Source organism: Campylobacter sp. JMF_14 EL1 (genome assembly GCF_027737585.1).
Lineage (GTDB): Bacteria > Campylobacterota > Campylobacteria > Campylobacterales > Campylobacteraceae > Campylobacter_B.
On record NZ_JAOVTW010000007.1, the window covers coordinates 1 to 45,266 of the forward strand.

Consider the following 45,266-nt stretch of genomic DNA (forward strand, 5'->3'; position numbering starts at 1 on the left):
TGGGCCTAGATGATAAAAAACTAGCTGAATTTGCACGCAAAGGCTATTTGGAGCTAGCGTTTTTCCACCTAAAAAGCCTAAGCAATCTACAAACCCTAGACGATAAAATCATGGCAAAAGACGCGCCAAAAAGCAATTAAAGAGCGAATTTAAAGGAAATTTAATGATACCATTTAGCGATGAAGAGCTTTTAAATCCTGTCAAGGCTAGCCTCGATACTATCCGCCCAATGCTACAAAACGACGGCGGCGATATGGAGCTTCGTGGCATTAAAAACGGCGTTGTGTATGTCACGCTAACAGGACATTGTCATGGTTGCGCTGCTAGCGGACAGACGCTGAAATTTGGCGTAGAAAGACAGCTTCGTATGGATATCCACCCAGAACTTAGCGTCGTAAATATCCCACAAGGCGAGAATTTTGAGCTATAAATCAAAAGGACTAAACGCCCTAAAATCTGGCAAATTTGAGTTTGCTAAAACATTTTTTGCCCTAGCGCAAGAGCAAAAACCAAGCGACGAGCTTTTGTTTTTAATCGAGCTTTGCGATTTGGGGCTTAGCGAGCCAGAAGAGGCCTTGATGCTGTATGAGTTTTACACCCTAAAACCTAAGCCAAAACCTAGCGTTTTGTTTCGAATTTTAAACTCAATTAACGAAAAAATCGCTAAGAAAAATGCTGAAATTTCAAAGAAATTTTCAGATGAGGCAGAGGGGATAGACGCGATTTTATACAAAGATTTCATGCGCGCTGTAAAGGAGAGTGGAAGCTTCAAAAATGTCTTTGAGAGCGTGATTTTCTCGTCAAAAATCGCGGTTGAGAACAAAGACGAGATGATTGAGTTTTTGCAAAATTTGCTTGCAAATGGATTTGATGAAATTTGCATTAATTATATCGAGGCGAGTTCGGAGCATTTCGCTGGGGATTTGCGCCTAGATGAGATTATAAAAAAGATAAAAAATGAAAATAGGGATTAAAAATAGTTTTATCACCGATAATTCGGGCGAGTGCGAGAGCGGGTGCTATTTTGTGCAAACTAGCGCAAATGCCAAATTTAGCGCACAAGCCGAGCAAAACGGCGCACAAATCATTTCTATTAGCGAAGCAAAGGCGCTTTTAGGGATTGATGAGAGTATCAAAATCGTAGGCATTACCGGCACCAACGGCAAGACCACGACCGCTGCACTGATTTATTCTATGCTTTTGGATTTGGGGTATTCTGTGGGGCTGTGTGGCACCAGGGGGGCTTTCATAAACGATAAAAGAATCGATGAAAAGGGGCTTACGACAAGCTCTGTTTTTAAAACGATGAGTTATTTGTGGGAGGCCTCCAAACAAAAGTGCGAATTTTTCGTCATGGAGGTTAGTTCTCACGCAATCGCGCAAAACCGCATTGAAGGGCTAAATTTCGCGCTTAAAATTTTTACAAATTTAAGCCAAGACCATTTGGATTATCATAAAACTATGAGTGAATACGCCGCGGTAAAAAGCTTGTTTTTCGCCGATGAGAGCGCAAAGCTTATCAACAAAGACGACGGCCATATCGAATTTAATCTAAAAAATGCCCTAACTTATGGCGTGAAAAATCCAGCCACTTTTAGCGTGCTAGCTTACAGCGTAAAAGGCGCAATCGACGCTATGATAAAAACTCCAAATGGTGAGTTTGAAATTTCTAGCGAATTAATCGGCGAATTTAACCTTTACAACGCCCTAGCAGCCTTTGGCGCAGTTAAAATGCTAACTAATAAAAATGAAAAAGATATCGCAAAGGCAATGTCAAATTTCGCAGGTGTTGAGGGTAGGGTGCAAGTAGTAGCTAAAAATCCCCTTGTCATCGTGGATTTCGCGCACACGCCAGATGGGATCGAAAAGGTGCTAAATGCGCTCAAAGATAACGAACTAATCGTGGTTTTTGGCGCAGGTGGCGACAGAGATCCTCTAAAACGCCCATTAATGGGGGCTATGGTGGAGCATTTCGCTAAATTTGCAATCATCACTAGCGATAATCCACGAAGCGAAGATCCACAAAAAATCATCGCCCAAATCGAAGAGGGTATGCGAGATAAAGAAAAAATCATAAAAATTGCAGATCGAAAAGAGGCGATTAAAAAAGCGATAAATTTGGCGCAAAATGGCGAAGCGGTCGTGATTTTGGGCAAGGGCGATGAAACATACCAAGAGATAAAGGGTGTAAAATATCCATTTAGCGATAAAGATGTCGTTTTAGAGATTTTAAAGGAGCAAAAATGAAAATAACAATGCTTCAAAGCAAAATTCACAGAGCCCGTGTAACGGACGCAAATTTAAATTATGTCGGCTCGATTACGATTGATAGGGAGCTTTTGAAGGCCAGCGGCATGATTGAGTTTCAAAAGGTTGAAATTTTAAATATCAACAATGGCGAGCGATTTAGCACATATATCATCGAGGGCGAGAAAAAGGGCGAGATTTGCCTAAATGGCGCGGCTGCACGCAAGGTTTGTGTGGGCGATGTGGTAATCATCGTAAGTTATGCTGATATGAAACCTGAGGAAGCGAAAAAATTTAGGCCAAAAATCGTGCATGTAAATGAAAAAAATGAGATTGTGGAGTAAGAGATGTTTGAGGGAATGGATTTTTCTAAAATGGGCGAAATGATCGAGCAAATGCAAGAAAAGGCAAAGCAGATCCAAGAAGAAAACGCCAAAAAAGAATTTAGCGTCAAAGTCGGCGCTGGTATGGTCGCTATCAAAATCAACGGCGCTGGCGAGGTTTTGGATGTGGAGATCGACGATAGCCTTTTGGAGGATAAAGATAGCTTGCAAATTTTGCTAATCTCAGCGATAAATGACGCCGTAAAACTCATAGAAAACGAAAAGAAAAACGCCGCAACTGCCATGCTAGGTGGTCTTGGCGGACTAGGCGGATTTGGCGCGAACTAGGAATAAAAATGGAAATTTTAAAGGAATTTAAAGAGTATTTGCGCGAAAACCCACTTCAAGCGCCTAGCTTTCACCCATATTTCGAAGAGGCGTTAAATTATATGTTGGGTGCTGGCGGGAAGCATTTTCGCGCTCAACTGCTTCTTGGCGTGGTCGCTGCTGCAAATAAAGATAAATTTGCAGACGCCCTGCCTGTCGCAAAAGCCCTAGAAATGGTGCATACATACTCGCTAATCCATGATGATTTACCCGCTATGGACAATGCTGATTTTAGGCGCTCTCATCAAACCATACACAAAAAATACGATGAGGTTACAGCGATACTCGTGGGCGACGCGTTAAATACTGACGCTTTTTTGGTGATTTCTAAGTCAAATTTAAGCGCAGATATTAAGGTAAAATGTGTTGAAATTTTAGCCAAAAATGCTGGTTCGGCGGGCATGGTTTTGGGTCAAGCGATTGATTGTTATTTTGAGAAAAAACACCTAGAAATATCAGATTTAAAATTTTTGCACCTTCATAAAACAGGCGCCCTAATAGCCGCTTCGTTTGAATTAGGCGCTGTTATTGCGGGTTTGGGCGATGAAAAGGCAAGGAAATTTTATGGCGTCGGGCTAAATTTGGGACTAGCTTTTCAGATACAAGATGACATTATCGATGCTACGCAAAGCTCCCAAACCGCAGGAAAGCCTACTATGCACGATGGGGATAAAAATTCTTTTACAAATTTACTCGGCGTCGAACGCGCCAAAGAGTATAAAAACTCACTCATTTCGCAAATCGAAGAAAGTATGAGCGACGAGAGTGAAAATTTGCAAAATTTAGTATCAAATTTGATAAACAAATATCTGAAAGGATAAAAATGAGAAGTAAAATTTCAAACACCATTAAATTTTTGAGTGCGGATATGATCCAAAAGGCTAATTCTGGCCACCCAGGCACTCCTATGGGGCTAAGCGATGTGATGAGCGTGCTTATGGAAAAGCTAGTGCATAATCCAAAAAACCCAAACTGGCTAAACCGCGATCGCCTCGTGTTTTCCGGCGGTCATGCAAGTGCTTTGGTGTATAGCTATCTATATCTGAGTGGCTATGATATCGCGCTGGAAGATTTGAAAAATTTCCGTCAGCTCCACTCCAAAACCCCAGGTCACCCAGAAATCACAACCCCTGGCGTAGAAATCGCCACAGGTCCGCTAGGTCAAGGCGTAGCAAACGCTGTGGGCTTTGCAATGGCGGCAAAATACGCTGCAAATTTGCTAAATGACGAAAACACAAAGGTAATCGATCATAAAATTTATTGCCTTTGTGGGGACGGCGATTTAGAGGAAGGTATCAGCTACGAAGCATGCGCGCTGGCAGGTTGCCACAGCTTAGATAATCTCGTCATTATCTACGATAGCAACAAAATTACAATTGATGGCTCAACTTCGATTGCGTGGGACGAGGATATCAAGGTTCGCTTCGAAGCCCAAGGCTTCGAGGTGGCTCGCATAGACGGACACAATTTCGATCAAATCGAATTTGCCCTAGATGAGGCCAAAAACAAAACCAAACCATACCTAATCATCGCAAATACCGCTATCGGCAAGGGCGCATTAGAGTTAGAAGGTAGCCACAAAACTCACGGCGCACCTTTGGGTGAGGATCTCATAAAAAGAGCCAAAGAGGCACTGGGCTTTAATCCGGACGAGAGTTTTAGCGTGAGCGAAGATGTGCTTTTCGCCACTCGCGCAGCCGTAGAAAAGGGCGATTTGGCTGAGAAACTATGGAACGAAAAAATCGCAAATTTAAGCGCAGAGAAGAAAAATTTATTAAACTCACTTCAAAATCCAAATTTTGACGCTATACAATTCCCTGATTTTAGCGGTCAAAAGGTCGCTACACGCGATAGCAATGGCAAAATTTTAAACGCAATTGCGGCCGCGCTTCCTAGCTTCATAGGCGGAAGCGCAGACCTGGCAGCGTCGAATAAAACAGAGCTTAAAGGCTTTGGCGACTTCCCGTATGGCAAAAATTTCCACTTCGGGATCCGCGAACACTCAATGGCTGCGATAAACAACGCTATTGCCAGATACGGGCTGTTTATCCCATTTTCTGCGACATTTTTTATTTTTAGCGACTATCTCAAAAATAGCGCTAGAATGGCGGCACTTATGAGCCTAAGGCACTATTTTGTTTTCACTCACGATAGTATCGGCGTAGGCGAGGACGGCCCGACTCACGAGCCAATCGAGCAACTCTCAACCTTCCGCGCAATGCCGAATTTCTACACCTTCCGTCCGGCTGACGGCAACGAAAATGTAGAGTGCTGGCGCGCAGCACTTGCCACAAACGCCCCTGCTGCCTTTGTTTGCTCGCGCCAAGGCTTAGAGGCTTTGCCAAAGGCTGTATTTGGTGAGGCAAAAAACGGCGCGTATTTAATCAAAGAGTGCGAAAACGCCGATATCACGCTAGTAGCTAGCGGTAGCGAAGTAGGAATCTGCCTAAAAGCCGCCGCGCTTTTACAAAGCGAAAATATCAGAGCAAATGTCGTCAGTGCGCCTTGTTTTGAGCTTTTGTGCGAACAAAGCGAAGAATATAGGGCTAGAATTTTCAAAGGCAAAGTCCTAGCCGTCGAGGCCGCAAGTGCGCTAGAATGGTATAAATTCGCTGATGAAATTTTAGGTATGAAGAGCTTTGGCGAGAGCGCACCAGCTGGCGAGCTATTCAAACTTTTTGGTTTTAGCGATCTAAATGTCGCAAACGAAGCAAAAAAACTATTAAATAGATAATCCAAAATTTAGCCAAATTTCAAAATTTGGCTAAATTTCACTAAATTTTATTTGCAATCGCTTGGCGAAATTACGATAGAAGCTAGGTTAGCATCAATCACGGGCAGGGTGTAGCGCCACTCCATGGCGATTTCGTTATCTCTGTATTCGGCTAGCTCCTCGGCCTTGCAGTAAAGCTCCAAAAGCTCGCCACTTTTCAAAACCAAATTCGAGCGCAATTTATCCTCGATTTGGCTGATTTTTTCCATTGCATCTGGCGGAAGATCGAATTCATAGTAGTGCGTCAAAAGATTGTCTTGGCAGGTTATGTCGCTATAAATCACAACGCCGTTTTTGTATGGCAAATCCTTTTTGCTAGCCTTGATTAGCGCGATAGTTTCGGCGTTTTGGCATTTATCGGCGTTTTCTTGTGCGCTTTTATTTTGGCTTGGAGCCGATAAAATTATCGTTTGCGTGGAAGTGGCTGGCGCCTCTGCCGTCTCGGGCTCACTTGGCGCGAGATTTTTTGTATTTGGCTTGTTTGAAACACTCGGCGCGCTTTTTTCTTGCGCGAAATTTGACGCTTCTAACCTCTCTGGCGCGCTTGCAATTTCACCCAAGCCATCTTTGCTCGCATCAAAAACAGCTGGCGTATTAGGCACGGCTAGCGTGGTAGAATTTATAGGTTTTGTCGGTGTTGCGGAGTTTGCGGCGGCGATTTTGTCAAATTCGCGCGAAATTTCTAGCTCTATGGAATCATTTTTTTTCGTGTTTGCTAAGCGCTGTTTTCTCTTTTTTTTCTCCTCCCCGCACCCCGCTAAAAGCACCAAAAGACTAGCCAAAACTAGAAATTTTCTCATAAATTTCCTTTTTTTAAATTTTGCAAGAATTATAACGATTTAGGCTTAAATTTGTAATAGCAAAATTTAGCCAAATTTAATATATGATTAAAATAAATTTACCACGGGAGTGTATAATCCTCGCATTTTATCTCATTTTAAAGGAGTTTTAATGAAAAAATCTCTACTTAGCTTTAGCGTAGCTGCGATGATTGCGCTTAGTGGTTGCTCTAACAAATCGGAAACTTTGGGACCTGATGTCTATGACGAGCATGGATTAAACCAAGAACAAAACGCCAAAACTATCCAAATTCTCTCAATTGTCCCAGCTAAGGTCAGGGTCGATAATACCGAAAACAAACGCCTAGCCCAAGCCGCAGGTGGCGTAGTAGGCGCTGTGGGCGGAGCTGTGCTAGGTCATAAAATGGGCGGTCGCCACGAAACAGGCGGAGCTGTGGCTGGTGGCGCGATAGGTGGCGTGCTAGGAGCAGGAGCAGGATCGATGGTAAGCGATACCAAGGTAATTGATGCTGTGACAATCACATACAAAGAGGGCAAATCGCTTAAAAGCTCGACACAAGCAGGTCGCGTGTGCCAGTATGCTAATGGCGAAGCGTTGATGATTTCATCATACTCTGGCGAGACGAGAATCCAGCCAAACGCGGTGTGCGCTGATTAAATTTAGCCGAATTTACCCGTGAAATTTACGGGTAAATTCCACTTTGCAAAAAATCTAAAATTTACAAATTTTTATTAAAATATAGAACAAATTTCAAAATTTAGGATTACAATGAAACTTCAAATGTCCCTAATCTCGGCTGCTTGCGTGGTGATAATCATAGCAGGACTTAAAGCTGCTGGCTCGATTATCGTGCCGTTTTTGCTAGCGATTTTTATCACGGTTTTGATTTCGCCACTAATGTTATCTATCCAAAAATTGCGCGTAGGGCGATTGTTTAGCTTTTTGATTGTGGTTTTGGGATTTCTTGGCGTTATGGGATTTATGGGCGATATCGTATTTAAGGCGGTCAGAGAGTTTTCGGCGCAGTTACCAGAGCTGGGGGCGAAATTTAATCAAGTTCTAGGTGGCGCGCAAGAGCGGTTGAATAATTACGGCATTGATTTTGACCTAGCTAGTCTTGGTGCTGAGCCCTCTGAAATGGTATCTCGCGCGACAGCTGTGGCGAAAAAAACAGGCGGAATTGTAAGCACCGGGTTTTTTGTCTTTATTTTGGTCTCGTTTATGGTCTTTGAAAGCTCGGTAATCGATGCGAAAATCAAATATTTTTCCGCACGCAACCGCGGTATGCATAAATTTATGAAAAAATTTGCCCCAAGCCTGAAAAAATATCTACTTATTAAAACGATTTCAAGTGCCACGACAGGCGCGCTAATCGGGCTTTGTCTGTGGCTACTTGGCGTGCCGTATGCTGCGCTTTGGGGGATAGTAGCCTTTATGCTAAATTATATCCCTACAATCGGCTCTATAATCGCCGTTTTTCCGACACTTTTTGTAACCTTGGCGACAATGGATTTAAGCGTGAGTATTTGGGTCGTGGCGATCTATCTCATCGTAAATGTCGTCATCGGAAATATCATCGAACCGCGCTTCATGGGCGAGGGGTTGGGGCTTTCGACACTAAGCGTGCTTGGAGGTCTTCTTCTTTGGGGATTTGTCTTTGGTGTGGGGGGTATGTTTTTGGCTGTGCCACTTACTATGAGCATACAAATCGCGCTAAATTCGAACGAACGCACGAAATCTATCGCTACGCTTTTAAGCAATAAAATTGAGCATTAAATTTTAAAATTTCAAATTTCGCTAGGGAAATCCTAGCGAAATTTAGCTATTAAACATAGCCTTGATCTATCATTGCATCGGCTACTTTGCGGAAGCCTGCGATATTTGAGCCAAGAACTAAGTTGCCCTCATCGCCGAATTCTTTCGAAGTTTCATAGCTAGTGCGGAAGATATGCCTCATAATCTCGTGTAATCTGCCATCGACCTCCTCGAAACTCCATGATTCAAGTTGCGCATTTTGCATCATTTCTAAGCCACTTGTCGCCACGCCACCAGCATTTGCTGCCTTTGCAGGGCCAAATAAAAAGTCTTTTTGAGCTAACATAAAATCAATCGCAGCTAGCGTGCTAGGCATGTTTGCCCCCTCGCATACAAGGCGACATCCGTTTGCGTATAGGGTTTTGGCGTCCTCTAAGCTTAGCTCGTTTTGTGTAGCGCTTGGGAAGGCTGCGTCGCATTTGACGCTCCATACGCCGTTTCTACCCTCTGGATACTCGCTAACTGGGGTAAATTTAGCGTTTTTGCGCTCTTTGGTGTATTCAGCTAGTCCTACTCTAAGCTCCTCTTTTAGCTTTTTTAGAAGTGCTAAATCAATACCATCTGGATCGTAGATAAAGCCGGTAGAATCGCTAACGGTAACTGGTTTGGCTTCTAGTTGATATAGTTTTTCGACTGTGTATATTGCCACATTTCCAGCACCTGAGATTGCGCAGACTTTGCCACGAAGCGCTTCGCCTTTTTTAGCTAGCATTTCTTGTGCGAAATACACTGAGCCATATCCTGTGGCTTGCGTGCGAGCTAGGCTTCCGCCCCATGCTAGGCCTTTTCCAGTCAAGGCTCCGTCGAATCTACGAGTGATTTTTTTGTATGCGCCATACATATAGCCGATCTCTCTACCGCCCACGCCGATATCGCCGGCTGGGACATCTGTATTTTCGCTAATAAGTCTGTGAAGCTCTAACATAAATGCTTGGCAAAATCTCATAATCTCGCCGTCGCTTTTGCCTTTTGGATCGAAATTTGCGCCACCTTTGCCGCCGCCGATATTAACGCCTGTGAGTGAATTTTTGAAAATTTGCTCGAAACCTAAAAATTTCAAAACACCCATATTTACGCTAGGGTGAAATCTAAGGCCACCTTTGTATGGGCCAAGTGCTGAGTTAAACTCGACGCGGTATCCCGTATGCACGCAAGGCTCGCCACGATCGTTTGTATAGACTACGCGAAAGCTTAGGCTTCTCTCTGGCACGGTGATTCGCTCTAAAATTCTGTGTTTTGTGTATTTTTCTTCGCGCTCGATTAGGGGAGCAAGAGAGTTGAAAATTTCAGTCGCTGCTTGTATAAAAACTTCTTCGCCTGGATTTTGCTCTTTTAGGTTGTTTAACAACCCTGCCACATAACTATTCATATCTCCTCCTTAAATTGGTTTATAATTAAATTTGCTTGCTTTTTTTAGGAAAATTTTAAGTGCGCGCCTCTCGCGCGCGCCGACTTTGTAGCTTATGAGTTGGAGGTATTCTAAGATGTCTTTTTCAGCAATTCCTCTGCTTCTAGCGTATTTGATGAGGATATATTGTGGGATTTTGACCTTAGTGCGTAAAAACGCCTCGGTAAGTTTGGCGTAAATTTCGTGATTTTTAACCGAGCATAAAATTCCAAAAACAAATGGCAAATTTGTGTTTTTGTGCCAAATTTCGCCCAAATCGTAAAATTTCTCCTCCCCTTGCGATAAAATCGCACGCAGTGCGTTATCACCGATGATGACCTCGCCATTAATGCCTAAAATTCGCGAGAGCATATTTGAGCTCATCGAGGCTGGATCTAGGCGCGGGGTGCTAGCTTTGCGCACGAGCACGCTTTTTACCTTTTTTTGGGCGACTATGCCAAGAGGGTGGGTGGAGTATTTTTTGTGGCGGGATTCTATGCTAGAAATCACGGCCGCATCGACACGCATTGCGCGCAAATCGCGACAGAGCTTGCTAGGGACACCTTTTTTGAGTTCTATGAATTTTTTGGTATGCGCTGGCAAAGGTAGAGATTTTAAATACACATGAAAAGGGAGTAAATTTAAATAATCTATCTTGCCAAATCGCATCCATATTCCTATTTTAAAATTCGTAAATTATATTACTATTTTTGTAAGAAAAAGTTAAAATTTTAAAATTAATAAAACTAATAAATTTTGCCACCAAAGAGGTGGCAAAATTTGGATTAATCGGCTTGTGAGATTGAGAGTGAGTTGTATTTGCTAAACTCGACTATGCCCTCGCCACCCTCTTTGAAGTGGATACTCACGCCTTTGTCATTTTCCATGTAAATTCCGCTAGCTGAGCGTTGGCGAGTTAGGTTGTGAGTTTTGCCCTCGCTATCAGTCAAAACCGCTGTATCAAACAAATCGTTTGAAGCTAGGCTTAGTTTTTTGCCATTTTCGGTTTTGAAATTTAGCACTTCCATTTTGGCAGTTGCAGCGGTGTGGTTTTGCTCGTTAATCGCGTCCTCTGGGGATTGGCGAAGCTGCTTTGAGGCGCAACCTGCCAAAAGTAAAAGTGCAGCCGCGCATGAGAGAATTTTGCTCATTTTCTATCCTTTTAAAATGAAATTTTACGCAAGAAATCTTGCAAACGCGCAATTATAGTCAAAATTTTTATTTTAAAAGTAAATAAAACTTTACTATTTTCTACGATTTGCCTAAATTTGCATTGATTTCATCAATCAGCGATTTTCGCGTCTCCCAAAGCCTAGCCGATAAATCTACTTTGTAGGTTTGCGGGTGGATATTTCGCAGGTATTCGCACCAAAATTTCGCCTTGGCCTTGCGCGAAAATTCGGCGATTTGCATGACGGATTTTTTCTCGCCGACAAATTTACCATGGACAAACACAGGCTTTAACATAGCCTTTGCGCTGAAATTTTCGAGTTTTTTGCGCTTGTAGGTGTAGAGTGGGTGGAAGATTTCAAGCGGTGCGCCTTCATCGATACTTTCATTTTCAAGCGTGATTAAATCCGCTAGTGCCATGCCACTATCTCTGTCATAGAGCCTGAAAAACTGCTTGTAGCCGGGGTTGTTTATCTTGCGTGGGTCGTTTGAAATTTTAATCTTTGGCAAAATTTCGCCCTCTTTTTCGATACCACTTAGCTTATAAACGCCGCCAAGGCTTGAACTATCGCCACCTGTGATTAATCTCGTGCCAATGCCCCAGCTATCGATTTTAGCGTCAAAAAGTTTGAGCTGATCGATCGCGTATTCGTCCAAATCGTTGCTGGCTGTGATTTTGGCATCCTTAAATCCAGCGTTATCAAGCATTTTGCGAGATTGTTTGGTCAGATACTCCAAATCGCCAGAATCAATGCGGATTCCAAGCGGTTTGTGACCTTGTTCGCGAAGTTCTTCAAAAACCTTAATCGCATTTGGCACGCCAGAATTTAGTGTATCGTAGGTATCGACGAGCAAAAGCGCGGAGTCTGGGTAAATTTTGGCGTAAGCGCGAAAGGCCTCGATTTCGCTAGGAAAGCTTCCAATCCACGCATGAGAGTGCGTGCCGATAGCTGGTATGTCAAAAATTTTGGCAGCCAAAACATTTGAAGTAGCCACGCAACCGCCTATTATAGCGGCCTTTGCGCCAAAAATCGCAGCACTTTTATCCTGCGCTCTGCGAAGCCCAAACTCCATTACGCTACCCTCTCCTGCGCTGAAATTTATGCGCGAGCTTTTGGTAGCGATTAGGGTTTGGAAATTTATGGTGTTCAAAATCGCAGTTTCGATTAACTGCGCCTCGATTATATTTGCTTTGACGCGGATTAGTGGCTCGTGTGGAAATACGACCTCGCCCTCATCGACAGCGTAAATTTCACCACTAAATTTAAAATTTTCAAGGTAGGCTAAAAATTCCTCCTTAAAACTCCCAAGCGAGCGCAAATACGCTATATCATCACTGCTAAAATGCAAATTCTCTATATAATCCACCACTTCGCTCATACCGCAAAATATCGCGTAACCGCCACTGCATGGGTTTTTGCGGTAATACATATCAAAAACTGCGACTTCGTGCGGTTTTAAGAAAAAATATCCTTGCATCATTGTGAGTTGATAAAAATCAGTAAGTAGGGCTAAATTTGATGAATTTTCGAAATTTTGCATTTTTTTGATACCTTAAATTTTGAAATTTCCCGAAAAACGGGAAATTTCGATTATTTTGATTGTAAAGATTTTTTGTAAGCCTCGAAATCGAAATTGCTTACTCTTGCTACGCCATCATCTACGGCAGCTTTTGCAACAGCAGCTGAAATGATAGCAAAAACGCGTGGATCAAATGGATTTGGGATAATATAATCTCGTCCAAATTTCAAATCCTTTTTGCCTAGCATTTTTAGCACATCTGGGTGGATTGGCTCGCGGGCTAGCTCTGCCATAGCGCGAGAAGCGGCTAGTTTCATATTTTCGGTGATTTTTTTGGCCTTTACATCTAGCGCACCACGGAAAATGTAAGGGAAGCCCAAAACATTGTTGATTTGGTTAGCAAAGTCGCTTCTGCCAGTGCCTACGATCGCATCGTCCCTCACGGCATGCACCTCATCTGGGTAGATTTCAGGCACAGGGTTAGCCAGAGCGAAGATTATCGGCGTTGGCGCCATTGATTTTACCATTTCGGCTGTTACGACGCCTGGTTTGCTAAGGCCAAGAAACATATCAGCCCCCCTCATCGCATCTGCTAGGCTTCTATCGTTTGTGTCGATAGCAAATTCCATTTTTTGCGGGTTCAAATCGTTTCTGCCAGTATGAATTACGCCTTTTGAATCAAGCATAATTACATTTTTTGCGCCAAGGCTTTTATAGAGTTTCGCGCACGCAATACCTGCTGCACCTGCTCCTGAGACTACGATTTTCATATCTTCGATTTTTTTGCCACTGATGTAGGCTGCGTTGATTAATCCAGCACCTGTAATCATCGCTGTGCCGTGCTGATCATCGTGCATGACAGGGATATCGACGGCATTTTGTAGCTCTTTTTCGATTTCAAAGCACTCAGGAGCTTTGATATCCTCTAAATTTATTCCACCAAATGTCGGCGAGATAGCCTTGCAAATTTCGACTATTTTTTTAGGGTCTGTTTCGTTGATTTCGATATCAAAGGCATCTACGCCAGCAAATTTTTTAAACAAAACCGCTTTTCCTTCCATTACTGGCTTTCCTGCGATTGCGCCTATATCTCCTAGCCCTAAAACGGCCGTTCCGTTTGTGATAACTGCGACAAGATTTGATTTGTTGGTGTATTTGTATGCTAGCTCATTATCGGCCTCAATCACCTTGCAAGGCTCGGCCACACCCGGCGTGTATGCTAGGGTCAAATCCTCTGGTTTAGCGCATGGGGTTTTGACATTTATGCCGATTTTTCCACCGATATGATACTCTAATGCCCTTTCTTTCAAATCATTTTGTGCCATTTAAATTCCTTTCTGTAATAAGCTAGAAATTCTAGCTTTAACCTCGTCGCTACCTAAAATTTCAATCATTTCAAATATCGACGGACTTACGCTCGTTCCTGTTATGGCGACTCGCAAAGGTTGGGCTAAATCTTTTAGCTTCACTTCGTTTGCCTCCAAAAATTCCATTGTCTTCGCCTCGATTTCGCTTGCAACGAAATTTGAGGTTAAAATTTCTTGGAATTTTGCGAGTAAGGCTATCGAATTTTCGTTGATAAACTTTTTATACGCTTTTTCATCATAAATTTTTAAAGGATTGATTAAGGTTGCGATTCCGTTCGCCATTTCGGCTATGGTTTTTGCCCTCTCTTTGTATTGATCAATGATAAGCTCTTTTTTAGGGTGATTTACTATATCTACGCCAAATTCTAGCAGGTGGGCGCAGGCTTCTGTAACGCTTAAATTTTTAATGTAATGCGCATTTAGCCAATCAAGTTTGGTTTGGTTAAATGTGCTTGCACTTTTGCCGATATTATTAGGATTAAAGAGTTTTTTCATATCGTCCATGCTAAAAATTTCATCGTCCCCATGCGACCAGCCAAGGCGGACTAAGAAATTTAGCAGAGCCTGTGGCAAATAGCCCATTTTTTTGTATTCCATGACATCTGTCGCGCCGTGGCGTTTAGAGAGTTTTGAGCCGTCAGAGCCATTTATCATAGCGACATGGTAAAATTTCGGAACCTTAAATCCAAGTGCGTTATAAAGCACGATTTGTTTTGGGGTATTTGATAGGTGATCGTCGCCTCTGATGATGTCTGTAACGCCCATTAGTGCGTCATCTATAACGACCGTGAAATTATAAGTCGGTGTGCCGTCGCTTCTAGCGATGATAAAATCGTCTAAAATGTCTTTGGCTTCGAATTTCATATCGCCCTTAATTCCGTCGCTAAACTCAATCGTGCCGTCAAGTGGCGATTTTATGCGGATTACTGGCTCGATACCAACCGGCGGTGTGCCTGTGAAATCGCGATACCTATTATCGTATTTTGGGCGCTCTTTTCTGGCTTCTTGCTCGGCTCTTAGCGCGTCTAGCTCAGCCTTGCTCATATAGCATTTGTATGCTTTGCCCTCATCAAGGAGCTTTTGGACATATTCTTTGTATAAATCAAATCGTGAGCTTTGATAGACGATTTCGCCGTCGTAGTCTAGACTGCACCATTTAAATGCCTCTTCGATAGCTTTTGCAGCCTCTACCGAATTTCTTTTTAAATCCGTATCTTCAATGCGAAGCAAGAATTTGCCGTTATTTGCTCTTGCGTATAGGTATGAAAACAGCGCAGTTCTTAATCCGCCGATGTGCAAATACCCTGTCGGGCTTGGTGCGAAACGAGTTACAATCATAAATTTCCTTTTTAAAATTTTACTTTTTAATGTTATAATCGTGGGATTATAAAGCAAAAAGACTAAATAAAGGTTGAAAATGATAAAAAAACTAGCCGTTGTTGCACTTTTAGGTTTTGGCGCGTTGAACGCAAATGTCGTAAATAGCGTCGTGGCTGTCGTAGAAAATGAGCCGATTACGAATTACGAATTAGCCAGAGTCCAAAAGGCCACAGGTGCCAGCCCGCAAGCTGCAATGGAAATTTTAATCAAGCAAAAATTGCAAGATTCTGAGATTAAGCGCAGAGGAATCACCGTAAGCCCAGCCGAAATCGATAACCGCATAAAAATGATTGCCGAGCAGAACAAACTTAGCCTAGAACAGCTACAAAAGGCGCTAAAACAGCAAAAAATGTCAGAAGAGGCATTTAGAGAAAATGTGCGTCGAGGAATTTTAGAAGAAAAGCTCTATGGGCCACTTTTTGCCGATGTGCAACGCACCGTAACGCCACAAAATGTCCGTAGATTTTACGAGCAAAATCCGTCTTTATTCACGACCTTTGATAGCATTACGCTAACTCGCTATATCGCTAAAACAGAAAGCGCTCTTAATCCTATCAAACGCAATCCAAACGCCCGCCCTGGCAATGTGTATGTCATGCGTGGCACGCTAAAATCTAGCCAAATGGACGCTGGGCTAAAATATATCGTAACTAGCGTGGATAAGGGTAAATTCTCGCCAGTTATCCCTACGGCAAACGGATATGAGATGTTTTATGTCAATGACAAAAAGGGCGTGCAAACGGCTGATTTCGAAAGCGTGCAAGAAAAGGCAATCGAAGCCTATGTTACTAACAAACGCAAAAAAATGGTCGAGGAATTTAACGATAGAATCCGCTCTAACGCCAATGTCCGCATAATAGATCGCAACCTAAACCCTACAAATTCTACAAAAAAATCTAAATAATCTACCCAAAATTTTGGAAATTTTAAAATTTCCAAAATTTAAATTTTAATGAAATTTTGAAATTTACTCCACACTAAATTTGCGAATTTAGCGTGGAATTTGAAGTATAAATTTTGAAATTTATTTTAATTTCGAAGTTTCGATGATAAATGGCACTGAATTTAGGCCAGATGAGAAGTATTTATCGGCGATAGTTTTTGCGCCTTTTAGTTCCTCTGGGCTTACGCTTGAAGCGTTTGCTTTGTTATCTTCGGCATAGTATTTGCGCAAAACAGCGATTTTTTCGGCGTCAGTTTTGGCTGATTTGACCTCTTTGTAAATCAGCGCTGATTTGGCATGACCGCTATCTCCATGCACTGATGTCATTATGATTTCGACATTGTTGCTTTTAATCGTTCGCTCGATTTCGGCTAGTTCTCTACGACAAAACGGACACTCAGCGTCAGTTAGCATTAGCAAGGTTGGCTTTTTAGGGTCATTTCCAAGGGTAATGATATTGTCTTTGCTTTCGCTTTTATAGACGCTTGCTACCCCTTTTGAAAGTCTAGATTGTTTGATTTGGTCTTTGTAAAGAATCTGTTTTTTAGGGTCGATTACATCCATTAAAACCAAATCTCCACTAGTGAAAATCACCTCTTCTTGTGAAATTTCGCCATTTGAAATTTTCAAAATCACAGCTTGGATATCTTTTAGCCCCTCTACTGGCATACGCTCAGCCACGCTGATTTTTAAATTTGCTGGCAAACCGCCATACATAGATAAAATTTCGCTATCGCTAAGCGCGGCATTTAGGCTTAGCGCGCCCGCAAGCGAGAAAAGTAAAACTTTTTTCATTTTCTTCCTTTTTTAAAAAATCCAACGATTTTAGCCAAAATTTGTAAATAACTTATTTTTTTAAGTAGCGTTTATTATCGATTGTGATGATATCGCCTAGATTATCGAGGTATTCTAGGTAAGAAATCGCAAATTTCCTGCTTAAATTTAGCCTCTCTTTGACATTTGCTACATCGGCAAAACCAGCTTCTTTTATCAAATCATAAAGCTTTTTGATAATCTGGCTTAAATTTCCAGCCTCCACAAATAGATTGTGCGCTAGGCGAACTACCTTTTTAGAATATGTTAGTTTTTTCAGAGCGTCATCGCCACTGACACGGTCGATATCGAGCATTTCGTAGATATTATACGGCGCAAGCGGGGCGATTCCTCCTTTTTTGATGATGTCAAAAATTTTGCCCTCCAAGCTCTGTTTTAAATCCTGTAAATTCGCCCCTTTTTTGATATACACGCCACCAGTTTTTTCTATCACGCTGGCCCTTTCTAGCTCGCTAAGCACGAGGGAGGCTAAGCTTTCGCTAGCCCAAGAGAGTTTTAGGGCGATTGAGGTTGGGGAAAATACAGCGTGCGGGTTTTTGTCTATGATAAATTTAATCAGCTCTTTGATATCGCCAATCGCGCTATTATCATACACGCACAGCGTCGCTTCGTCAAAATATGTATTTGGTATCGTCTTAGCAATCGCTTTTGCGCTATCATAATCCATATCAAATCTCTGATACGCCGAAAACAGCCCAAATCCGTGGCGGTGAAATTTGCTTAAAATTTCAAAGGCTTTTTTGAAATTTTTGTGCAAAAGTGCTGTTAAAAACTCTGCCTTATTTGCCTTTTTTAGTGGCTCGATGACCGCATTTAGCACTCTTCCGCCACCACACACGCGAGAGTTTGCCAAGCAGACAAATGGCTCGTCAAATTTCAAAAACATAGTTTTTTCAAATTTGAAATTTATCAAAAATTCGCCACTATCAAGCTCTTTGATAATGCGCGCTTTTGCCGGCGTTTGCTTTGAGCCCACACAAAAGCTCACATCCTCTCCATGCGCTATTTTGCCACGAAAGAGCGTATCGGCTTCGTTAAATCCCCTAAAAAAGCCCTTTTTAGTGAGGATATAGCCTCGCTCTAACTCGTTAGTTTTAGCATCAAGTGCGATTGCTACGCGGTTTGGTGCATACGCAACCTGCGTGTCGGTGTCGTGGATTTGCAGGCTTTTGGCGCTTAAAATTTTGCCACAATCTGCGCAAAGAAGCTTTTCGCCACGCGAAATCGTGCCGCTAATAAGCGAGCCAGTTACCACCGTGCCAATGCCTTTTAAAGTAAAAATTCTATCTATATAATAGTGCAAAATTCCCCCATTTTTGCGCGGTTTTGGCTTTATGTTAAATAGATAAGATTTAAGCTCGTCAATGCCTAAATTTGTCTTTGCGCTTAGGAAAAATGTATTTAAAATTTGCAAATTTGAAAATTTGCTTATAAATTCCTCGCACTCTTTTTTAACTTCGCTTTGGCGCGAGCTGTCCGTGAGATCGCACTTTGTGATACACAAAACCACGCTTTTTACATCTAAAAGCGATAAAATTTCGATATGCTCCCTGCTTTGGGGCATTAGCCCGTCATCGCTAGCGACAATTAAAAGCGCGCAATCAAACGCATACGCCCCGCTAATCATAGTCTTAACTAAATTTTCGTGTCCCGGAACATCGATAAATGCGATATTTGCGTTTTTTGATTTTAAATTTGAAAAGCTTAAATCAATCGTGATTCCGCGCTCAATCTCGCTTGCCAATCTGTCGCCATCAACGCCATTTAGCGCCTTTATAAGTGCGGTTTTGCCATGATCGATATGCCCTGCTGTGCCGATTATGACGCTATTCATACATTTCCTTTAAAATTTTTATTAGTTTTTGCAAATCGTGCTTTAAAATGGCGCGAAAATCAAGCAAAAATTTATCATTTTCAATGCGCCCGATAATCCCACGCGCCCTAAATTTCGCCGAAATTTCCTCTGGGCTAGCGTTTTGGCTAAGCACCAAAGCGACGCTATCGTAGTTTTTGCAAGGCAGACTTCCGCCACCCACAAAGGTTTTTGTGCGAATAAGGCTTGCTTGAAATTTAGTGTTTTTTAGCGCGTCCAAAACACCCTGCGCGCGCCTTTCAAGCTCGCTAATGGGCAGATGAATTTGATCAATCGTAGGAATTAGCGAAAATTCTTTATTGATGTAAGCCTTAATCGTTTCGTTTAAAATCGCAAGTGTGATTTTATCAGCGCGAAGCATTCGCAAAAGCTGATTTTTGCGCAGTTTTTCGATTAAGGATTTCTCGCCTAGTATAATTCCACACTGCACGCTTCCAAAAAGTTTATCCCCGCTAAAACTAATCAGCCTAGCCCCAGAGCCTAAAATTTCGCCAATTTTTGGCTCGTTTTTAGCTAAATTCGCGCCTAAATCATTTACGCTCCCGCTTCCAAGATCGTAATAATCAATGATTTCGTTAAATTTTTCCTCTTCGCAAATTTTAAATTCTAGCTCTTTTTTCTCGTAAAATTCAGCCTTTTTCTCGCTCGCAAATTTTGCTAAACGCGAAATTTCGCCTATTTCCACACTTTGCGTGAAACCTGAAATTTCAAAATTTGAACGATGAATTTTCATCAAAACTGCCGTATTTTCGTTTATGGCGTTTTGATAATCCGAAATTTTAGTCTTATTTGTGGTGCCAACCTCACGCAAAATCGCCCCAGAGTTCGCCATGACTTCGCTTACCCTAAAACTTCCGCCGATTTCGACTAGCTCACCACGACTTACCACGACTTCGCGCCCCCTAGCAAAGGTATTTAGCACCAAAAACACAGCCGCTGCGTTGTTATTTATCACAAGTGCGCTCTCGCAACCAAAAAGCTCAGCCAAAAGCGCACTAGTATAATCGTAGCGATTGGCGCGCGTCCCGCTATCTAGGTCGAATTCGAGGTTAGAATAGGCGCAAATCGCCCCCTGCGCGCGAGATAAAATTTCAGGCGAAATCACGCTACGACCGAGATTTGTGTGAAGCACGACGCCGGTTGCGTTGATAAGCGGACGAAGTGCGAGATTTGCGAATTTTTCGTAGCGGGATTTGATTTGCGCGATGATTTGCTCTTCGCTAGCGCACGAATTTTCGCCATTTACTAGGCTGGTTCGAAATTCGTTTATGACCTCTTTTGCAATCCGCAAAACCACGGCCTTCAAAAGTCCGTGAAATTCCGCGCTATTTGCGATTTTATCGACTTTGGGAAGTTTGATTTGCATTTAAAAATCCTATAAATTTTGTTTTTACGGACTATTTTTATCACTATTTTTATTAAAATTTAACATGCCAAAAAAATTACAAATTTAACTTATGTTTAGTTTAAATTTATATTTAACGATTGTTTAGAAAATGAGTGTAAAAAATGCGAATTTTGTTTTTAGGATAGAAAATGAGCGAATACGGATTTAGCCCAGTGGGCGTAAAAGAGGCCATTTTAGGCGATAGCATAGAGGTTTGCACTGATAGCGAAAAACACTTTGTCGTGGCAAATTCGCCTAGCTTAAAGGCTGAAATTTACGCGCCAGAGATAAATTTTTATATAAATTCCACAAACGATGAAATGCTTCAAATCGCTAGAAATGTCGAAATTTTATACGAAGCAAAGGCGGTGATGTTTGATTATGGCGCGGATAATGCCTATCAAAAACCAGTGGGGAAAAATATAATTTTCGTAAGCGATAATGAGCGCAAAAGCAGTGTAAATGCGCTCAAAAACGCTGGATTTAAGGTGATTTGCCTAAGGCACGCTGAGGTGAAATTCGTCTATGGTGGGATTGGCGATTTGAGTGTAAGCGTGCTAAGTAATACCGATGAATACGAGGTCGAGGCCGATTTTTTCTTAGTAGAAAATGCAAAAAGCTATCAACTTCGCCAAAGTGGTTGCTATGAAATCGCAGGGTTAAATGATGATGAAATTTTAGCTCTCGTATCCGAAAAATCGCCGATTTACACTTATAAAAACAACATTTCATTTAACGCAAACCTCTGTCAATACGAGGGCAGGAGAGTGGAGCTGTGCGCCAAATGCGTGGAGGTTTGCCCTAGCGTGGCACTTTTGAAAGATGAGCAAAATCGCAAGCTTGAAATTTCGCATATCGATTGCATAGCCTGTGGTAGGTGCGTGAGCGTCTGCCCCACAGGCGCGATTAGCTCGGCAAAACAGCCACCGATTGCGATTAGCCAAATGGCAAAACTCTACGCCGGCAAAATTCCGCTTCTTGCCCATGAGGCAAGCTTTGGCGAGATTTCGGGCGTGAGTTTGCCCTGCGGCGTGCTTCCATTTGGAATTTTTGCTAAATTTCAGCTTGATGAGATTTCGCTGCTTAGCATAATGCAAGAAACAGGCTCGCAGATTGTGCTTTTTGGAGGTGAGATTTGCGAAGCCACAAAAGATGCGATAAATCTCATAAATAGCGTTACAATGGCGATTTATGGCGTGCAGGGAGTGTTTGCGACTAGCGATGAAGCCCGGCTAAAAACTGCGCTAAATTTGGCTAAAAGCGGGCAAAAATGGAAATTTAGCCTAAATGAGACAAATTTGAGCAAAATCGAGATTTTTTCAGCTCGCATGGCATTTATGGTGGGTGAGGGCGATTACGGCGTGGTCGCAAACGGCGCGTCGCAAACCCACGCTAAAATCAGCATAAACGAGCAAACCTGCACGCTGTGCCTATCGTGCGCGGGCGCGTGCAACACAGGCGCACTTTTTGCCGATAAAAGCGATAATTCGCTCAAATTTAACGCTTCGCTTTGCGTGGGGTGCGATTACTGCGTGCGAAGTTGCGCCGAAAAAGATACAATGGCGCTTGATTTGTGTGGCGTAGAGCTTAAAAAAGAGTTTTTCGAGTATCAAATTTTAGCCCGCGACGAGCTGTTTGAGTGTATCGAGTGTGGCAGAGAATTTGCCACAAAAAAGGCGATTATGAAAATCGCAAATTTGATGAGCGCGCACTTCGCAGATGACGCTGAGAAGGCAAAAACGCTGTTTTGTTGCGCTGATTGCAAGGCGAAAATTATGATTTTAAAGCAAATGCAAGAGGAGATTTGAAAATGGATTTAAATTTGATTAAGGCTAGGTCGTATTATTATGAATTTTTCGCAATTCCGTTTTTTTTCTACGAAAACGGGGCTAAATTTAGCCTGTGGAAAGAGCAACTCGAATTTCTAAAATCATCGCCGATTAGCGAAACAGACGCTAAGAATTTTGAAATTTTGCAAAATTTTAGTTTTGAGGAGTTTAGGCGCGAGCAAAACGATGTTTTGTTTGATTTTTCTTTTGTCAATGTCCCGACGACAGCTAGTTTTTACGACGAGGGCAGGGACGAGGGCAGGATGAAAATCCTTATCACAAACACCCTTAAAAAGAGCAAATTTCGCCGTAACAGCGAGCTTTGCAAGGATAGCGAGGATTTCGTGGGATTTATTTTTTATCTGCAATCTTCGCTTTTGCGCGATGAGGCGGAGGCGCAAAATGGAAATATTTTCCTTTCAACCGAGCTTTTTGCAAGCGTGATAAATGAGTTTTGCGACCATTTTATGGGACTTTTAAAAGAGCATAAGAGTTCGAAATTTTTTAGGGCGTTGGCTGGGATTATGGAGAGTTTTTTTGCTTTGGAGCGTTCGCTTTTGGCCCTGCCAAAACCGCAAAAAGATAAAAACATCGCCAAAGAATCAATTAATGCTAAGCTTTATCGCGGAAATTTCAAAAACGCGAAGCACAATTTCGAATTTGAGGAGTAAATTCGCTAAAATTTTGGCGAAATTTGGCTAAATTCGCCGAATTTTAGCCTTTCTTAAAATAAAATTAATCTTAAATTATAATTTTATTTTTAACCGCTTTATTATTAACTTTTCGTTAATATCAGCTATTTTAAGATATGTAGCAGGCGTTACGACAAAGATTAAAATAAAATTTCCTTTTAAAGGAGAGATTATGCAAAGCAAACGCAGAGATTTTCTCAAAAAATCTCTAAAAGTCGGCGCCGTCGGTGCCGTAGGTATAGCTGCTAGCGTGGCTAGTGCAAACGGTGATAAAGAAACTCCCCAACCAAACACAGTTCGCGGAAAATCACCAAAAAAAGAGGTGCTTTACTTTGAAAGTGAAGCGTGGCAAAAATACTACAAAGTAGCGTATTAGGAGTAGATTATGAGTGAAAATACGATCGGCAGAAGGTCGTTTTTAAAACTCGCTGCTTTGGGCGGTGCTAGCGTAAGTGCGTTTGGAGCTAACGACACACTTCGCGAGGCGACGGAGCAAGAGATTAAAAACCCTTTTCCAAATTCGGTTTATAAAAAGACGGTTTGCTCGATTTGTTCGGCAGGGTGCGGTATCATCGCACAGGTCGATGAGAGCACAAACACTTGGATTCGCCAAGACATGGCGGTAGATCACCCGATTTCGCAGGGCTCTCACTGCTGTAAGGGAATCGATCAAATCGATTTAACTAAGTCAAAAATGCGTTTAAAATACCCGCTTAAAAAAGTTGGTGGCAAATGGGAACGCATAACTTGGGAGCAAGCAGTTAATGAAATTTCAGCAAAAATGCTAGAAGTGCGAAAAGAAGATGGTCCAGATAGCGTAGAATTTCTAGGTTCAGCTAAATTTTGCAACGAACAGGCATTTTATTTTAGAAAATTTGCAGCATTTTGGGGTTCTAATAATATAGACCATGTTGCTAGAATTTGACATAGCGCGACAGTCGCCGGTGTGGCGAATACATGGGGTTATGGCGCTATGACAAATCACTTCGGTGATATGGCAGCAAACTCAAAAATGATACTTTTCATCGGTGCAAATTCAGCCGTGGCAAACCCAGTTGGTGGTATGAAACACGCTCTGCAAGCCAAAGATAGAAACGGCGCGAAAATCGTCGTCGTCGATCCTGCATTTACTAGAACTGCGGCCAAGGCTGATATGTATATCAGAATTCGCCCAGGAACGGACATCGCCTTTATTTATGGTATGCTTCATCTCATTTTCAAAAACGGCTGGGAAGATAAAGATGTCATCGCAAATCAATCTTATGCAATTGATGAAATTCGCGCAGAGGCCGAAAAATGGACACCGGAAGAGACAGCAAATGTTACAGGCTGTAAGATCGAAGAGTTACTCGAATTTACAAAAATGTTTGCTACGACCAAGCCGGCTACGCTGATTTGGGCTCTTGGTATCACTCAGCACTCTGTGGGTAGCTCGAATACTAGAATTCTTTCGATTTTGCAATTAGTTTTAGGAAATATGGGCAAACCGGGTGGCGGAACGAATATTATTCGTGGTCACGATAATGTTCAAGGCTCTACCGATATGGGTTGTTTGGCTGATACCTTATCTATGTATTATGGATTAGGTGATGCGGCGTGGAAACACTACTGCAAGGGCTGGGGCGTGGATTTTGACACATTTGTCAAACGCTTTGCAACGACCATTAAAGAGCCAAAACAAGGCGGAAAAGTTCCTGGAACGAATTTTGATGAGTATTTCCATGTCGATCCAAACGCCGAGAAAGAGATAACTTGGCGCAATGAAAAAGGTTACTCGCTCTCTAAATGGTGGCAAGGTGTCTTAAAAGAAGAAAAAACATATTCAAGCGGAAATTTACGCGTGCTTTGGGTTCAAGGCACAGGAATCACCTCTATGGCGCATTTGACTAAAATTCAACAAGCTGTTGATAAGCTAGATATGCTCGTCGTAGCCGAGCCTTTCTTAAACGAAGTCGCGATTTTAAGCGATAGAAAGGACGGCATTTATGTCCTTCCTACTTGCACGCAGTTTGAGACAGAGGGGCATTTGCAGGCTACAAACAGAACTGGTCAGTGGCGCACTCAGGTCATCAAACCAATCTATGAGAGCAAGGAAGACCACGAGGTAATGTTTATGTTCGCCAAAAAATTTGGCTTTTATGACGAATACACTCGCGGTATGAAAATGGAAGTCGTAAATGGCGAAATCAAGCAGGTAAAAGCCGATAATGAGCCTTTTGTCTGGCCAGATGACGCTACAAACGAGATCGCAAGGTGCGGTCATAGTATCGGCGCACAAGGTAGAACCGCAGAGAGATTAAGACGACACCAAAGAAACTGGGAATTTTTCGATCCTGATACACTAATGGGAATCGGTGGCGAAGTCGAGGGCGAATACTTCGGACTTCCGTGGCCTTGCTGGGACATTAAGCACCCAGGCACGCCTATTTTGTATGATTTAAGCAAACCTTATGAAAAGGGCGGTATGGGATTTAGAAATCGCTTTGGTTTAGAGCATGACGGCGTTTCACAGCTAGCAGGCGATGGCATAACTTTGCCGGGAGCGAAAATTTCTGGCGGACATGCACATTTGCTAAAAGATAATATCGAAGAAATGCTAGGAATCACGCTTAGCGAGGAAGAAAAGGCGAAAATGGGGCCTAGTTGGAGTGATGATTATAGCGGAATCATCAATCAAAAAGCGCGTGAATTTGGAATTTGTCCTTGTGGAAATGCAAGGGCTAGGGCGAAAGTTTGGGAGTTTGCCGATCCTATCCCTAAACACAGAGAGCCATTGCACTCTCCACGCTGGGATTTGGTAGAAAAATACCCTACATTTGACGATCAGGCTAAAAATTTCCGTGTCGAGGTTAAATTTATCAGCGAACAGAAAAAGCAGGATTGGAGCAAGGATTTCCCTACGATTATGAGCTCGATGAGACTTGTAAATTTAAGCGGTGCTGGTATGTTAGAGCGCACTAGCAAATACCTTGCAGCAATCACGCCAGAGATGTTTGCCCATGTCAATCCAAAACTAGCGGCAGATTATGGTATAGCTGACGGGGCGATGATGTGGATACACTCGCCACAAGGCACGAAAATCAAGGTCAAATGTATATATTCGCACTCTGTTACGCCAGATCGCATAGTGCTTCCGTATAACTTCGCTGGAATTATGCAGGGCGTGGATCTAAGCTCGCGCTATCCAGAGGGGGCGAAACCTTATGTCATCGGTGAGAGTTCAAACACTATCACGAATTACGGCTTTGATATAAATACGCAAATTTCGGAATTTAACGCCGGACTTTGCCGTTTGGAAAAAGCGTAAGGAGTAGATAATGGGAAGAATGAAATTTTATGTAGATGTCCAAAGATGTATCGCATGCTACGGCTGTCAAGTGGCCTGCTCTAATGCGCACGAAGTCCCCGTGGGCATTAATAGACGCAAGGTTTTAATCCTAAATGAGGGTGTCCCTGGCAAAGAGGTGGCTAGCTCGATTGCATGTCAGCACTGCACAGACGCGCCATGTGCGCAGGTTTGTCCAGTGCAGTGCTTTTATATCAGGGCTGACGGAATTGTCTTGCATGATAAAGATAAATGTATCGGTTGCGGATACTGTTTGTATGCGTGTCCGTTTGGTGCGCCGCAGTTCCCACGAGATGGCGCTTTTGGTATAAAAGGCGCAATGGATAAATGCACAATGTGCGCAGGCGGACCTGAGGAGACATTTTCTAGTGCTGAGCTTCACAAATACGGCCAAAACCGTATAGCTGAGGGTAAGGTGCCAATGTGCGCGGCGATTTGTTGCACAAATGCGCTTTTAGTCGGAGATAGCACGAAAGTTTCGGAAGTTTATCGCAAACGCGTGCTTACTCGGGGCACAAATTTATAAAATTTTGGGAGAGAAATCTCCCAAAATTTCTCAATTCTATAAATTCTTAATCCTAAATTTGCTACAATCTCTGAAATTTTTTCGGAGAAATTTGATGAAAATTAAAATTTTAAGCGTTTTTACGATTTGTATTTTTGCGTTTTTTACAGGTTGCGCAAAAGCGCCGGTAAATAGCGGGATCGTGCGCACGAGCGAGCCGATTTTTATCACCAAAATGCCAGAGAAAAAATTCATCAGCGTGAGTTTTACAAATACCAGCACGAGTGATTTAAATCTAACCTCGGCTGTGAGCGAGTATCTGGTAAAAGACGGATTTGTGGTAGTAAAAAACGAAAAAGACGCCACGATTAAGGTGGGCGGAAATATAAATTATTTTCGCTTGCTAAGCGTTGGTGGGGATTATTATGCAAGGCCTAGGTTTAGTTTTGGCTTTGGTTTTGGTGGTGGCAGAGGTCATAGACACAGCCACTGGGGCGTAGGTATGGGATTTCCGATGTTTTATGATCCATGGTATGACGATGTGCCAGAAAGGCTTTATGACGCGCAGGTTGGCTTGCTAATCAGTGTGAAAAATGGCAAAGCTTGGCAGGATTATACTACGAATTTGACCTACCAAAATAGTAGCTTAAATTTGTCAAAATCGCGCGCAATCGACGCATTTAATTATAAAATTTACGAACATATAAAACAAATTTTAAGTAGGTAAAAATGATAATAAACGAAAATAAAAAACCAGTTAGAGCAACCTTGGTCGCTGCCCTTATTTTGGCAGTTTGTGGCGGATATTTGTATCATATTGGATATGGTGGGATCGCGCTTTTTATGTCGGCGACTTGTGCTGTGAGTGCGCTGTTTTGTCTGAAAAAAATGTTTAGCAAAAAACATATCGAAATCACCGACGACGCCCTAAAAATCGTTATAAATGAGCGTGAGTGTGAGTTTAAATTCGCTGATATTAAAAATATCAATGTCAAAACTTTCACCGCTGGTAAAAAGCAGGTTAAGCTTTTAAATTTCGAATTCAAGCGCGCGCTAGATTTGGACGATACTTATAATTTCTTGCATTTTTATACTGATACAGAGGCTACGATGCCCGATATCTACGAAACCTCAATCTATGAAATAAATAAAATTTTGCGCGCTAAAATGGGCTTTGAAAACGAACCCGAAGAGCCTAGCGCAAATTCTAAAAAACACGGCAAACGCAAATGATAGACCCAGCCATCACCAGCGCATTTTTGCGCGGGGCTGGGCTCATGCTATCGATGATTGTGGCGATTGGCGCACAAAATATCTTTGTCATCTCGCAAGGCCTAGCCAAAAGCTATATTTTCGTCGTTTGCGCGCTTTGCACCCTGCTTGATATCGTTTTTACGGGCTTTGGCGTCTTTGTCGTGGGCGAGAGTTTCGCTAAAAACGAGCTTTTGACGCTGATTTTGGGTGTGAGTGGAATTTTGTTTTTGCTAAGTTACGCGCTGGCCTCATTTCGTAGCGCATACAAGGGCTCGCACTTTGCAAAAATCAAAAACGCCAAAAATGCCTCACTGCTTCCGGTGGTTTTAAAAACCCTAGCCGTAACCGTGCTAAATCCGCATGTTTATTTGGATACTATCGTCGTTATCGGCTCGACATCAGCTCCCGTGCCAAGTGAGTTAAAAATTTGGTTTTTTTGCGGGGCGGTTTTGGTATCCTTCGCGTGGTTTTTTAGCCTAGGATACGCTGCTAGGGCGCTTGCCGGGCTGTTTGCGAACGAAAAAGCATGGCGGATCATAGATAGCGTGGTGGGCGTGATAATGGTCTATATGGCGTATTTGATAGCGGAATTTTTGTTTAAAATTTAGCTTTTAAGTGCGTTTTTGATAAAATTTGCAAATTTTGTTTAAAGGAAGAAAAATGAGCCATATTTTGATTATCGGAGCAGGTGGAGTAAGCCGTGTGGCAACCGTGAAATGTGCGATGAATTCGAGCGTTTTTACTAAAATCACACTAGCAAGTAGAACCAAAAGCAAATGCGATGAAATCGCTAAATTTATAAAAGATCGCCTTGGCGTAGAAATCGCAACGGCCAAAATCGATGCTGATGATACCGAAGCCGTGGCGAAATTTGCCAAAGAAATCGGAGCGGATTTGCTTTTAAATGTGGCTTTGCCGTATCAGGATCTCACACTAATGGACGCTTGTTTGAAAGCGGGAATCCCATACATCGATACCGCAAACTACGAGCATCCAGACACCGCGCACTTTGAATACAAACTTCAATGGGCGAAAAATGATGATTTTAAAAACGCAGGAATTCCCGCACTTCTAGGAAGTGGATTTGATCCGGGCGTTACAAATGTATTTTGCGCCTACGCACAGCAAAATTTATTTGATGAAATAAACGAGATTGATATACTCGACTGCAACGCAGGCGACCACGGATACGCGTTTGCGACAAATTTTAACCCAGAAATCAATCTGCGTGAAGTTTCAGCTAATGGCAGGTATTGGGAAAATGGCTCGTGGATCACCACAAAACCGCTTGAAATAATGATGAAATGGGACTATCCAAAAGTCGGCGTGAAAGATAGCTATTTGCTTTATCACGAAGAAATGGAAAGCCTTGTTAAAAATATCAAGGGCTTAAAGCGAATTCGCTTTTTTATGACCTTTGGGCAAAGCTATCTAACGCACATGCGTTGCCTAGAAAATGTCGGTATGCTTCGCATTGACGAAGTCGAGCATAACGGCATGAAAATCGTGCCGATTCAGTTTTTAAAGACTTTGCTTCCTGACCCGGCAAGTTTAGGACCACGCACCAAAGGCAAAACAAATATCGGCTGTGTGATAAAAGGCGTCAAAGACGGAAAACCACGCAAGGTTTATATCTACAATGTCTGCGACCACGAAGAGTGCTTTAAAGAAACTGGCGCACAGGCTGTTAGCTACACCACAGGCGTGCCAGCTATGATTGGCTCAATGATGATAGCAACTGGCAAGTGGAGTGGAAAAGGCGTATTTAATATGGAAGAATTTGATGCCAAACCATTTATGGACGAGCTAAATCGCCAAGGCTTACCTTGGGAAATCATCGAAATGGATCCAAACGAAACTAGGGTGGCAGAGTAAAATTTGCCCGTAAATACACTAAATTTTGGCTCAAATTTGAGCCAAAATTTTAAAATTTAAAGCAAAACCTTACCCATAATACTACTTATAAAATCCACAAGAAACGGCATTATAGCGCACAAAACCGCACATAAAGCTACGGCGAAATTTATCGGCGCGCTACTTTGGCGCAGTGTGGCGCGAAATTTGGCCGAGCGAAAGTCCGCCTCGCACAAAAACATACACACGATTAAACGCAGATAATAATACAGAGCAATCGCGCTATTTACCGCCATTATCACAGCCAAGCCGTAAAATTCGCCCCTAATAGCAGAGCCAAGCAAATATAGTTTGCCCCAAAACAGCCCAAATGGCGGAATCCCAGCAAGGCTCAGCATAAAAATAGCCAGAGCAATTGCGCGCAGTGGAAATGTGTGGATAAGGCCGTTAAATTTCTCGTATGGATACTCGAAACGACTCCAAATCTCGCTACCGACGCCGTGCAAATCCCTTTTCTCTCTCGCGCTCCAAAGCACGGCAAACGCGCCTAAATTCGCCATTGCGTATAAAACCCAATAAACAAAAAGGCTTAAATTTGCTTCCGTCGTGCCTATAACTATGGCGCAAAGCCCAAATCCAGCGTGGCTAATCGCGCTGTAAGAGAGCATGCGTTTGACATCGTGCTGGACTAGTGCCATGACATTTGCCACGCTCATTGTAAGCACGGCGATTGCGTATAAAACCGAGTTAAGCCACGCTACGCCTATGTTTTGCAATGCTTCAAAAAGCCTAATGGCTACAATGAAGGCTGCGATTTTAGGCGCGACGGACATAAAGCCACTAAGGGCTGAGCTAGCGCCTTCGTAAGCGTCCATAATCCATGCGTGAAATGGGATAAACGATAGCTTAAAGCCGATAGAAGCTATCATAAATGCACTTGCGCCAAACAGAGCCGCACTCGTGCTAAGGCCTGAATTTTGCGCAATCATAGCGATTTGCGAAATTTCAAACGAGCCTGTGATTAAGAAAAATAGCGCCGCGCCAAATGCGTAAAACGCCGAACCTAGCGCGCCCATTACGAAGTATTTGAGCGCAGCCTCAGCAGAGCGCGCGCGGTTGTGCATGGCAATGAGTGTATAAAGTGCTAGCGATGAGGTTTCAAGTCCAACGAAAATCATCATTAAATTTTCGCTTGATACCATAAATTCATACCCTAAAATCATAAAAAGAAAAATGGCGAAAAACTCCGCCACGCTGTATTCGTGCGCGCTTTTAGCCCCAAGGCTTAGCCAGATATAAAACACGCTACAACCCAAAATTATGAGGGTTGCAAGAATTGCTAGATTATCAACTAGCATAATATCGAAAAAGCCTCTTGCGCCGCCGCTGTATCCAAAAACGAAGCCAAAGTCCAAAATAAGGGCTAAAAGTGTGATTATGGCGTAGAAGTTTTGGGGTAATTTGCGCCCAAAAAGGCAAAGTGCTAAAATCAGTAGCGCAAATACGCACAAAATCGCCATTGGCACGATTACGGCTAAATTTAAAAGACTATTTTGCATTTATCACCGCCTTGAAATTTGCTTTTTCTATATAGTTTTTGGTGGCTAAATTTTGGGCGTTGTGCGCCATGAGAGCGATATTTTCGCTCACACTTGGCGAAATGCGGTTAAGCATAAAATTTGGCGCGACACCTAGGAAAATGCACAAAACACAAATCGGAACAATGCTTGAAATTTCGCTAAATTTCAAATCTTTTAAGCTTTTGTTTTGTTCGACGCAAATTTTGCCAAAAAATGTTTTTTTGTATAAATTCAAGCTATAAATCGCCCCCATAACTATACCAAATCCGCCAAAAAGTGCATAGCAAAAGCTGATTTTATAAATGCCAAGCAGGCTTAAAAACTCGCCCACAAATCCAATTGTAAGCGGAAGTCCAATCCCGCTAAATAAAACCACGCCAAAGCAAAACGCATAAACTGGCATGATTTTGGCAAGTCCGCCAAACTCGCTTAGCAGCTTTGTGTGGCGTCTATCATAGATAAATCCCACAAGCATAAAAAGCCCGCCAGAGGTGATTCCGTGGCTAATCATCAAAAATATCGCCCCGCTGATGCCCTCGCTTCCAAGTGAGAAAATGCCTAGTATTATCACGCCCATGTGAGCGATAGAGCTGTAAGCGACGACTTGTTTTATGTCTTTTTGCGCAAATGCGATAAAGCTGGTATAAATCACCATAATTATCGCTAAAACACACATTAAAGGGGCGAAATGCACGCACGCATCAGGGAAAAGTGGCAATGAAAATCGCACGAAGCCGTAGGTTCCCATTTTTAGCAAGACAGCCGCTAGCAAAACAGAGCCGATTGTAGGAGCTTGTCCGTGCGCGTAAGGTAGCCAAGTGTGAAATGGAAACATCGGCGTTTTTATCGCAAAAGCAATTCCAAAAGCCAAAAATAGCAAATTTTGCGCATTTATTGGCAAATTTAGCCCCTGCCACGCAATGAGATTAAAGCTAAACTCGCCCGTGGATTTGTAGTATAAATACGCCATTGCGATTAGCCCCACGAGCAAAAACATAGAGCCAAAAAATGTGTAGATAAAAAATTTCACCCCAGCATAAATCCTGCGCCCGCTTCCCCACGCGCCGATGATATAGAGCATTGGGATAAGAGAGAGCTCCCAAAATATATAAAATAATATCGCATCAAGCGCGACAAAAACCCCAATCATCGTCATTTCTAAAAACAAAACCGAGATGATTAAATTTTTAACCCTCTCCCTTATGCTTAGGCTAATTAGGGCCAAAAATGTCATTAGCGTGCTTAAAATCACCAAAAATAGGCTAATCCCATCTGCGCCGATAAAATAGCTTATCCCATACGCGCTAATTATGCTAGCCGAGGTGCTAAATGAGGTCCCGCCCTCATAAAAAGCCAGCAAAAAGAGCGAAAGCGCAAATTCTATCAGGCTCATCATCACAGCATAAGTTTTTATGCTCCGCTCATCGATAAAAACCCCAAGCGCCCCAGCGACGGCTGGGAAAAATATAATTAAACTTAAAAAATGCTCCATAATCTACCTTAAATCAAAAATACTAAAACCAAAAGCGCAAAAAAGCCAAAAATCATAAATCTCAAATTTGCGCTCAAATTTGTCCCGTCGTTTGCGCCTTGGAGCGCAAAGCCCATTTTTAGTAGCGCCTTGGCGATTAGATCTACAATGCTATCAATGATCGCGCTATCTATTTTGGCACAAATTTGGCTTATGATTTTATAGCTTCCCACTATGAAAATGTCGTAAAATTGCGGTATGAAATACTGCGCGCTTAAAATTTTGTAAATTTTAGAATTTTTCAAATTTGGGCTAAATTTTGCGTTTTTATACGCAAAAATTGTAGCGATTGCCACGACGCTAATAGCACCTAGCGTCAAAGCGATTAGCAAAATTTCGGTGTTGTGCGAAATTTCATTATGAAAGCTTGGCAAGACATAGCCCACAAAGCCGTAAAACTTAGCCGCAAAAAAGCCACAAATCATCGCCAAAACCGCCAAAACGCTCATTGCAAGCAGGGCATAAGACTTCGCCTCGTGCGGGTGGTGGTCGTATTTTTTCTCGCCAAAAAAGACAAGCATTAAAAGCCTAAAACTATAAAATGCAGTCAAAATCGCGCCAAAAAACAAAACCGCCCAGATAAAGTGCGCCCCACTGGCAAAGGCAGTTTCTAAAATTTTATCTTTTGAAAAAAATCCAGAAAATGGATAAAATCCGCAAAGTGCTAACGAACCGATACTCATAAGCGCAAGGCTAGGCTTCATAAATTTAGCCAGCGCGCCCATTTTTTGGATATTTAGTTTGCCCGCCATAGCGTGCATTACATTTCCGGCTCCAAGGAAAAGAAGCGATTTAAAAAACGCGTGAGTTACAAGGTGAAAAAGCGCGATAGCATACGCCCCAAGCCCTGCTGCTACGAACATATAGCCAAGTTGCGAGAGGGTAGAGTAGGCTATGATTTTTTTAAGATCATTATGCACGCACGCCATTGAGGCGGCAAAAATCGCTACAAATGCCCCAAGATAGGTGATAGCTTGCGCCACATCAGGGGCGAGCGCAAAGATAGAATTTGCTCTAATCACCAAATAAACGCCAGCCGTAACCATAGTCGCAGCATGAATTAGCGCAGAAACTGGCGTCGGTCCTGCCATAGCGTCGGCTAGCCATGTGTGAAATGGAAACTGCGCGCTTTTGCCCATAGCACCGATGAAAAGCAATGCCGCAATGAGCGCAAGCGCGCCCCTATCGGCACTGCTAGCGTTTGCTAGGACATCATCATAGGCAAACGAGCCGAAATTTAGATAAATCGCAAAAATTCCAAGTAGCATGGCAAGGTCGGCTACGCGGTTCATGATAAAGGCTTCGTTCGCGCACCAGGCGTTATTATCCCTATCGTGCCAAAAGCCGATTAGTAGCCACGAGCAAAGCCCCACGCCCTCCCAGCCGATAAAAAGTCCGATAAAATTATCGCTTAGCACTAAAACTAGCATTGAAAAGACAAAAAGCCCAAGATAGGCAAAAAATTTGGCGAAGCCCGGGTCTTTTTGCATATAATAAATCGAATAAATATGCACCACGGAGCTTACAATCCCCACGGTAATCGCCATAATCGTGCTAAGAGCGTCAATCATCACGCCGTATTTTATATTTAGTTCGCCTACACTTATGAAATTTGCTAGCGCGATGTCCATACCGCCGTTTTGCAGGACAAATTCCACTAGCCACAGCGAAGCGATTGTGCCAAGCACTATTAGGCACGAGCAGATGATACCTACGAATAATTTATCCCTAAATTTGATAAAAATCCCAGCGAAAATCGCCGAAACTAGCGGGGCAAAAAGTGCGATTAATAGCCAAAAAAACATAGTATCAAGCATTTTTTTCTCCGCGTGGAATTTTAAAATTTACAAAACTATCTATTTCGATACTGCCTGTTTTTTTATACCACAAAATCAAAAGCGCTAACCCCACGGCGATCTCGCTAGCAGCGATTGCGATGATAAAAAGGGCAAAAATTTCGCCATTTAAATTTTGGTGAAATTTAGCGATTGCCACAAGGGCTAAATTTGCCGAATTTAGCAAAATTTCGGTTGAGAAAAATAGCATTATTAAATTTTGCCTTTTCATAACCCCCACAAGCCCTAAAACAAACATAAGACTTGCCACGATTAAATAGTGATTTAGGCTCATGCTTCCTCCTTTATCGCGCTCTCTTCGTAGCTTTGGCAAATATCCATTTGTTTGTGAGTTAGCACGATAGCGCAAATCATCGCCACAAGTAGCATTATGGCGACCACCTCGAAAATCAGCAAATATTTCGTAAAAAGCAGAGTTCCGATAGCTTGGATATTGTCGCTATTTGGGATTTTTAGGCTTGGCGCGTCATTTGCGATGAGCGCACCTGAGATGATTAGCACTAGCAAAAGCGCGATAAAAACGGCTAAGGTGTAGAAAATTTTGGCATGTTTTGCGCTCTCTTTAACATTTTTGCTAGCGTCAAAAAACATAAGCGAAAATCCATACAGCACCATTACAGCGCCCGTATAGACTATGATTTGCACTACGCCTAAAAATTCAGCCCCAAGCAAAAAGAAAAATCCGCTCAAAAATATCATGCCACCAGCCAGCGCGCTCATAGCATAAAGCAAATTTCGTGAAAACACGCTCACGCTAAAAAGCCCCAAGGTAAGGATTGCGAAAAAATAAAACGCAAAAGCCTCTATCATAAGCTCTCCTTTTCATCGCTAAAATACGCAGTAGGCGTGCGCTTCACGCGCGCTCCTGCGTTCGCGTCCAAGCTTCCATAGCCCTCAAATTCTTTATTTGCATCTACCAAGCACAAATCCTCGCCCCTGCTTAAAAAATCCTCTTTAAATCCATAATACGCCCGCTGTTCGCTTGCTAGCTCGTATTCGCTACCATGCACGATTGCGATTTCTGGGCAGACATCGGCGCACAGCCCACAATACACGCACCTGCCTAAATTTATGGAGTAGTTTTCGACCTTTTTGCGTCCGTCGCTTCCAAGGCTAGTTTGCATGGCAATGCAGTTTGAGACGCAGATTTTTTCGCATAGCCCACAGCCTATGCAACGCTCATTTCCGCTTTCTAGCAGTCTCATTAGCCTATGCACGCCACGATACCTTAATCCCAAATCAAATTTTTCTTGCGGATAGATTAGAGTGTGGGTATTGCCACGGGCAAGCATTTGGCGAAGCACGACCCAAAGCCCCACAAAAAGCTCGCCCCTAAATGTGCGAATTAAAAATTCTCTAAATTTGTCTTTGTTATTTAAAAGTGGTTTTCGTTTGTCGATTTCTTTGTAAATTCCCATGTTTTTTCCTATAAAATCACAATGCCGGTAATTAAAATACTAAGAAGTGCTAGTGGCATGCAAACCTTCCAACAAAGCGCCATTAGCTGATCTGGGCGCAGGTGCGGAAATGCCGCTCTGCTCCATAAAAACAAAAAGAAGAAAAAGCCAGCTTTAAGGGCTATCATCACCCAGCCAGGAATAAACCAAAAGCTATTGTATCCGCCAAAAAATATGAGCGAGATTACGATAGAGTAGGTTATCATATTGGCGTATTCGCCGATGAAAAACATACCGCCCCTTAGCCCAGAATACGCCGTGCTAGCCCCTGCTAAAAGCTCGGTTTCGTTCTCGGTAAGGCAAAGTGGCGTGCGGTTACACTCCACAAACGAAGCGATTAAAAATAGCGCGAAACATACCGGCTCTTTCCATACGAACCACTTCTCAATACCGCCACTTTGGGTATTTACGATATCAATTAGCGAGAGCGAGCCCACAATCATAATAATCGGAATTAGGCTTAAAGCATTAATAACCTCAAAGCTAATTAGTTGCAAAAAGGCGCGAAATGAGCCGATTAGGCCGTATTTATTATAGCTTGCCAAACCTCCGATTACTAGCCCATAAACGCCAGCAGCACTAGCTCCAAGCAAAAACAAAAGCGCGACATTTATATCAGCGATAATTGGGCGAATAGTGTGCCCAAAAAAGCTAAATTCAGGCAAAAGTGGCACTACGCTAATAGCCACAAGCGCAGCGGCAGCTGAGATAATCGGCGAAATTTTATAAAGAAACTTATTTGCATGCGTTGGAATCGTATCTTCTTTGGTGATTAGTTTAATCATATCGGCTACGACTTGAAGCACGCCAGCAGGCCCCACGATAGCAGGACCGAGGCGGCGTTGCATATAGGCGATGACCTTGCGCTCGATATATGTCGCAAAGCCCGCCATTGTGGCGATTAGAGCGATGATGATTAGACATTTAGCGAAGGTAAATGCGAAATTTAGGGCAAACTCACTCATTATTGCCTCCAATTTTTTCGATTTTTACGGCTTTGTAGCGCGAATTTACAAAAATATTTTGCGTAGGGATTTTTGCGTCAAAATATGGCAGATAAATTCCGCAAAATTCATTGTCAAATTTGACTTTAATTACGATTTCTTCGCCCTCGCACTCGATTTTTACCATATCGTTTAGAGCCAAATTTAGCTCTTGCGCGATTTGCGGGTGCATAAATATCGCGCCACTTTCGCCAAGACCTGCGCTAATGCCGGTAAATGCGTTAAAGTGGTGAAGCGGGTTTGCTTCATATATTAAAATTTCGCCATTTTTAGCGCAAATCTCATCTGAAACAAAAATGTCAAATTTATCAGCATTTGGCGAAATTTGGCGGTTTTGCAGAGTGTATCCGCGGTGATTTTCCCCGCAGTTGTCGTAAAAATTCTCTAAATCATCAAATTTGATTTTTTCGAAATACTCGCCCAAATTTGGCGTGTATGAAATCGCAAAAGTGGCATTAATGCCAAGGGCGTTTGCGATATCGTTTAGCTCGTATCCGCCGTATGCCAATGCCGCATTTGTCGGCACTACGCGCTTGTCATAGTTGGTAAATGTGCCCTCTTGTTGCACTAGGCTAGGCGCGTGTAAATCTGCCTCAATCACGCCAAATTTAAAATCGCCGTCCTCGTTGTATCCTAAAATCTCGCCAGCTCCCTTTTCGCCAAGATTGCAGATTAGCGCCACGCCAAGGCTGTTTGTGCGAGGCGGTATGATTAAGACGCTAAAATTCGTGTATCGCTCAACCATGCCAAGCAGTTTTGCAAGGGTGGCTGAGCGCGGGTGTTTGATAAAATCCTCGCCGATGATTAGGGCGGGATTTTGGGCGTTTTGGCAAATTTCGCGGAGGGCGTTTTTGTCCAAATTTAGGTTTTTTGCGAAATTTGAAACTTTATTTTCGCCTGAAATTTCAAAATTTGCGCCCAGTTTTTTATCCAGCCACTCTGGCATTTGTGCGCCAAAAATTTGTAAAATCCATAGCAAAATTTCAGCCTCCAAACCTGCTTTGTGCTGGCATGAAATGAGATTTTTGCCAAATGCGTCCAGCCCGCTATCACGCATGGTGTGAAAATACAGAGCGCGCGATTTTCGCACTTTTAGGGCGTTATTTAGCGCGTAAGCCAAATTTGGCGCATCCGAGCGCAAAAAACTGCCCGCACACACGATAAAATCGCTATTTCGCACGGCTTGTTCGCTCCCGCTGTATAATTTCATACCGCTATATTCGCTAAAATTTCGCAAAAAATCTTGATATCTTTTGGCCTCAAAGTTTATCAAATTTAGGTCGAATTTTTCACGCAAAAGCTCTAAAATTCGCGCTTCCTCGTTTGTAATGAAGCTGTTAAATTTGATATTTTTGATAACGCCGGTTTTTATTTTTTCTACAATTTCATTAAATTTGGCTTCATTTTTAACTGCATTTTCGTTTGAAAAATCCCAGCCAAAGCGCGCCCCAGCGTGAAGAGAGGCAAAATTTGTATCGCTACTTACGCGGTAAATTTTCTCGCCCCCATCACTTATGGATTTGCGTTTTACCTCGTAAAAAAGCAGTTCGCAATCGCTCGTGTGCGGGTTGGAGGCTGGTATTTTGCGAAGCTCCCAAGCATTTGAGCTGTATTTAAAGGCACTCACGCTTAGCGCGCCAGTAGGGCATGCGGCCGCGCACTCGCCGTAATTTACGCAATCATCATCATCGCTAACGCGCGCGATTAGGCTTTTTTGCATTTTATTTAGCACGGCGTAGGCGTCTTTTGGCATGCTATCTTTTAAATTTGGATTTAGTGGCTCGCCCTGGCGTGCTACTAGTTTAAAGGCGTCAAATCCTAGGCGATCTTTGGCGGTTTTTATGCAGCGCTCACACACAATGCAAAGGCTAGGATCGTAGCTCAAAAACCCCCAATCCTCTACTTTTTTCGCGCTATCAACCACGGCGAAGGATTGAGTGCTAACGCGCATTTGCTGGGTTAGGTTTTGCAATTCGCACTCGCCACTTTTATCGCATACACCGCATTCTAACGGGTGATTTATGCAATAAACCTGCATTATGGCGTTGCGCTCTTTGCTTAAATTTGGCGAGTTTGTGATCACGCTCATGCCCTCTTTTGCCTTGGCGTTACAGCTATAAACCACCTTTTCATCGGCTTCGACCATACACAGCCTGCACGCTAGCGTGGGCGATGCGCCATGCAGGTAGCATAGAGTCGGGATATAAATCCCGTTTTCGCGCGCGATTTCTAAAATGCTCTGCCCTTCGCTAAATTCGCAAATTTGCCCGTCAATTGTAATTTTTGCCATTAAACCCTGCTTATTTTGGCTATTTCGAAGTCATAGCCACTGAAATTTTCTCCCCCAAAACCAAGTCTTGCGACCGTGCCTTTTAAATTTGCGTCTAACTCAAATTTGCGTTTTACGCTAAAATTTGGCGTGCTTATTTCACACATATCGCCGTCTTTGATCTTTGCGACCATGCTAAAATACGCCCCACCGACGAATTTATCATCGAGGCTGTGTTTGAAAACCACGGCGCCGTCGAAGTTTTCTAGCTCTTTTAGCTCGGTTAAATTTTGCTTTTGCGGGCAAAATTCCTCGCCATTTAGGCGCAAAATTTTAAATTTATACTCATCTTGCAAAAGCGATAAAAATGTTTGGATATTTGCTCTATCGCTGTGAGTGTCGATAAGAGCGTCATCTATAATGAGGATTTCGCAACCGCTTAAAAATTCGCTCAAAACCTCGATTTCCTCGTCTCCGACATTGCTCTCTGCGCTCATAAACGCGTCGTCTAAATCCTCAAAAAACGCCTTTTGTGTGGCGTCCAAATTTGGCAAACTCATACACAAAAGCGCCAAAACATAGCCCTGTGCGCCGATTTCGCATTTGATTAAATTTTCATAGCCCTCATCTTGCAGGGCAGAAAGGGTTAGAATTTCATCATTTTTAAATTTTTCCCATAAATTTGGTGCTTGCAATCTTAGCAACGAAGCGCAATTTAGTATTTTCATTTTTTTCCTTTTCTAGCGACTATCATCCAGTCAGCTTGGTTGTATCTAAGTGAGTTTAAAAGTGTCGAATTTAGCCCTTCCACGAGGTTTGCACTGGCTTTGATTTGGTCGAATTCACCCATTTCAAAGATAAAAATCATAGTCTCGTTTGGGGCAGAGTTTTTCAAAATTTCCCCCATGCGGTTTAGGAAATTTCCCCGTAAATGGCGCAAATCATATCGTTTCATCGATCCACCTCGCCAAGAAGTATGTTTGAACTACCGATTATCGCGGCTGCGTCGGCTAGGTAGTGGCCTGGCAGTATTTCTTCATACAGCGCGCAGTGCCAAAAGCTAGGCGTGCGCACTTTGAGCCGATACGGGCGCGAATCCCCTGTGGAGTAAATGTAGTATCCAAGCTCGCCCTTTGGGGTCTCGGTAGCGTGATAAATCTCGCCAGCAGGGGGTTTTAGCCCTTGCGTAATTAGGACAAAATGCTGCATTAGCGAGTAGTTTTGCGTCATAATCTGCTCTTTGCTAGGGCTTACGAATTCCGGATTATCGGCTAAAATTCCAGCTGGCGAGCTTTTATACAGCCCCGCACACTGGCGCAAAATTTTAAGGCTTTCCTTCATTTCGGCGATATAGCATTTATACCTAGCGTAGCAATCCCCAGCGTTCGCGTAAGGCACATCGAAGTCTAGCTCATCGTAGATGAGATAAGGCTCCTCTTTTCTGATATCCCATTTATGCCCGCTAGCCCTTAGCATGACGCCAGAACAGCCCAAATTTAGGGCGTCTTCTTTGGAGATTACACCGACATCTTGGGTGCGCAAAAGCCAAATTCTATTATTATCTAGCAAATCTTCAAATTCTTTAATATCATTTGGGAAATCATCGCAAAAGCTAAGCATTTCCTCGCACCAAAGCTCAGGCAAATCCACAAAAACGCCACCGATTTTTATGCTGTTGTGCGTTAGCCTCGCGCCGCAGTATTTTTCTATCAAATCCAATACATGCTCGCGTGAGCGAAAGCAGTATAAAAATACGCTCATAGCCCCGATATCTAGGGCGTGCGTGCCCAAAAAAAGTAGGTGAGAGCTAATGCGGTTTAGCTCTAATAAAATCGTGCGAATAATCTGGGCTCTGCGTGGCACCTCGATACCGCATAATTTCTCCACAGTAGCGCAAAATCCGTAGTTATTCGCGCTTGCTGCGATATAATCCATGCGATCAGTTACTGGCACAAATTCGCTATAAATCATATTTTCTGCCATTTTTTCCACGCCTCGGTGCATGAAGCCAACCTCTGGGCGTGCGCGCACGATTAGCTCGCCGTCGAGTTCTAAGACTAATTTTAGCTGACCATGCGCGCTAGGGTGTTGGGGGCCGAAATTTAGTATCATATTGCCTCCGACGCGCGTAAATTCGGCATTTTCGAAAAATGGTCTAAGTTTGGTTGGTTTTTGCATTATTTTCTCTCTGTTATGATTTTGTGTGCGCCGCGTTTGGCCTTTTTGATGAAGCGAACTCCGCCAGTTTCTTGGTATTCTTGCGCGCTAGCTTTGCTCGGTCTAGCCTCGCCGTAAGGGGTCTCGTGATTTATGCGCGAGAAATTAAAGGTATCTTTGTCATCAACCATAGCCGAATCGCGGTTTTCCTCGCCGATTAATTCTCTATTTTCGCGCCCGAAAATTTTATCCACCTCATACCATTTGGCAAATTCGTCGCCTTGGAGCGGATATGATTTTAAAAGTGGGTGGCCAAACCAGTCATTTGGCATTAAAATTCGCCCCAAATTTGGGTGGCCCGCAATCCATACTCCCATCATATCGTATAATTCACGCTCCGCCCAGTTCGCGCTTTTAAAAATACCTGTCGCGCTTGGCAGATACTCGCCGGTTTTTACGAAGCATTTGGCTCTCATACGGCGCGCTCTGTGTATGTCAAGCAACTGATAAAAGACCTCGATTCCGCCACTTTTAGCTATGAAATCAACCCCGCTTAGCTCGCATAAAATTTCATATCCTAGCTCTTTGCATGCTTGAAGCGCAGACAAAATTTCATCTTTTTGCGTGTAAATTACAAGGGTGTCGAATTCGACATAAGCGTTTAAAATTTCAAATTTGGCTAAATTTGATAAATTTTCAAAATCATCGCTAAATTTGGAATTTTTCGGGTCAAATTTTTCACTTTTTTTGGGGACGAAAAATCTATCGTTGTAGTAGTTTTTCGCGCTTTTATCGCCCTTTGGTGTGTATTTTCTCATCAAATCAACCTTTTTGGTTTTTGCGTTCTACATGCTCTTTCGCGGCGGATTTTTTTCTGCAAAATCATCAGCGCAAACTGCAATGTCTCTGGTCTGGGCGCACAGCCCGGCAGGTAAATATCCACAGGCACCACTCTATCGCAGCCCTGAACCGTGGCGTATGTGTTAAACATACCGCCTGTATTGGCGCAAGAACCCATTGAAATCACCCATTTTGGCTCAGGCATCGCGTCATATAGTCTGCGGGTGAATTCGGCGTGTTTTTTCGTAAGCGTGCCTGCTATTATCATCACATCGGCTTGTTTGGCTGAGGCGCGAAAAATTGTCCCAAACCTGTCGAAATCATACCTGCCAGCGCCTGCGGCCATCATCTCTATTGCGCAACACGCTAGCCCATAGGTCATAGCCCACAGCGAATTTGACCTGCCCCAATTTATCAGCTTATCGGCAGTGGTAAGCATGATAGGAAGGCCATTTTCTTTGGTGTAGTCTATTTTGTGCTCTGCCATGAAAGCGCTCCTTTTTTCCACGCATAAACAAATCCCACGCCAAGCAATGCAATAAATAAAATCATCTCGGCAAATCCAAACGCGCCTAAGAGTTTGAAATTCACAGCCCACGGAAACATGAAGATAATCTCAACATCAAAAAGTATAAACAAAACCGCGACTATGTAAAAGTGTGAATTTATCGAATTTGGCTGTTTTACGGCCTCTGGACCTGCTTCGTAAAAATCATTTTTCAATCTCTCATCATTGCGATTGGCGAGTTTTTTGCTGATAATCGAGCTTAATTTCACGGTGAGTGAAAACACGCAAAACGCCAAAATAAACATAATAAAAATGCCTAAATATGACGAATTGTTTGGAAGTCTTGACATTTTTTACCTTAAATTTGAAAATTTGGCTTAATTTTATCATTTTATGATTTATAAAATCTTACTTTGCGTTTTAAATAAGCTTTTTCATAAAAATTTAAGAAAAAAGATAAAAAATGTCAATATAAATTTTGCCCCTGTTTTTTAGTTTTTTTTAAATGGATAAAGGGTAGAATTGAAAGGTTATTTTTAAATTTTTGGGGATAAATTTTGAAAACACAAAAAATCAACCTCCTTTTAATTGGCATAACTCTTGGCGCACTGATTTATTTTTTTATTTGGGGTTTTGGATTTATAGGAAATGCTAATAAACTAATCTTCGTAATTTCCGTATTTTTGGGCGTTTTTATGGCGTTTAACATCGGCGGAAACGATGTGGCAAATAGCTTTGGCACAAGCGTGGGAAGCGGGACGCTGACTATCACGCAAGCACTTTGTATCGCGGCTGTGTTTGAAGCAAGTGGCGCAATCATCGCTGGTGGCGAGGTTACGGCGTCGATTAGAAGTGGAATTATCGATTTTGGTGGCTCTCACATACACCCGAGCGATTTTATTTATATTATGATGAGTGCGCTTTTTGCGGCTGGGGCGTGGCTGCTTTTTGCTAGCAAGCACGGACTTCCGGTTTCGACCACACACGCGATTGTAGGCGGAATTGTGGGCTCTGGCGTAACGCTTGGATTTTTGATGAATAACCCTGAAATTTCGGCTTTATCGCTAGTGCAATGGGGAAAAATCGGTAAAATCGCCAGCTCATGGGTGCTTTCGCCGCTTCTTGGGGGATTGATTTCGTATGGGGTGTTTTGGCTGATTAAGCACTATATTTTGGATTATAACAAATACGCCCAAATTCGCATTGACCGCATAAAACGCGAAAAAAAGGCACTTCGCAAACTACACAAAAAAACATTTGAAACGCTCGATGATATCCAAAAAATCGCCTACGCAGAGGCTGTCAATCACGATATTTATGCTATGAAAGACCCTGATTTCGATCCGAGCGAGCTAGATAGCGATTATTATAAAAAAATCGTAAATTTGGATAGGAAAAAAGAGGGCTTAAAATCGCATAGAGCGCTAGAATTTGGAATCCCAGCCGTGGCAGGGATTGGGGCGTTTGTAATCTCATCAATGCTGATTTTTAAGGGACTTCAAAATTTAGATTTAGGGCTAAGCGATATTCACAACTACCTAATTATCGGCATGGTCACGGTGGTAACTTGGCTTTTGATGTTTATTTTCGCCAAGACTTTGCGCAGGTCAGATCTGCATAAATCGACATTTTTGATGTTTAGTTGGTTGCAGGTCTTAACAGCGTGCGGATTTGCCTTTTCGCATGGTTCGAACGATATCGCAAACGCCGTAGGGCCGTTTGCTGCGATACTTGATACACTTGCGAGTGGTTCGATTAACGGCGATAGCCCTGTGCCGCCGCAAATTATGGTAATGTTTGCCGTAGCGCTTATCGTGGGGCTTTGGTTTGTAGGAAAAGAGGTAATCGCCACTGTGGGGACGAATCTGACCGAGATACACCCTGCGTCTGGATTTAGCGCAGAGCTAGCCAGCGCAATCGTGGTCATGGTAGCCTCTGTGCTAGGGCTTCCGATTTCATCGACGCATGTGCTAATCGGCGCGATTTTGGGAATCGGCGTAGTCAATGGCAACACAAACTGGTCTTTGATGAAGCCAATAGGGCTAGCGTGGATTATCACACTTCCTGCCTCATCGCTTTTAGCCGCGGTGATGTTTATAGTTTTAAGGCATGTGATTTAAATTTTAAATTTGCCAAATTTGTCATTGCGAGGCGATTTTATCGCCGAAGTAATCTACGAGCAAAAACCACCAAAACGCTAAATTCTCTGTCATTGCGAGCTTTCGCAGAAAGCGAAGCAATCCAGAGAAATTTAAAGCAAAATTCTACTTAAATTTTGCATTGAACGATTTTTTAAATTTTAAGCGAAATTTGAAATTCTCTGTAAGGGGGAGGGCGCGCTTTTTAGGAGACGCTACCCTCCCCCTTACCAACCCC

At 42.8% G+C, this 45,266-nt stretch carries 44 protein-coding genes; 20 read left to right on the top strand and 24 right to left on the bottom strand.

The window, feature by feature from the left end; genetic code table 11:
* The first annotated feature begins 163 nt into the window (after positions 1–163).
* From OFN73_RS07555 to tkt, 7 genes are read left to right on the top strand one after another with little or no spacing between them, the layout of a single operon-like run.
* Entirely contained in the window at positions 164–430 is a 267-nt protein-coding gene (locus tag OFN73_RS07555) for a NifU family protein (protein ID WP_270858479.1), read from the top strand.
* On the top strand, positions 420–974 hold the full coding sequence (locus OFN73_RS07560; RefSeq protein WP_270858478.1) for a histidine kinase: 555 nt from the start codon (positions 420–422) through the stop codon (positions 972–974). Before OFN73_RS07555 ends, OFN73_RS07560 begins: the two co-directional genes overlap by 11 nt.
* Positions 958–2,247, top strand: a complete 1,290-nt coding sequence (locus OFN73_RS07565) for a UDP-N-acetylmuramoyl-L-alanyl-D-glutamate--2,6-diaminopimelate ligase (protein ID WP_270862910.1) — start codon at positions 958–960, stop codon at positions 2,245–2,247. Before OFN73_RS07560 ends, OFN73_RS07565 begins: the two co-directional genes overlap by 17 nt.
* Positions 2,244–2,591, top strand: coding sequence for an aspartate 1-decarboxylase (panD, locus tag OFN73_RS07570; RefSeq protein WP_270862911.1), 348 nt, complete (start codon positions 2,244–2,246; stop codon positions 2,589–2,591). The genes OFN73_RS07565 and panD overlap by 4 nt, the downstream gene beginning before the upstream one ends.
* Before the next feature lie 3 nt (positions 2,592–2,594).
* The gene (locus tag OFN73_RS07575) at positions 2,595–2,918 is read left to right on the top strand and encodes a YbaB/EbfC family nucleoid-associated protein (protein WP_270858475.1); all 324 of its coding nucleotides are present in this window, start codon (positions 2,595–2,597) and stop codon (positions 2,916–2,918) included.
* An 8-nt stretch (positions 2,919–2,926) separates the two neighbouring features.
* Positions 2,927–3,778 carry a polyprenyl synthetase family protein gene (locus OFN73_RS07580; RefSeq protein ID WP_270862912.1) on the top strand — a complete coding sequence of 284 codons (852 nt, stop codon included), beginning with the start codon at positions 2,927–2,929 and terminating at the stop codon, positions 3,776–3,778.
* A 2-nt stretch (positions 3,779–3,780) separates the two neighbouring features.
* Positions 3,781–5,691, top strand: coding sequence for a transketolase (tkt, locus tag OFN73_RS07585; protein WP_270862913.1), 1,911 nt, complete (start codon positions 3,781–3,783; stop codon positions 5,689–5,691).
* A 47-nt stretch (positions 5,692–5,738) separates the two neighbouring features.
* On the opposite strand, the gene OFN73_RS07590 is transcribed toward tkt, so the two are convergent.
* Complete coding sequence (locus OFN73_RS07590) at positions 5,739–6,530, bottom strand: hypothetical protein (protein WP_270862914.1); 792 nt, start codon at positions 6,528–6,530, stop codon at positions 5,739–5,741.
* A 151-nt stretch (positions 6,531–6,681) separates the two neighbouring features.
* On the opposite strand from OFN73_RS07590, the gene OFN73_RS07595 reads away from it, so the two are divergent.
* Positions 6,682–7,188, top strand: coding sequence for a glycine zipper 2TM domain-containing protein (locus tag OFN73_RS07595; RefSeq protein WP_270862915.1), 507 nt, complete (start codon positions 6,682–6,684; stop codon positions 7,186–7,188).
* Between the two features lie 111 nt (positions 7,189–7,299).
* Entirely contained in the window at positions 7,300–8,307 is a 1,008-nt protein-coding gene (locus tag OFN73_RS07600) for an AI-2E family transporter (protein WP_270858470.1), read from the top strand.
* A gap of 49 nt (positions 8,308–8,356) precedes the next feature.
* Here OFN73_RS07600 and gdhA read toward each other — a convergent pair whose 3' ends face one another.
* The 6 genes from gdhA to gltX all read right to left on the bottom strand — a co-directional run bounded on the left by gdhA (position 8,357) and on the right by gltX (position 15,129).
* Positions 8,357–9,715, bottom strand: a complete 1,359-nt coding sequence (gdhA, locus tag OFN73_RS07605) for an NADP-specific glutamate dehydrogenase (protein ID WP_270862916.1) — start codon at positions 9,713–9,715, stop codon at positions 8,357–8,359.
* 9 nt (positions 9,716–9,724) lie between these two features.
* Positions 9,725–10,402, bottom strand: coding sequence for an MqnA/MqnD/SBP family protein (locus OFN73_RS07610; RefSeq protein ID WP_270858468.1), 678 nt, complete (start codon positions 10,400–10,402; stop codon positions 9,725–9,727).
* A gap of 116 nt (positions 10,403–10,518) precedes the next feature.
* Positions 10,519–10,884, bottom strand: coding sequence for a hypothetical protein (locus OFN73_RS07615; RefSeq protein WP_270862917.1), 366 nt, complete (start codon positions 10,882–10,884; stop codon positions 10,519–10,521).
* 100 nt (positions 10,885–10,984) lie between these two features.
* The gene (locus OFN73_RS07620) at positions 10,985–12,445 is read right to left on the bottom strand and encodes a nicotinate phosphoribosyltransferase (RefSeq protein ID WP_270862918.1); all 1,461 of its coding nucleotides are present in this window, start codon (positions 12,443–12,445) and stop codon (positions 10,985–10,987) included.
* A 50-nt stretch (positions 12,446–12,495) separates the two neighbouring features.
* Positions 12,496–13,749, bottom strand: a complete 1,254-nt coding sequence (locus OFN73_RS07625) for a malic enzyme-like NAD(P)-binding protein (protein ID WP_270862919.1) — start codon at positions 13,747–13,749, stop codon at positions 12,496–12,498.
* Positions 13,750–15,129: a glutamate--tRNA ligase gene (gltX, locus tag OFN73_RS07630; RefSeq protein ID WP_270862920.1), complete on the bottom strand. Its 1,380-nt coding sequence runs from the start codon at positions 15,127–15,129 to the stop codon at positions 13,750–13,752.
* 79 nt (positions 15,130–15,208) lie between these two features.
* On the opposite strand from gltX, the gene OFN73_RS07635 reads away from it, so the two are divergent.
* Positions 15,209–16,075 carry a SurA N-terminal domain-containing protein gene (locus tag OFN73_RS07635; RefSeq protein WP_270862921.1) on the top strand — a complete coding sequence of 289 codons (867 nt, stop codon included), beginning with the start codon at positions 15,209–15,211 and terminating at the stop codon, positions 16,073–16,075.
* Positions 16,076–16,195: 120 nt separating this feature from the next.
* Here OFN73_RS07635 and OFN73_RS07640 read toward each other — a convergent pair whose 3' ends face one another.
* The 3 genes from OFN73_RS07640 to selA are packed head-to-tail and all read right to left on the bottom strand — an operon-like array spanning position 16,196 to position 20,187.
* Positions 16,196–16,909 (bottom strand): histidine kinase, encoded by a 714-nt coding sequence (locus tag OFN73_RS07640; protein ID WP_270862922.1) that lies wholly within the window; start codon positions 16,907–16,909, stop codon positions 16,196–16,198.
* A 52-nt stretch (positions 16,910–16,961) separates the two neighbouring features.
* The gene (selB, locus tag OFN73_RS07645) at positions 16,962–18,782 is read right to left on the bottom strand and encodes a selenocysteine-specific translation elongation factor (protein ID WP_270862923.1); all 1,821 of its coding nucleotides are present in this window, start codon (positions 18,780–18,782) and stop codon (positions 16,962–16,964) included.
* Complete coding sequence (gene selA / locus OFN73_RS07650; RefSeq protein ID WP_270862924.1) at positions 18,775–20,187, bottom strand: L-seryl-tRNA(Sec) selenium transferase; 1,413 nt, start codon at positions 20,185–20,187, stop codon at positions 18,775–18,777. Before selA ends, selB begins: the two co-directional genes overlap by 8 nt.
* 170 nt (positions 20,188–20,357) lie before the next feature.
* On the opposite strand from selA, the gene OFN73_RS07655 reads away from it, so the two are divergent.
* The 9 genes from OFN73_RS07655 (at position 20,358) to OFN73_RS07695 (ending at position 29,709) form a co-directional block, all read left to right on the top strand.
* On the top strand, positions 20,358–22,016 hold the full coding sequence (locus OFN73_RS07655; RefSeq protein ID WP_270862925.1) for a 4Fe-4S binding protein: 1,659 nt from the start codon (positions 20,358–20,360) through the stop codon (positions 22,014–22,016).
* 2 nt (positions 22,017–22,018) lie between these two features.
* A complete protein-coding gene (locus OFN73_RS07660; protein WP_270862926.1) occupies positions 22,019–22,708 on the top strand; it encodes a hypothetical protein in 690 nt (229 codons plus the stop codon).
* Between the two features lie 193 nt (positions 22,709–22,901).
* Positions 22,902–23,105: a twin-arginine translocation signal domain-containing protein gene (locus tag OFN73_RS07665; protein WP_270862927.1), complete on the top strand. Its 204-nt coding sequence runs from the start codon at positions 22,902–22,904 to the stop codon at positions 23,103–23,105.
* A gap of 9 nt (positions 23,106–23,114) precedes the next feature.
* Positions 23,115–26,036: a formate dehydrogenase subunit alpha gene (locus OFN73_RS07670; protein ID WP_270862928.1), complete on the top strand. Its 2,922-nt coding sequence runs from the start codon at positions 23,115–23,117 to the stop codon at positions 26,034–26,036.
* Between the two features lie 10 nt (positions 26,037–26,046).
* Positions 26,047–26,601: a formate dehydrogenase FDH3 subunit beta gene (gene fdh3B / locus OFN73_RS07675; RefSeq protein ID WP_270862929.1), complete on the top strand. Its 555-nt coding sequence runs from the start codon at positions 26,047–26,049 to the stop codon at positions 26,599–26,601.
* Between the two features lie 94 nt (positions 26,602–26,695).
* Positions 26,696–27,307 carry a hypothetical protein gene (locus tag OFN73_RS07680; RefSeq protein ID WP_270862930.1) on the top strand — a complete coding sequence of 204 codons (612 nt, stop codon included), beginning with the start codon at positions 26,696–26,698 and terminating at the stop codon, positions 27,305–27,307.
* Between the two features lie 2 nt (positions 27,308–27,309).
* A complete protein-coding gene (locus OFN73_RS07685; RefSeq protein WP_270862931.1) occupies positions 27,310–27,813 on the top strand; it encodes a hypothetical protein in 504 nt (167 codons plus the stop codon).
* Positions 27,810–28,442, top strand: coding sequence for a LysE/ArgO family amino acid transporter (locus OFN73_RS07690; protein WP_270858452.1), 633 nt, complete (start codon positions 27,810–27,812; stop codon positions 28,440–28,442). The genes OFN73_RS07685 and OFN73_RS07690 overlap by 4 nt, the downstream gene beginning before the upstream one ends.
* Positions 28,443–28,494: 52 nt before the next feature.
* A complete protein-coding gene (locus OFN73_RS07695) occupies positions 28,495–29,709 on the top strand; it encodes a saccharopine dehydrogenase family protein (RefSeq protein ID WP_270862932.1) in 1,215 nt (404 codons plus the stop codon).
* Between the two features lie 56 nt (positions 29,710–29,765).
* Here OFN73_RS07695 and nuoN read toward each other — a convergent pair whose 3' ends face one another.
* The 14 genes from nuoN to OFN73_RS07765 are packed head-to-tail and all read right to left on the bottom strand — an operon-like array spanning position 29,766 to position 43,240.
* Positions 29,766–31,247 carry an NADH-quinone oxidoreductase subunit NuoN gene (gene nuoN, locus OFN73_RS07700; RefSeq protein WP_270862933.1) on the bottom strand — a complete coding sequence of 494 codons (1,482 nt, stop codon included), beginning with the start codon at positions 31,245–31,247 and terminating at the stop codon, positions 29,766–29,768.
* Entirely contained in the window at positions 31,237–32,760 is a 1,524-nt protein-coding gene (locus tag OFN73_RS07705) for an NADH-quinone oxidoreductase subunit M (protein WP_270862934.1), read from the bottom strand. The genes nuoN and OFN73_RS07705 overlap by 11 nt, the downstream gene beginning before the upstream one ends.
* An 8-nt stretch (positions 32,761–32,768) precedes the next feature.
* Positions 32,769–34,616 (bottom strand): NADH-quinone oxidoreductase subunit L, encoded by a 1,848-nt coding sequence (gene nuoL / locus OFN73_RS07710; protein ID WP_270862935.1) that lies wholly within the window; start codon positions 34,614–34,616, stop codon positions 32,769–32,771.
* Positions 34,609–34,929: an NADH-quinone oxidoreductase subunit NuoK gene (nuoK, locus tag OFN73_RS07715; protein WP_270858447.1), complete on the bottom strand. Its 321-nt coding sequence runs from the start codon at positions 34,927–34,929 to the stop codon at positions 34,609–34,611. Before nuoK ends, nuoL begins: the two co-directional genes overlap by 8 nt.
* Positions 34,926–35,465: an NADH-quinone oxidoreductase subunit J gene (locus tag OFN73_RS07720; protein WP_270862936.1), complete on the bottom strand. Its 540-nt coding sequence runs from the start codon at positions 35,463–35,465 to the stop codon at positions 34,926–34,928. Before OFN73_RS07720 ends, nuoK begins: the two co-directional genes overlap by 4 nt.
* On the bottom strand, positions 35,462–36,073 hold the full coding sequence (gene nuoI, locus OFN73_RS07725) for an NADH-quinone oxidoreductase subunit NuoI (RefSeq protein WP_270862937.1): 612 nt from the start codon (positions 36,071–36,073) through the stop codon (positions 35,462–35,464). The genes OFN73_RS07720 and nuoI overlap by 4 nt, the downstream gene beginning before the upstream one ends.
* Before the next feature lie 8 nt (positions 36,074–36,081).
* Positions 36,082–37,077, bottom strand: a complete 996-nt coding sequence (gene nuoH / locus OFN73_RS07730) for an NADH-quinone oxidoreductase subunit NuoH (protein ID WP_270862938.1) — start codon at positions 37,075–37,077, stop codon at positions 36,082–36,084.
* A complete protein-coding gene (locus tag OFN73_RS07735) occupies positions 37,070–39,406 on the bottom strand; it encodes an NADH-quinone oxidoreductase subunit G (RefSeq protein WP_270862939.1) in 2,337 nt (778 codons plus the stop codon). The genes nuoH and OFN73_RS07735 overlap by 8 nt, the downstream gene beginning before the upstream one ends.
* On the bottom strand, positions 39,406–40,113 hold the full coding sequence (locus OFN73_RS07740; protein WP_270862940.1) for a hypothetical protein: 708 nt from the start codon (positions 40,111–40,113) through the stop codon (positions 39,406–39,408). Before OFN73_RS07740 ends, OFN73_RS07735 begins: the two co-directional genes overlap by 1 nt.
* The gene (locus tag OFN73_RS07745) at positions 40,110–40,340 is read right to left on the bottom strand and encodes an NADH-ubiquinone oxidoreductase subunit E family protein (RefSeq protein WP_270858441.1); all 231 of its coding nucleotides are present in this window, start codon (positions 40,338–40,340) and stop codon (positions 40,110–40,112) included. The genes OFN73_RS07740 and OFN73_RS07745 overlap by 4 nt, the downstream gene beginning before the upstream one ends.
* A complete protein-coding gene (gene nuoD, locus OFN73_RS07750) occupies positions 40,337–41,563 on the bottom strand; it encodes an NADH dehydrogenase (quinone) subunit D (RefSeq protein WP_270862941.1) in 1,227 nt (408 codons plus the stop codon). The genes OFN73_RS07745 and nuoD overlap by 4 nt, the downstream gene beginning before the upstream one ends.
* A complete protein-coding gene (locus OFN73_RS07755; protein WP_270862942.1) occupies positions 41,563–42,360 on the bottom strand; it encodes an NADH-quinone oxidoreductase subunit C in 798 nt (265 codons plus the stop codon). The genes nuoD and OFN73_RS07755 overlap by 1 nt, the downstream gene beginning before the upstream one ends.
* Positions 42,360–42,869, bottom strand: coding sequence for a NuoB/complex I 20 kDa subunit family protein (locus OFN73_RS07760; protein WP_270862943.1), 510 nt, complete (start codon positions 42,867–42,869; stop codon positions 42,360–42,362). Before OFN73_RS07760 ends, OFN73_RS07755 begins: the two co-directional genes overlap by 1 nt.
* On the bottom strand, positions 42,851–43,240 hold the full coding sequence (locus tag OFN73_RS07765) for an NAD(P)H-quinone oxidoreductase subunit 3 (protein WP_270862944.1): 390 nt from the start codon (positions 43,238–43,240) through the stop codon (positions 42,851–42,853). Before OFN73_RS07765 ends, OFN73_RS07760 begins: the two co-directional genes overlap by 19 nt.
* Before the next feature lie 207 nt (positions 43,241–43,447).
* Here OFN73_RS07765 and OFN73_RS07770 point away from each other — a divergent pair, with 207 nt between their 5' ends.
* Positions 43,448–45,010: an inorganic phosphate transporter gene (locus OFN73_RS07770; RefSeq protein ID WP_270862945.1), complete on the top strand. Its 1,563-nt coding sequence runs from the start codon at positions 43,448–43,450 to the stop codon at positions 45,008–45,010.
* Positions 45,011–45,266 lie beyond the last annotated feature (256 nt).

What these genes read in the sequence shown, in the direction of transcription:
- nuoK (WP_270858447.1), bottom strand. Translation starts at nt 34,929, where the DNA reads ATGAGCCTAAATCACTATTTAATCGTGGCAAGTCTTATGTTTGTTTTA.
- OFN73_RS07565 (WP_270862910.1), top strand. Translation starts at nt 958, where the DNA reads ATGAAAATAGGGATTAAAAATAGTTTTATCACCGATAATTCGGGCGAG.
- OFN73_RS07580 (WP_270862912.1), top strand. Translation starts at nt 2,927, where the DNA reads ATGGAAATTTTAAAGGAATTTAAAGAGTATTTGCGCGAAAACCCACTT.
- OFN73_RS07690 (WP_270858452.1), top strand. Translation starts at nt 27,810, where the DNA reads ATGATAGACCCAGCCATCACCAGCGCATTTTTGCGCGGGGCTGGGCTC.
- OFN73_RS07680 (WP_270862930.1), top strand. Translation starts at nt 26,696, where the DNA reads ATGAAAATTAAAATTTTAAGCGTTTTTACGATTTGTATTTTTGCGTTT.
- OFN73_RS07755 (WP_270862942.1), bottom strand. Translation starts at nt 42,360, where the DNA reads ATGAGAAAATACACACCAAAGGGCGATAAAAGCGCGAAAAACTACTAC.
- nuoH (WP_270862938.1), bottom strand. Translation starts at nt 37,077, where the DNA reads ATGAGTGAGTTTGCCCTAAATTTCGCATTTACCTTCGCTAAATGTCTA.
- OFN73_RS07640 (WP_270862922.1), bottom strand. Translation starts at nt 16,909, where the DNA reads ATGAAAAAAGTTTTACTTTTCTCGCTTGCGGGCGCGCTAAGCCTAAAT.
- gltX (WP_270862920.1), bottom strand. Translation starts at nt 15,129, where the DNA reads ATGATTGTAACTCGTTTCGCACCAAGCCCGACAGGGTATTTGCACATC.
- OFN73_RS07575 (WP_270858475.1), top strand. Translation starts at nt 2,595, where the DNA reads ATGTTTGAGGGAATGGATTTTTCTAAAATGGGCGAAATGATCGAGCAA.
- OFN73_RS07615 (WP_270862917.1), bottom strand. Translation starts at nt 10,884, where the DNA reads ATGAGCAAAATTCTCTCATGCGCGGCTGCACTTTTACTTTTGGCAGGT.
- OFN73_RS07745 (WP_270858441.1), bottom strand. Translation starts at nt 40,340, where the DNA reads ATGAAACGATATGATTTGCGCCATTTACGGGGAAATTTCCTAAACCGC.
- nuoI (WP_270862937.1), bottom strand. Translation starts at nt 36,073, where the DNA reads ATGGGAATTTACAAAGAAATCGACAAACGAAAACCACTTTTAAATAAC.
- OFN73_RS07600 (WP_270858470.1), top strand. Translation starts at nt 7,300, where the DNA reads ATGAAACTTCAAATGTCCCTAATCTCGGCTGCTTGCGTGGTGATAATC.
- tkt (WP_270862913.1), top strand. Translation starts at nt 3,781, where the DNA reads ATGAGAAGTAAAATTTCAAACACCATTAAATTTTTGAGTGCGGATATG.
- gdhA (WP_270862916.1), bottom strand. Translation starts at nt 9,715, where the DNA reads ATGAATAGTTATGTGGCAGGGTTGTTAAACAACCTAAAAGAGCAAAAT.
- nuoL (WP_270862935.1), bottom strand. Translation starts at nt 34,616, where the DNA reads ATGCTTGATACTATGTTTTTTTGGCTATTAATCGCACTTTTTGCCCCG.
- OFN73_RS07665 (WP_270862927.1), top strand. Translation starts at nt 22,902, where the DNA reads ATGCAAAGCAAACGCAGAGATTTTCTCAAAAAATCTCTAAAAGTCGGC.
- OFN73_RS07635 (WP_270862921.1), top strand. Translation starts at nt 15,209, where the DNA reads ATGATAAAAAAACTAGCCGTTGTTGCACTTTTAGGTTTTGGCGCGTTG.
- OFN73_RS07720 (WP_270862936.1), bottom strand. Translation starts at nt 35,465, where the DNA reads ATGATAGAGGCTTTTGCGTTTTATTTTTTCGCAATCCTTACCTTGGGG.
- OFN73_RS07625 (WP_270862919.1), bottom strand. Translation starts at nt 13,749, where the DNA reads ATGGCACAAAATGATTTGAAAGAAAGGGCATTAGAGTATCATATCGGT.
- OFN73_RS07695 (WP_270862932.1), top strand. Translation starts at nt 28,495, where the DNA reads ATGAGCCATATTTTGATTATCGGAGCAGGTGGAGTAAGCCGTGTGGCA.
- OFN73_RS07735 (WP_270862939.1), bottom strand. Translation starts at nt 39,406, where the DNA reads ATGGCAAAAATTACAATTGACGGGCAAATTTGCGAATTTAGCGAAGGG.
- nuoD (WP_270862941.1), bottom strand. Translation starts at nt 41,563, where the DNA reads ATGCAAAAACCAACCAAACTTAGACCATTTTTCGAAAATGCCGAATTT.
- OFN73_RS07760 (WP_270862943.1), bottom strand. Translation starts at nt 42,869, where the DNA reads ATGGCAGAGCACAAAATAGACTACACCAAAGAAAATGGCCTTCCTATC.
- OFN73_RS07595 (WP_270862915.1), top strand. Translation starts at nt 6,682, where the DNA reads ATGAAAAAATCTCTACTTAGCTTTAGCGTAGCTGCGATGATTGCGCTT.
- OFN73_RS07555 (WP_270858479.1), top strand. Translation starts at nt 164, where the DNA reads ATGATACCATTTAGCGATGAAGAGCTTTTAAATCCTGTCAAGGCTAGC.
- OFN73_RS07740 (WP_270862940.1), bottom strand. Translation starts at nt 40,113, where the DNA reads ATGAAAATACTAAATTGCGCTTCGTTGCTAAGATTGCAAGCACCAAAT.
- OFN73_RS07705 (WP_270862934.1), bottom strand. Translation starts at nt 32,760, where the DNA reads ATGGAGCATTTTTTAAGTTTAATTATATTTTTCCCAGCCGTCGCTGGG.
- nuoN (WP_270862933.1), bottom strand. Translation starts at nt 31,247, where the DNA reads ATGCAAAATAGTCTTTTAAATTTAGCCGTAATCGTGCCAATGGCGATT.
- selA (WP_270862924.1), bottom strand. Translation starts at nt 20,187, where the DNA reads ATGCAAATCAAACTTCCCAAAGTCGATAAAATCGCAAATAGCGCGGAA.
- OFN73_RS07660 (WP_270862926.1), top strand. Translation starts at nt 22,019, where the DNA reads ATGGATTTAAATTTGATTAAGGCTAGGTCGTATTATTATGAATTTTTC.
- OFN73_RS07590 (WP_270862914.1), bottom strand. Translation starts at nt 6,530, where the DNA reads ATGAGAAAATTTCTAGTTTTGGCTAGTCTTTTGGTGCTTTTAGCGGGG.
- selB (WP_270862923.1), bottom strand. Translation starts at nt 18,782, where the DNA reads ATGAATAGCGTCATAATCGGCACAGCAGGGCATATCGATCATGGCAAA.
- OFN73_RS07620 (WP_270862918.1), bottom strand. Translation starts at nt 12,445, where the DNA reads ATGCAAAATTTCGAAAATTCATCAAATTTAGCCCTACTTACTGATTTT.
- OFN73_RS07655 (WP_270862925.1), top strand. Translation starts at nt 20,358, where the DNA reads ATGAGCGAATACGGATTTAGCCCAGTGGGCGTAAAAGAGGCCATTTTA.
- OFN73_RS07765 (WP_270862944.1), bottom strand. Translation starts at nt 43,240, where the DNA reads ATGTCAAGACTTCCAAACAATTCGTCATATTTAGGCATTTTTATTATG.
- OFN73_RS07685 (WP_270862931.1), top strand. Translation starts at nt 27,310, where the DNA reads ATGATAATAAACGAAAATAAAAAACCAGTTAGAGCAACCTTGGTCGCT.
- panD (WP_270862911.1), top strand. Translation starts at nt 2,244, where the DNA reads ATGAAAATAACAATGCTTCAAAGCAAAATTCACAGAGCCCGTGTAACG.
- OFN73_RS07610 (WP_270858468.1), bottom strand. Translation starts at nt 10,402, where the DNA reads ATGCGATTTGGCAAGATAGATTATTTAAATTTACTCCCTTTTCATGTG.
- fdh3B (WP_270862929.1), top strand. Translation starts at nt 26,047, where the DNA reads ATGGGAAGAATGAAATTTTATGTAGATGTCCAAAGATGTATCGCATGC.